Source organism: Neolewinella xylanilytica, from assembly GCF_002934605.1.
Classification (GTDB): Bacteria; Bacteroidota; Bacteroidia; order Chitinophagales; family Saprospiraceae; genus Neolewinella; species Neolewinella xylanilytica.
The window spans coordinates 516,643-574,313 of record NZ_PTJC01000006.1 but is presented as its reverse complement, the minus strand read 5'-3'; the positions used below and the strand labels follow the sequence as shown (position 1 = coordinate 574,313).

46 protein-coding genes, 1 tRNA gene and 1 riboswitch (1 of these 48 running past the window's edge) are annotated in these 57,671 nt (G+C 60.0%); of the genes, 28 read left to right on the top strand and 19 right to left on the bottom strand.

Features of this window, described 5'->3' with window-relative positions:
- Positions 1-1,784 carry the 5' portion of a DUF5916 domain-containing protein gene (locus CLV84_RS11585; RefSeq protein ID WP_245911487.1) on the bottom strand. It extends 439 nt beyond the left edge of the window, so only the first 1,784 of its 2,223 coding nucleotides appear in the window; its start codon is at positions 1,782-1,784; its stop codon lies beyond the left edge, outside the window.
- A 133-nt stretch (positions 1,785-1,917) separates the two neighbouring features.
- On the opposite strand from CLV84_RS11585, the gene CLV84_RS22240 reads away from it, so the two are divergent.
- The 3 genes from CLV84_RS22240 to CLV84_RS11570 all read left to right on the top strand — a co-directional run bounded on the left by CLV84_RS22240 (position 1,918) and on the right by CLV84_RS11570 (position 5,994).
- On the top strand, positions 1,918-2,928 hold the full coding sequence (locus CLV84_RS22240) for a helix-turn-helix transcriptional regulator (protein ID WP_319921901.1): 1,011 nt from the start codon (positions 1,918-1,920) through the stop codon (positions 2,926-2,928).
- 69 nt (positions 2,929-2,997) lie between these two features.
- Positions 2,998-3,744, top strand: a complete 747-nt coding sequence (locus CLV84_RS11575) for a hypothetical protein (RefSeq protein WP_104419953.1) — start codon at positions 2,998-3,000, stop codon at positions 3,742-3,744.
- A riboswitch (cobalamin riboswitch) is annotated at positions 3,737-3,922 on the top strand. (Overlaps the previous gene by 8 nt.)
- Before the next feature lie 161 nt (positions 3,923-4,083).
- Positions 4,084-5,994 carry a TonB-dependent receptor plug domain-containing protein gene (locus tag CLV84_RS11570; protein WP_104419952.1) on the top strand — a complete coding sequence of 637 codons (1,911 nt, stop codon included), beginning with the start codon at positions 4,084-4,086 and terminating at the stop codon, positions 5,992-5,994.
- Positions 5,995-6,164: 170 nt separating this feature from the next.
- On the opposite strand, the gene CLV84_RS11565 is transcribed toward CLV84_RS11570, so the two are convergent.
- Entirely contained in the window at positions 6,165-7,286 is a 1,122-nt protein-coding gene (locus CLV84_RS11565) for a DmpA family aminopeptidase (protein WP_245911486.1), read from the bottom strand.
- 197 nt (positions 7,287-7,483) lie between these two features.
- Entirely contained in the window at positions 7,484-9,769 is a 2,286-nt protein-coding gene (locus CLV84_RS11560; RefSeq protein WP_104419951.1) for a DUF5682 family protein, read from the bottom strand.
- A gap of 279 nt (positions 9,770-10,048) precedes the next feature.
- Here CLV84_RS11560 and CLV84_RS11555 point away from each other — a divergent pair, with 279 nt between their 5' ends.
- On the top strand, positions 10,049-11,374 hold the full coding sequence (locus CLV84_RS11555) for a serine hydrolase domain-containing protein (protein ID WP_170067675.1): 1,326 nt from the start codon (positions 10,049-10,051) through the stop codon (positions 11,372-11,374).
- Positions 11,337-12,467: a VWA domain-containing protein gene (locus tag CLV84_RS11550; RefSeq protein ID WP_245911484.1), complete on the top strand. Its 1,131-nt coding sequence runs from the start codon at positions 11,337-11,339 to the stop codon at positions 12,465-12,467. Before CLV84_RS11555 ends, CLV84_RS11550 begins: the two co-directional genes overlap by 38 nt.
- Here CLV84_RS11550 and CLV84_RS11545 read toward each other — a convergent pair.
- Positions 12,464-12,952 (bottom strand): hypothetical protein, encoded by a 489-nt coding sequence (locus tag CLV84_RS11545; protein ID WP_146088784.1) that lies wholly within the window; start codon positions 12,950-12,952, stop codon positions 12,464-12,466. The two genes, CLV84_RS11550 and CLV84_RS11545, sit on opposite strands and share 4 nt — an antisense overlap.
- 50 nt (positions 12,953-13,002) lie before the next feature.
- Positions 13,003-15,213 carry a transferrin receptor-like dimerization domain-containing protein gene (locus tag CLV84_RS11540; RefSeq protein WP_104419947.1) on the bottom strand — a complete coding sequence of 737 codons (2,211 nt, stop codon included), beginning with the start codon at positions 15,211-15,213 and terminating at the stop codon, positions 13,003-13,005.
- A 51-nt stretch (positions 15,214-15,264) separates the two neighbouring features.
- Between CLV84_RS11540 and CLV84_RS11535 the strand changes: the two genes are divergently transcribed.
- Both CLV84_RS11535 and CLV84_RS11530 read left to right on the top strand, forming a co-directional pair.
- Positions 15,265-15,489, top strand: a complete 225-nt coding sequence (locus CLV84_RS11535) for a hypothetical protein (protein WP_146088783.1) — start codon at positions 15,265-15,267, stop codon at positions 15,487-15,489.
- A gap of 159 nt (positions 15,490-15,648) precedes the next feature.
- Positions 15,649-16,899 (top strand): dipeptidase, encoded by a 1,251-nt coding sequence (locus tag CLV84_RS11530; protein ID WP_104419945.1) that lies wholly within the window; start codon positions 15,649-15,651, stop codon positions 16,897-16,899.
- A gap of 36 nt (positions 16,900-16,935) precedes the next feature.
- Here CLV84_RS11530 and CLV84_RS11525 read toward each other — a convergent pair whose 3' ends face one another.
- Complete coding sequence (locus tag CLV84_RS11525) at positions 16,936-17,337, bottom strand: ribonuclease P protein component (protein ID WP_104419944.1); 402 nt, start codon at positions 17,335-17,337, stop codon at positions 16,936-16,938.
- An 83-nt stretch (positions 17,338-17,420) separates the two neighbouring features.
- Here CLV84_RS11525 and CLV84_RS11520 point away from each other — a divergent pair, with 83 nt between their 5' ends.
- Positions 17,421-17,975, top strand: coding sequence for a Dps family protein (locus tag CLV84_RS11520; RefSeq protein ID WP_104419943.1), 555 nt, complete (start codon positions 17,421-17,423; stop codon positions 17,973-17,975).
- Positions 17,976-18,155: 180 nt separating this feature from the next.
- On the opposite strand, the gene gyrB is transcribed toward CLV84_RS11520, so the two are convergent.
- The 3 genes from gyrB to CLV84_RS11505 form a co-directional block, all read right to left on the bottom strand.
- Positions 18,156-20,120 carry a DNA topoisomerase (ATP-hydrolyzing) subunit B gene (gyrB, locus tag CLV84_RS11515; protein WP_104419942.1) on the bottom strand — a complete coding sequence of 655 codons (1,965 nt, stop codon included), beginning with the start codon at positions 20,118-20,120 and terminating at the stop codon, positions 18,156-18,158.
- A gap of 118 nt (positions 20,121-20,238) precedes the next feature.
- Positions 20,239-20,940, bottom strand: coding sequence for a TIGR04283 family arsenosugar biosynthesis glycosyltransferase (locus CLV84_RS11510; protein WP_104419941.1), 702 nt, complete (start codon positions 20,938-20,940; stop codon positions 20,239-20,241).
- Positions 20,941-20,990: 50 nt separating this feature from the next.
- Positions 20,991-22,190 (bottom strand): class I SAM-dependent rRNA methyltransferase, encoded by a 1,200-nt coding sequence (locus CLV84_RS11505; protein ID WP_104419940.1) that lies wholly within the window; start codon positions 22,188-22,190, stop codon positions 20,991-20,993.
- A gap of 58 nt (positions 22,191-22,248) precedes the next feature.
- Here CLV84_RS11505 and CLV84_RS11500 point away from each other — a divergent pair, with 58 nt between their 5' ends.
- The 4 genes from CLV84_RS11500 (at position 22,249) to CLV84_RS11485 (ending at position 27,474) form a co-directional block, all read left to right on the top strand.
- Complete coding sequence (locus CLV84_RS11500) at positions 22,249-24,483, top strand: hypothetical protein (protein ID WP_104419939.1); 2,235 nt, start codon at positions 22,249-22,251, stop codon at positions 24,481-24,483.
- A gap of 81 nt (positions 24,484-24,564) precedes the next feature.
- The gene (locus CLV84_RS11495; protein ID WP_104419938.1) at positions 24,565-25,812 is read left to right on the top strand and encodes a PP2C family protein-serine/threonine phosphatase; all 1,248 of its coding nucleotides are present in this window, start codon (positions 24,565-24,567) and stop codon (positions 25,810-25,812) included.
- A 20-nt stretch (positions 25,813-25,832) separates the two neighbouring features.
- Positions 25,833-26,789: an NINE protein gene (locus tag CLV84_RS11490; protein ID WP_104419937.1), complete on the top strand. Its 957-nt coding sequence runs from the start codon at positions 25,833-25,835 to the stop codon at positions 26,787-26,789.
- Between the two features lie 25 nt (positions 26,790-26,814).
- Positions 26,815-27,474 carry a CBS domain-containing protein gene (locus CLV84_RS11485; protein WP_104419936.1) on the top strand — a complete coding sequence of 220 codons (660 nt, stop codon included), beginning with the start codon at positions 26,815-26,817 and terminating at the stop codon, positions 27,472-27,474.
- On the opposite strand, the gene CLV84_RS11480 is transcribed toward CLV84_RS11485, so the two are convergent.
- Positions 27,471-30,293: a TolB family protein gene (locus CLV84_RS11480; RefSeq protein WP_104419935.1), complete on the bottom strand. Its 2,823-nt coding sequence runs from the start codon at positions 30,291-30,293 to the stop codon at positions 27,471-27,473. The genes CLV84_RS11485 and CLV84_RS11480 overlap by 4 nt on opposite strands.
- 248 nt (positions 30,294-30,541) lie before the next feature.
- Between CLV84_RS11480 and CLV84_RS11475 the strand changes: the two genes are divergently transcribed.
- Genes CLV84_RS11475 through CLV84_RS11465 form a run of 3 tightly spaced genes read left to right on the top strand, consistent with a single transcriptional unit; the run spans position 30,542 to position 33,889 of the window.
- The gene (locus CLV84_RS11475) at positions 30,542-31,981 is read left to right on the top strand and encodes an ATP-grasp domain-containing protein (RefSeq protein WP_104419934.1); all 1,440 of its coding nucleotides are present in this window, start codon (positions 30,542-30,544) and stop codon (positions 31,979-31,981) included.
- On the top strand, positions 31,978-32,934 hold the full coding sequence (locus CLV84_RS11470; RefSeq protein ID WP_104419933.1) for an ATP-grasp domain-containing protein: 957 nt from the start codon (positions 31,978-31,980) through the stop codon (positions 32,932-32,934). Before CLV84_RS11475 ends, CLV84_RS11470 begins: the two co-directional genes overlap by 4 nt.
- Positions 32,921-33,889 (top strand): succinylglutamate desuccinylase/aspartoacylase family protein, encoded by a 969-nt coding sequence (locus CLV84_RS11465; protein ID WP_104419932.1) that lies wholly within the window; start codon positions 32,921-32,923, stop codon positions 33,887-33,889. Before CLV84_RS11470 ends, CLV84_RS11465 begins: the two co-directional genes overlap by 14 nt.
- A 93-nt stretch (positions 33,890-33,982) precedes the next feature.
- On the opposite strand, the gene CLV84_RS11460 is transcribed toward CLV84_RS11465, so the two are convergent.
- Positions 33,983-34,621: a DedA family protein gene (locus CLV84_RS11460; protein ID WP_104419931.1), complete on the bottom strand. Its 639-nt coding sequence runs from the start codon at positions 34,619-34,621 to the stop codon at positions 33,983-33,985.
- 276 nt (positions 34,622-34,897) lie between these two features.
- Between CLV84_RS11460 and CLV84_RS11455 the strand changes: the two genes are divergently transcribed.
- Entirely contained in the window at positions 34,898-36,382 is a 1,485-nt protein-coding gene (locus CLV84_RS11455) for an alpha-amylase family glycosyl hydrolase (protein WP_104419930.1), read from the top strand.
- Between the two features lie 84 nt (positions 36,383-36,466).
- On the opposite strand, the gene CLV84_RS11450 is transcribed toward CLV84_RS11455, so the two are convergent.
- On the bottom strand, positions 36,467-37,075 hold the full coding sequence (locus tag CLV84_RS11450; protein ID WP_406603342.1) for a 3-keto-disaccharide hydrolase: 609 nt from the start codon (positions 37,073-37,075) through the stop codon (positions 36,467-36,469).
- A 145-nt stretch (positions 37,076-37,220) separates the two neighbouring features.
- Here CLV84_RS11450 and CLV84_RS11445 point away from each other — a divergent pair, with 145 nt between their 5' ends.
- From CLV84_RS11445 to CLV84_RS11435, 3 genes are read left to right on the top strand one after another with little or no spacing between them, the layout of a single operon-like run.
- Entirely contained in the window at positions 37,221-37,808 is a 588-nt protein-coding gene (locus CLV84_RS11445; protein ID WP_104419928.1) for a DinB family protein, read from the top strand.
- A gap of 38 nt (positions 37,809-37,846) precedes the next feature.
- Positions 37,847-38,794 carry an NADP-dependent oxidoreductase gene (locus tag CLV84_RS11440; RefSeq protein WP_104419927.1) on the top strand — a complete coding sequence of 316 codons (948 nt, stop codon included), beginning with the start codon at positions 37,847-37,849 and terminating at the stop codon, positions 38,792-38,794.
- A 53-nt stretch (positions 38,795-38,847) separates the two neighbouring features.
- Positions 38,848-41,559 (top strand): sialate O-acetylesterase, encoded by a 2,712-nt coding sequence (locus CLV84_RS11435; protein ID WP_104419926.1) that lies wholly within the window; start codon positions 38,848-38,850, stop codon positions 41,557-41,559.
- Positions 41,560-41,564: 5 nt separating this feature from the next.
- Here the strand turns inward: CLV84_RS11435 and CLV84_RS11430 are convergent, their stop codons facing one another.
- Both CLV84_RS11430 and CLV84_RS11425 read right to left on the bottom strand, forming a co-directional pair.
- Positions 41,565-42,521 carry a hypothetical protein gene (locus CLV84_RS11430; RefSeq protein ID WP_104419925.1) on the bottom strand — a complete coding sequence of 319 codons (957 nt, stop codon included), beginning with the start codon at positions 42,519-42,521 and terminating at the stop codon, positions 41,565-41,567.
- 1 nt (position 42,522) lies between these two features.
- On the bottom strand, positions 42,523-43,170 hold the full coding sequence (locus CLV84_RS11425) for a gamma-glutamylcyclotransferase family protein (protein WP_104419924.1): 648 nt from the start codon (positions 43,168-43,170) through the stop codon (positions 42,523-42,525).
- 136 nt (positions 43,171-43,306) lie between these two features.
- Between CLV84_RS11425 and CLV84_RS11420 the strand changes: the two genes are divergently transcribed.
- Complete coding sequence (locus tag CLV84_RS11420) at positions 43,307-44,065, top strand: bacteriorhodopsin (RefSeq protein WP_104419923.1); 759 nt, start codon at positions 43,307-43,309, stop codon at positions 44,063-44,065.
- A gap of 27 nt (positions 44,066-44,092) precedes the next feature.
- Here CLV84_RS11420 and CLV84_RS11415 read toward each other — a convergent pair whose 3' ends face one another.
- Positions 44,093-47,008 carry an FAD-binding and (Fe-S)-binding domain-containing protein gene (locus CLV84_RS11415; RefSeq protein ID WP_104419922.1) on the bottom strand — a complete coding sequence of 972 codons (2,916 nt, stop codon included), beginning with the start codon at positions 47,006-47,008 and terminating at the stop codon, positions 44,093-44,095.
- Between the two features lie 120 nt (positions 47,009-47,128).
- Between CLV84_RS11415 and CLV84_RS11410 the strand changes: the two genes are divergently transcribed.
- The 7 genes from CLV84_RS11410 (at position 47,129) to CLV84_RS11380 (ending at position 53,266) form a co-directional block, all read left to right on the top strand.
- Positions 47,129-49,072, top strand: coding sequence for a peptidylprolyl isomerase (locus tag CLV84_RS11410; protein ID WP_104419921.1), 1,944 nt, complete (start codon positions 47,129-47,131; stop codon positions 49,070-49,072).
- Entirely contained in the window at positions 49,069-49,920 is an 852-nt protein-coding gene (locus CLV84_RS11405; protein WP_146088782.1) for a hypothetical protein, read from the top strand. The genes CLV84_RS11410 and CLV84_RS11405 overlap by 4 nt, the downstream gene beginning before the upstream one ends.
- A gap of 8 nt (positions 49,921-49,928) precedes the next feature.
- Positions 49,929-51,326 (top strand): peptidylprolyl isomerase, encoded by a 1,398-nt coding sequence (locus tag CLV84_RS11400; RefSeq protein ID WP_104419919.1) that lies wholly within the window; start codon positions 49,929-49,931, stop codon positions 51,324-51,326.
- Between the two features lie 345 nt (positions 51,327-51,671).
- Positions 51,672-52,106, top strand: a complete 435-nt coding sequence (locus CLV84_RS11395) for a DUF2147 domain-containing protein (protein ID WP_104421168.1) — start codon at positions 51,672-51,674, stop codon at positions 52,104-52,106.
- A gap of 93 nt (positions 52,107-52,199) precedes the next feature.
- Positions 52,200-52,439 (top strand): anti-sigma factor, encoded by a 240-nt coding sequence (locus CLV84_RS11390; RefSeq protein ID WP_104419918.1) that lies wholly within the window; start codon positions 52,200-52,202, stop codon positions 52,437-52,439.
- Positions 52,440-52,503: 64 nt separating this feature from the next.
- On the top strand, positions 52,504-53,013 hold the full coding sequence (locus CLV84_RS11385) for a hypothetical protein (RefSeq protein ID WP_104419917.1): 510 nt from the start codon (positions 52,504-52,506) through the stop codon (positions 53,011-53,013).
- Positions 53,014-53,192: 179 nt separating this feature from the next.
- Positions 53,193-53,266, top strand: a tRNA-Asp gene (locus CLV84_RS11380).
- Between the two features lie 139 nt (positions 53,267-53,405).
- On the opposite strand, the gene CLV84_RS11375 is transcribed toward CLV84_RS11380, so the two are convergent.
- Positions 53,406-54,284 (bottom strand): energy transducer TonB, encoded by an 879-nt coding sequence (locus tag CLV84_RS11375; RefSeq protein WP_104419916.1) that lies wholly within the window; start codon positions 54,282-54,284, stop codon positions 53,406-53,408.
- 99 nt (positions 54,285-54,383) lie between these two features.
- Positions 54,384-54,935 carry a type 1 glutamine amidotransferase domain-containing protein gene (locus CLV84_RS11370; RefSeq protein ID WP_104419915.1) on the bottom strand — a complete coding sequence of 184 codons (552 nt, stop codon included), beginning with the start codon at positions 54,933-54,935 and terminating at the stop codon, positions 54,384-54,386.
- Between the two features lie 98 nt (positions 54,936-55,033).
- Between CLV84_RS11370 and CLV84_RS11365 the strand changes: the two genes are divergently transcribed.
- Positions 55,034-56,509 (top strand): NAD-dependent succinate-semialdehyde dehydrogenase, encoded by a 1,476-nt coding sequence (locus CLV84_RS11365; protein WP_104419914.1) that lies wholly within the window; start codon positions 55,034-55,036, stop codon positions 56,507-56,509.
- A gap of 62 nt (positions 56,510-56,571) precedes the next feature.
- On the opposite strand, the gene CLV84_RS11360 is transcribed toward CLV84_RS11365, so the two are convergent.
- Positions 56,572-56,781 (bottom strand): hypothetical protein, encoded by a 210-nt coding sequence (locus CLV84_RS11360; RefSeq protein WP_104419913.1) that lies wholly within the window; start codon positions 56,779-56,781, stop codon positions 56,572-56,574.
- A gap of 115 nt (positions 56,782-56,896) precedes the next feature.
- Positions 56,897-57,532, bottom strand: a complete 636-nt coding sequence (queE, locus tag CLV84_RS11355) for a 7-carboxy-7-deazaguanine synthase (protein WP_104419912.1) — start codon at positions 57,530-57,532, stop codon at positions 56,897-56,899.
- Between the last annotated feature and the right edge of the window lie 139 nt (positions 57,533-57,671).

The following is a 57,671-nucleotide window of genomic DNA, read 5'->3' as shown; positions in this document are numbered from 1 at the left end:
CCGTAGCCCCGGCCGCCTGGCAGGGGCGTTGCTCCCGTACGGGAGGGGTCGAAGTCGTCGAAGAGAAAGATGTATTCGTAGCCCCCGGCGGTAGTGAAGCGGCTCGTGTTCGCGAAGCGCCACTGGTAGCCGGCACTGAAATTACGGTCGGTTAGGCCGTCCCCCGGCTGCGAAAAGACTCGCGCCTCCAGGGTAGGTCCCCGTTGGATGACGCCCGGATTTTTCGGATACGTAATATGGGCCGCCTGAACCCCGCTCGTGAAGTAACCCCGCCGGGGCACGAAGCCCACCTCGGCGTTGAATTCCTGCCCCACGTATACATGGTCGTACTCGACGTTCCAGTTCCGGTGGCGGTACTCCAGGTTGAGGCCGTGGGTGTAGTCGTCGCCGCCCGCCAGCTGGCTGAAGCTGCGGTGCACGAAGGTCTTGCCGTTCCAGGCGTTGTCGCGGGTGGCCAGGTTGAAGTCAAGCCCCGCCACCCGGTTGAAGTCCGCATTCCGCTCGGTGGAATCGGAGAAATTACTGAAGTTCTGTTTGTTGACGAATATGCCGCCCAGGTTGCTCCGGGCCCCGATGCGGCGTTGGGTGGCGGCAACGGTGTAGTTGAAGCTGGGCATTCCCTGGTCGGTGTTCTTGGCCGCCTGCATATTCAGCAGCCCGATGCGCCAATCGTCGTTGGCCTTGCCACTGAGTCGGGCACCGAAGTAGATCGGGTTCTGGAGGCCTTCCCCGGTGGTAGTATCCCGGGTCACCCCGATCCGGCGGCTGAAGAAGGGGTTGGCCCGCTCGAAGCCAAACGAGCCGAAGAGGTCCGCGTTCTCCAGGAAAAATTGCCGCCGTTCGGGGAAGAAGACCTCGAAGCGGGTGGTGTTGATGACCTGCTCGTCCACTTCCACCTGGCTGAAGTCCGGATTGACGGTCAGGTCCAGGTTAAGTCCGCTGCCGATGCCCACTTTCGCGTCGCCCCCTACGTCGCCGTCGAAGTCGGTCGGCGTCCCGGCCTGGTAATCCCGCCGCATGCCGCCCCCGGCGTAGGGGATCACCGCGAGATTTTTACCCTGGGCCGCCGGTGCTCCGCCTTCGAATTTCAGCGAGCCCATGTAGGCCAGGCTCATGATGGTCTGATTCTGGGGGATGCGGTGCCAGGTGCTGCGGGTGTTGCTCTGGGTATCCATCCGGTAGCTGTTGAAGAACCATTCGGCCGCTCCGGCGGGAAAGCGCATGCTGGCCAGCGGGATGACCAGTTCGCACGACCAGTAGTCTTCGCCGATGAAGCTCTCGCCCCGCCACTTGTTGTCCCACTCCTCGCGGAAGTCCTCGCTGCTCTCGCCACCGTTGTAGATCAGCGCCTCGCGGCTCACCCCGTAGGGGTTCATGCCGAAGACGATGGCGTTGGTCTTGTCACGGAAGGGGTTGAAAACGAAGGTGATGTTGTCGTTGCCCCCGGCCCGGTAGTCACGGCGCAGGCTGGGGATGATGAATTGCTTACCCGGGGTCCGGCAGATGGCGGCTACGTACAGGTTCGCGTCGTCGAAGCCGAAGTAGATTTCCGTCGGGTAGGTGGAGTGGGAAGTGTCGGAGGGAAAAGTTTCCCAGAAATCCTTGGCCGGCGCTCCGCTTAGCCATTCGATTTCGTTCAGTTGCCCGTCCAGTTCGATGCCTTCGCTGAAGCGTACGGCAATGGCTTCGGGGGCGCGGTTGGCTTCCCGCTCGTCGAACGTCAGGGTTTGCGCAAAGAGGAACGGGCCGAGCAGCAGCCCGAGACTGAGGAAAAAAAGGTTCACTAGGCGGAGTGTAAAGGCGGTAGGGAAACTAAATATACACGTTTAACCATTTGGGCGCCGGGGCGCGGGAGAAAAGATTGCAACGTGCACCCCGTGCGTATCTGCCCCCGACAACCTTTAGTAACTTTCCGGAATGTACGTTTCCGTATACCACATCCTGATCGTGACGCTTTTCACTCTCTGTCCCATTTTGCTGTACGGGGGGCACGTTACGCTGACCGGAACGGCGCCCGAAACCTACCGGGGACAGGTGGTTTACCTGGACATTCTCGAAGCCCCCCTCGGTGTCATTGCGATCACCGACGATCAACTCCTGGCCAGCGCCGACATCGACGGTCTGGGGCGGTTTGCGTTTACCGACCTTACCCTGCCGGACCGGCCTAATCTATACCGCATCCGGTACAGTAGGCGCGACGTGTCACCGTTTAATATCAATGCATCCCGGCGCCATTTTCTAAATGTTGTGTTTCAAGGAGGAGACAGCATAGCGGTGAACGGCTTAAGCTTGGTCAGTCCCTCACCCATCAATCGGGCGCTGCTCGATCTGCAGGTCGGACTGGACTCCCTCTCCCCCGGCTCCGGCAGCATGACCGACCGGCGCGAGTCACTGGTCACCGAATTACGCGAACGGTATTTGCGCCAACAGCTCTACGATACCGCTCTGAATCCGTACGCCCGCGTACATGCCCTGGGCTCCCTCGGATTCGAAGTACCCACCGCCGAGGATTTGGAGGCCGGTCGCACGGCGGTGACGCAGACCGAATTGCCGGACAGCTTCGCCGCAGCAGTGGACCGACAGTTGGGCAGCGTAACCTTCGCACGCCTACAGCGGGAGAATACCCTGCTTTGGAGGGGACTAATTAGTACCGGTCTGCTATCGTGCACGCTGGCCTTTATACTGTACCGGCAGCGGCAACGCCCTACCGTGCTGCCCCCGGCTTCGGCAAACGAAGAGCTATCCCCCAAGGAACGGGAAGTTGCTACCCTCATTGCCACGGGCCACAGCAACAAGGAGGTGGCGGCCGAGCTCTACGTATCGGTTTCCACCGTGAAGACCCACGTTAACAGCATCTACCGCAAACTGGGCGTGACCTCCCGCGGGGAGCTGAAAGCCAGGGTTTCCGCGGATTCCACCCCGGTCTAGTCCCCTTTTCCACCCCTTTTAGCTTGCTCTGCGGTGGTTCAACGATGCTTCTTGCGAAAAATCCTTCGCATGAGAATCCTACTTTTTTGCCTCGCCGTTCTTTTCGGCACTCACATTCACGCACAGTCGCCCTCCCCCTGGACGGAGGCCGATGCGGCCCGCTACGCTCGGGAGCGAACCGATTCCACGCTGTGGGACATGCCGCGACTCGCCGAGGATCTTAGCTTCTCCTTTGATTCTCTGGAGGTAGTTCCCCCGCTGGTCAACCTCGCCTCACCCGTCCCGGAATACGACTGGGGATACGTCAGTTCCCGGCTTACTTCCCTGGATCTTGCCGGCCGACGGATCAACGGAGTCACCTACGCTTACGCCTACGATGAGTACCGACCCGCCCCCACGGACGATAGCCTGGCGTACTATTATACCTACTTTACAATCTATGTGCTATCGGACTCGGTGCATCTGGATCAGCGCATGAGCTCGGTGATTTCCCGTAATTATCCCCATTACCTGGCGGCGGGGAAGCAGGTCACCGAAATAGGCGACGTGTCCTACGTACAACTCTCCCTGGCCGCCGGTGCTAACCTGGCCCTCGTAGCCCGGCAGTATTTCGATCTCCACCAGGGACGGACGATTCTGGTCGCTCCGTTACGGGACGGCTCCCTTCGCTTTTTGCAATTAATGGCTTCTCCGGAGTGGCTCCGCTCCGGGCAGGCGGGCGACGCCTACAATGCGGGTATGATCGAGGATTTCGAGCGGACGCTGGAAGCCGATCCCCAGGTGATTGACTTTTTCACCCAGCCGGGAAGTCTTTAATCGGATATACGGTATACCTTCGCCGCGCAATCGGGAAAAGGGAATCCGGTGAGAATCCGGAGCTGTCCCCGCAGCTGTAAGCCCCATATGCCCGCCGTCATTACGTCACTGGAGCGATCCGGGAAGGCGACGGCCGGGTGGAGCGAGCCAGAAGACCTGCCCGGTAGCGTCATATTTCTTTGTCTTTCGGTGAGAAAGGACGGGAAGGGAAGTTTAGCCGGTAGCGGGTAGCTAGTGGCGGATAGCGGGTAGGCGATAGCGTGCCTTTGGTACTATCTGCTGCGTCCCACCCGCCACTCGCTACCTGTTACCCACCCCCCTCGCCGGCAACCATCCCTTATGTACCGGCAATCGCTATACCTTATTCTATCCTTCTACGCCACCGCCCTCTTCGGTCAGGCTACCCCACCCCTGGAAACGACCACCGAAGAAGTCGTGGTGACCGGATCGCGCTTTCCCCGCCTCGCAGCCGACGGCCCGGAGCACGTGACCGTGATCGATTCGGCGACCATCGCCCGGTCTACCAGCCTGGCGGAATTGCTCAACGAGCAGGCCGGCATCGTGGTCAACGGAGCGTACAGTAACTTCGGCAAGGACCGGAGCCTCTTCCTGCGCAACGGCGCCAATCAGTACACCCTCATCCTGGTGGACGGCCAGCCGCTGATCGACCCTTCCTCCCTCGGCGGGGCGGTCGACCTGCGCCTGTTATCCCTGGAGGGCCTGGACCGCATCGAGATCCTGCGCGGAGCCCGCTCCCTGCTCTATGGCTCGGACGCGGTGGCCGGGGTGATCAACCTGGTTACTTCGGGTCCGACCGGGGACAGATCTTCGGGAAAAGGCACCCGCCCGGACCCGTTTACCTTACACCTGCGCGCCGCCGCCCAACGGTACGGCACGCTGGAAGGGAACGCCGGGATCAGCGGCCGCACCGAAAAGCTCGACTACCGCGTGAGCTACGACCACTTCCGCACCGACGGGATCAGCGAGGCCACGCCGCCGGAGGGGGTCAAGGACACCTTTAACCGCGACGGCGCGCAGCGGCAGACCCTGCTGGCGAGCCTCACCTATCGCCCCACCGAGCGTTGGAGCATCCGCCCCTCGCTGCGGCGCGCCAGCTTCGACGGCGACTACGACGCGGGCTCCTTCCAGGACGCCGCTAACCGGTACACCAACGACCTATGGCTGCCGAGCGTGGCCATTGACTATCGGACGCCCACCCTGAGTGCCGGGGCCCGCTACAATTACGCCGCTACCGATCGCGTCTTCAACGATGCCTTCGGCGAATCCGCCTACCGGGGGCGTGCCCAGCAGGGAGACGTGTTCCTGAACCTGCTTCCCTCCGAGACCCTGGCCCTGACCCTCGGCGTGCAACTGCGCCGGGAAGCCCTGGAAGACCAAGTGGACTCGACGGAGAACCTCACGGCTACCAACGCCAGCCCCTACGCCCAGCTGAATCTGAACCTTTTGGAGCGCGTGCTGGTGGAAGCCGGCGCCCGCTATAATTTCCATTCCGACTTCGGTGGCCAGGCGAACGGGTCCCTCGCGGTCGGCTACCGGCACACGGAAAGCCTGAAAAGCCGGATATCGGTAGCTACCGCCTTTCAGAGTCCTACCCTGGACCAGCTCGGCGGGCCATTCGGCGCTAACCCCGATCTGGCCCCTCAGGTATCGACCTCTTTGGAAGCGGGGCTGGAGTTTGCGCGACCCGGGGGACCGTACCGGGCCAGCCTCTCCGTCTTCCAGCGAACGATCGAGCAGATCATCATCTACGGAGCGGAGGGCTACGCGAATCAGGACGAACTGCGCGACCGCGGCGTAGAACTGGAGGCGCGCAGCCGACTGGATCGCCACTTTACGGTCAACGGCAATTTCACCTTCGTGCAGGGACGCCTGAGCTCCCCCGACGGCCAGGGCGGCACGACGGAAAGCCGGGAATTTTACCGCCGCCCCCGGGTGACGGGTTTACTGGGGCTGACCTTCCGGGCCGAGAAACCCTTCACCGCCCGGCTCACCGCCGCCTATACGGGGGAGCGGCCGGACGTGTACTTCGATGCCGGCTTCAACCGCTTCACCACGGAGCTGGACCCTTACGTGCTGGTCAACGTATACGCCGAGTACAAGCTGCTGAAACAGCAAAACCTCACCCTCTTCGGGGAGGTACGTAACCTGACGGATACGGATTTCACGGAAGTGACGGGCTTCAGCACCCTCGGGATTACGCCGCGGGTGGGCGTGGCGTGGACATACTAGTCGTCTGCCGAATGCAGCGTAGCGAAGTTCGTCCGCCGACGGGTCGGGGTGATCGCTAGTCGTCTGCCGAACGCAGCAGCGCGAAGTTCGTCCGCCGACGGGTGATGGTAACCAACTGGGCGGACGAGCAGCGCTCGGCAGACCAGCTGGCTGCTGGGGCACCGTTCCCGTCATTTCACCACGCCCCGTTCGCGCAGCAACTCCAGCACCTTCTCCACGGGCAGGGCCTCCCGCGAGTGACCGTCGTGGCCGGTCATATCCTCGGCGGCAAAAAGGGAGTTGATGATGGCCTCCTCGGTCGCCTCGATGGTGGCCAGGAACAGGGGGGATACGGCTCCATTGGTGAGTTCGCTGAGCGTTCGCGGCCCTTGCTGGCCCGGCCGGATCCGATTTTCCTCGGCGGTGGAGAAGGCGATCACGTAATCACCGCTCCCGTTGCTGGCGATGCCCCCCGTTCGGGCCAGCCCGAGCATGGCCCGCTTGGCAATGCGCTCCAGATTGCGTGACAGAACCGGTGCGTCGGTAGCCACCACGATCATGCAGCTTCCGTCGGCCTTGCCCTCCAGCTCGTCGACCCAGTAGTATTCCCCCAGCAAGGGGCCCACGGGTACGCCGGCTACGTTGAGTACGCCCCCGAAATTCGTTTGTACCAGTACCCCCACGGTGTAGCCGCCCAGGCTCTCGGGAAGTTTGCGACTGGCGGTACCGATGCCGCCCTTCCAGCCGAAGCAGAGGGTACCGGTGCCGGCGCCCACGTTTCCTTCCGCTACCGGTCCGTCGGTGGCCGTTTCGATGGCCCGTAATACATCGGCTTCGGTGACGTGACGGCCGCGAATGTCGTTCAGGAAGCCGTCGTTCGTCTCGCCCACGACGGCGTTGACGCTGCCCACCCCGGGATTATCCCGCAGGCAGGCCATGATCAGGGCATTCATCCCGGTAGCCACGGCGAGGGTATTGGTCAGTACGATAGGCGTTTCCAGCTCACCCAGTTCCTGCACCTGACTGTAGCCGGCTAGCTTGCCGTAGCCATTGCCCAGGTGAATGGCAGCCGGCACCTTTTCGCGGTAGAGATCGGCACCGTGGGGAAGGATAGCGGTGACACCGGTACGGATGCTGTCGCCCTGGATCAGCGTGGTATGCCCTACCCTAACGCCGGGCACATCGGTGATGGCATTGGCTGGCCCGGTTAGCACAACTCCGAAGGGAATGCCGGCTTCGCGGGGCCGTTGCTGCGCCATGGCAATCGAATTGAGCGTGAAGAAGAAAAGGTATAGGAAGTAGCGAACGGACATGACCTAAAAGTAGGCAGGGAAACGGGCAAAACGAAAAAAGCGCGCCTCCTTTGGAGGCGCGCTTCTTGTGTAGTTCGCGTGTAAAATAGCTTTTCCCGTGACCCAGAGGTTTTGGGATAGCGTCATGTAGCCAAGAAACGTGGAAGAAACCGGTTGTCGCACAAAGCGCAACGGTGTCGGAAAGCCGGGGGTTGAAATCAGGCGATCCACTGCAACAGGCTCTGTAGTAACTCGCGGGCCTCGGGGGCCGGATCGGGATGATTTGCTACGCCGGATTGGTCGTTCTCATTCGATTCGACTAATTGCATCAGGCGCTTGCGATCATACCTGGAGAAATCCGCGAATGTTCGCCGCAGTTGCGGGATTATTTCTTCGAAGTTTTCCCAGCTTAGAGCGGAGACCCATTCATCGATCAACCGAAAGAGCGGGGCATAGTGTAACAGCATTTGCCCGCCGCCGTGTAGAAAGCCGGCAATCCAGGAAGCTACCGGTCCGGCACCACGGGCACGGGAAAGGGCGAGGGAGAAACGGTCGGCCGTGGTTGAGGCTGCCATCCGTTGGCGATCGTAGAGTAAGCGAATGCAGTGGCCCTCCACGGCGGGGTGGGCACCTGCGTCGGCGGTACGGTGCAGCCCGGAAAGCCATAACTCCTCCAAGTCATCGTTGCCCAACTGCGCGAGATGGTAGTGGGTAGCGGCGATTAATCGGACCATGTCCATCCCCCCCTGGTCGTCGATATTACTACTGGCGGCGGGCAATCCGGCGGCCAGCCGGGGAAGGATCTCCTCGATGACCACCAGTAGCGCGGTCGTGTCGGTTTTGCGACTGTCTCCGTAGCGGCTGGTCTGGACGAGCGACGGCAGGCTGGCCAGCAGCGCCGGCACGTCCGTGGTTTCGGCCGCCCGCCGGCGTACGAGCTCCATCAGGCGGGGTACTACACCGGCCAGACCGGCCTGCAAACACTGGAGGGTGAGATCGGCGAGCGCGCGCACGGAGGTCATACCGGCGGCCTGCTCCCGGCTATAGGCTGCGGCCGCTAGGGCGACGGTATTGCCATAGCTTCCCCGTTCGATAACGAGCAGGCTGAATTCGGGCTGCCACTCCATCAACCATACCTCCTTGAAGCTGCTCAGGCTATCGGGGCCACCGGGCTGGAGCTTTCCCCAACGGATGCCGAGAAGATTCAGCCGGTGCAGGAGGTGGCTCTTCCGCAGGTCGTTAGGCTGGCGTAGATCGATCCCGCCCCGGGGATCGGATTTGGTGGCTTTCAGGTAGTGCTCGCCGGCGGTTTCCCACAATTTGCTCAGCCGGGTCGTCTTCACCTCCGCCCGTAGGTCTTCCAATAGCGGAACGGTGGTTACCCCCGGGGGAACGATACCAACGGTTTCCCCTACCGTGAGTCGTTTACGAATCAAGTCCAGGCGTTCCGGCTTTCCCGCGGCGAGGGTACTCAGCACGGCTTGCTCCAGTTCCCCAATGCCGGGGCAGGCATGATCGCGGAGCGTAGCCAGGGTATTGGCTAGTCCGACCGCTTCGGTGGCCATGGCGGGGCTGGCCTCGAAGCCCTCCTTCCGGAGCAATTGACCGGCCGCGGCCATCCAGCGGTCGACGGCCTGGTCGGGATAATCGAACAGCGTGGCATACCAGGCCGGGGAGGTGACGCCGGCCCCGTAGCCACCTTCGCGGGAAAGCCGGGGGAAGGACCAGGGCACCCAGGCTTGGCTCACCGTCACTTTGGGCAGCCCACGCAACAAGGCCTTGTCGGCGCTGGCGCGCCGGTTGGGGGTGTCCTGCACGGCGGGCGCGTGCCAGGCGCCAACTACTATGGCGATCCGCTCGAAGGGTTCTTTCATGGCCTGGCGAATCTCACCGCGCATGTAGGCTTCCCGTTGCTCGTTCTCGTCGTTGGAGGCTTCGGGGAAGGCGGTACGCAATTCGCCGACAATCCGCTCGATCGCCGAAAAGGTGTCTGCGTTGCTACCGCCGCCACGCTCGAGGGTAGCGTCCCACCAGCTTTCGCTGTCGGGGTAACCGGCCAGTTCGGCCACCAGCGACAGGGGGTCGCTTCGCAACTGCCTCGCCAGTGCTTTACGGGTTTTTCCCGGTACGACCGAGGGCGTATCGGGCTCGTCGGTAGGAAATAGGATGAACTGCTCCGCTTCGCGCACGGCGAGGAAATTCTTTGCCGGCAGGTCGATCGGTCGCACCTCCACCCCCTCCCTAAGGGCCCAGTCGATGGCCTGATATTCCGGACTGAAGCGGGCGAAGGGAAAGAAACTCGCCCGCTCGATGTCCTTGGCGTCGTAGAGTACGAGGGCCAGGGGGGGGCGCATCCCCGGTTGCAACAGCTGCCGTAGCGACGAACGGGAATCCGCAGGCATCTCGACCAGTATCAAATCGGGGTTCCAATCCTCCAGGACGGCCCGCAACCGCCGGGCGGAGCCGGGTCCGTGGTGCCGAATGCCGAAGGTGCGGAGTTGCATGGGACAAAGGTATTGCTTTGGGGGTTGCTCGCCCGCGGCTCGTTGAATGCGTTCACTATGCTGGTCGGCTTCCCTATACTGATCCGGGTGACATTGGCCGGATGCTCCGAGATTTCTTCCCTCAGCTTTTACGGATTCGCTTCGGTCGGGCACGGATTTTAGCCGGATTTTCCCGCATGCCCGGCTTCCAGTAAGGTGAATGCGCTACGCGTGTTCCGGACCTTTCAACGGAGTAGTGGCTACGACACCGCCCGGTGTCATCCTATGTATCTTTGCCTTATGCACACCTCTCCCCTTCACCGCTGGCTCGTCGGGCTGACTTTACTGGCGGTACTGCTCTTCAGCGCGTTTCTGTGGGTGAAGCCGCTGCTGAATATCGGCGGAGGCTATGCCGCGAAACACGCCTGCAGCTGCCATTTTATCCAGGGGCGGGAGTTGGGGGAAATCAGCGATCACGATCTTAATTTCAGTATCCTCGGACAGTTTGCGCTGCGGGAGGCCAACGGCTCGGTATACGCTTCCCTTTACGGCCTGGTCGAACGCCGGGCGCATTTCGTGACGGGAAAGGGATGCGTCCTAATTACCAACAACGATATGGACCTGCCCGATTCCCGTACCGTAGCTGAACCACCGGTGGCGGGGAGCGAGCCCGTTTTATCCGGCACGGGCAGCGCGGGCCTGGAAGCAGCCCTCGATTTCGGCATGCAGCCGGTGCCGGGGGGAGGAGCCAGGGGCATCGTCGTGCTCAAAAATGGCAAGTTGATCGGGGAAAGGTATGCTCCCGGATTCGATCGGGACACCCGCCAGTTAGGCTGGTCGATGACGAAATCCCTCACCGGTATGGCCATCGGCGCCTACCTGGCAGGCCATAAACCGACGACTTCTGCCCCCGCCGCGTTAGCACGTTCCACTGACAACATCTTCCCCGCCATCTGGCAGGACGAGCGAGCCAAGATCACCCTGGCGGATCTGTTGCATATGAATTCCGGCCTGGAATGGAATGAAGGCTACGGCAGTATTACGGATGCAACCGTCATGCTCCACGAAAAATATGATTTCGCCGATTTCGCCCTCCGCCACCAACTGGCAGAGACTCCGGGAACGGTGTGGAATTATTCCAGCGGGACCACCAATATCCTCATGGAATACCTCCGTACCGAGCTGGGAGGCAATCCGGCACTGTATACATTTCTCGATTCCCTTTTCGGCCCCGTTGCCCCTACCCTACTCATCGAGCCGGACCAGTCCGGCCGGCCCGTCGGTAGCAGCTACGGCTGGGCGACTACGCGCGACTGGGCCCGCCTCGGACAATTCATGCTCCAAGACGGCGTCTGGAACGGGCAGCGCCTGCTACCCGCAGGCTGGATCGACTACATGCGGCAACCCGCCGCGGGTAGCGACGAAATCTACGGTGCCCAGCTCTGGCTTCCCGGGCCCGACACCCCCTCTCTGCCCGAGGATGCGTTCATGATGCGCGGATTTCAGGACCAGCGGGTGTTCGTCATTCCCAGTCGGCAACTGGTAATTGCCCGCCTGGGTCACGGAAAGGACAAAGTGACCGATTTCGATGGCCTCATCCGCCGCATTCTGGACGCCGATGAGTGACCACGAGGAGCATCTGCGTAAGTGGAGGCTTATTCTGGGCCAGGATGCTCAGGATGAGGGTGGCGGCCCCAAGCTTCCCGCCCGCGCCCAAAGTATGGACGCCGTACTGGAGGCCCTATACAACAGTGACGACCGCCGGGGCGGACTCGGCCCCTCCAGCCCCAACGTTAATCGCTGGCTCGGCGATATCCGGAAGTACTTCCCCACCGACACGGTGCAAATGCTGCAACGGGATGCCCTGGAGCGGCTGGGCCTGCAGGAGATGCTGCTCGAACCGGAACTACTAAAAACGATCCAGCCAGACGTACACCTGGTAGGGACGCTGCTCAGCCTGAAGAACGTACTTCCCGAGCGCAGTCGGGAAAGTGCCCGGCAGGTGGTCAAGCGGGTAGTGGAGGAAATTGAAAAAACGCTGCGCCAACCACTTCTTCAAGCGCTCAGCGGCAGGCGGCGCCAACAGGCCCGTAACCGCCGCCCCCGGCACAGCGACATTGACTGGCACCAGACCATCCGGGTGAACCTGAAGCATTACCAACCCGAGCACCGCACGGTACTTCCCGTGCAACTGCGGGGGCAACAGCGTAGCCGTACCAGCCTCAAGCACGTCATCCTGCTCGTCGACCAGAGCGGCTCCATGGCCACTTCGGTAGTGTACGCCGGCGTCCTTTCCTGCATTCTGGCCAGCCTGCCAAGTGTGACCACCCACGTCGTGGCGTTCGACACCAGCGTCGTCGACCTCACCGCGGAGCTTCCCGACCCTATCGAACTGCTCTTCGCCCTGCAACTCGGGGGCGGAACCGATATCGGCCGTGCCCTACGCTACGCCGAACAACTCAACGTGGCCCCGCGGGACACTGTATTGGTGCTACTGAGCGATCTCTTCGAGGGAGGGTCGGTACCGAATATGCTGCAGAGCGTACGCCGCCTCGTCCAGAGCGGTCTGACCTTCCTTCCCGTGCTGGCACTCAACGACCAGGGGGCGCCCGCTTACGATCATGACGTAGCGGCGCAACTGACGGAACTGGGGCTCAGACCCTTTGCCTCTACCCCGGGAACATTTCCGGAGACCCTGGCAAGGGCCTTATACGGCTAGAAATGAAGGTCGACGATGCGCAAGCGCTTGTACTTCCCGGTCCGAAACTTTCGCCGGCCGAGTAATTTCACCAGCAGGAACCCCGTGCCGGCGGAAGCAAGCGTTACCAGGGCATCGTCCGCGCTATAGTTCGTCGAGTCGATCTTATCGGTCGCGTAGCCGAGGGCGGCAAACAGCGACCACCCGGCTCCAAAGGTGATCAGGCCATAGCCGAGCCGGGTTGCGATGGTACTACCGCGGTGGACGGCCTCGATATCGTCCAGCATGATGAACCGGTCGTTGATCACCAGCGCCTGAATATCGGGGCGCATTTCCCGGATATACCCTTCCTGCCAGAAATTATCGCCTTCCATCCGGAAGCGCAGCATCTCCCCTTCGTACACCCGGTCGCTTTTCGAATCGGTGAGCTTTTCGAACAGCATAACCCGTTGGGCGTGGACGCAGGAGCAACAGCATAGTACAAACAGGAAAACAAGGGGGCGCATAGGCGGGCGATAGTTCAGGACAAAGACAGCGCGCTGGGGGGTAAAGTTGGTTATTTAGTAGCGACGATGCCGATGATGCGTTTCATTTGATCCGCGTAGGTTGACAGCACCGCACCCAGTTTATCGATCTGCTCCTGGGCTTCCCCGAAGTTTCGCTGCTCGATGGCCTCCCGAACGCCGGGAAAAGTTTTCACGCCGTAACCCGTATAAAAACCGGGGGCGTAGACGTGGTGAACGAACCACGGGCGGCGGGGGAGCCCCTCCTCCCGGGTTAGCTGTCGTTCCAGGTCCATGAATAGGTTATTGAGCCGCTCCCGTTGCGCGTCTGGTTGCTGGGTGGCGGCGTCCGCGCTGTAATCCCCTGCCAACCCGCCGATCCGGGTCAGGCCGTTCTGTAACGGGGCAAAATTCAGATAGGGAACCTCCTCCTTCGGCTTAGGCGCGGAGAAGGCTTCCTTCGGGTCCGCCGCCAGTTCGTAGGCGTTTTCCCGGATCAAACGGTTTTCCCGCGCCGTGCGCTCGCGAATATCGTCGGCCAGTTTCGTGACTTCCGCTCCGTACGCCTTCAGCGTCTCGGCCATGCGCGTGAACTCGAAGGGCAGTACGTCGGCGTTGGCCAGGCGCAGCGTAGTCCGACCGGCTACCTTGACCAGGGCGCCGCCGTAGCTGAAGTCGGGATCCTTGAATCGCTTATAGTGATCGTAAGAATCGTACATCGTGTGGTATTCTCCACCACTACTCTCTCCGCCAAAACCCATGTTGAAAGCAGCGATACCGAGATGTTGGAAGAACGGAGAATAGTCAGACCCGGATCCTAGCGCGGACAGCGGGAAGTCCGTGATGTCTTTACCTTCGGTGGCCTCGGCGGCCTTGCGACGCTCGAATACACTGACGCCAGTTTGGGGATCTTCTACGTCCTTGGTGATCTGACCGAAGAATTTTTCGAGCGTATGCGATCCACCTGCGTTGAGGAAACCCCGGCCGCTGGCGTCCGTATTGATGTAAGCGACCGCCTTTTCCCGGAGCTCGTCGGCGTGGGTTTCCACCCATTCCGTGGAGCCCAGCAACCCGGGTTCCTCAGCTCCCCATGCGGCGTATTTGATGGTGCGCTTAGGCCGCATCCCGGCCTTGGCGAGCTCGCCGACCGCGCGAGCCTCCTCCATTACCGCCACCATGCCGCTGATCGGATCGTTGGCTCCGTGCACCCAGGCATCGTGGTGGTTGCCACGGATCACCCATTCATCCGGGTATTGCTCCCCTTCCAGGGTGGCGATGACGTCATAGGCGGGCGCGAGCTCCCAGTTGAATTCGAGCCCTAGGTGGACCTTCGCCGGCCCGGGGCCGATGTGGTAGGTGATCGGCAGGGCTCCCCGCCAGCTGCCCGGCGCTACCGGTCCGCCGAGTGCCTTCAGCAGCGGCAGGGCGTCGTGGTAGGAAATGGGTAAAACCGGAATTTCGGTCAGCCCTTCGGCTTCGGAGATATCCAGCCGCTCGGCATCTTTGGTAGCCCCGTAGCCCGGGGTCAGTGGGTCGCCGGGAGCACGCGGGAGATCCATCACCGCCCCCCGCTGCACGCCATACTCATTTTTGTAGGCACCGTCGGGGTAGGTCGCCCCCTGGTAGTAGCCGTCATCTTCGGGGTCGGAATACAGGATACAGCCGATCGCTCCCTTTTCGGCCGCCACTTTCGGTTTGATGCCGCGCCAGGAGCCCTGGTACTTAGCGATCACGATCTTACCCGCCACGTCGATGCCCCTTCTCTCCAGTTCCTCGTAGTCGGCGGGGACGCCGTAGTTTACGAAGATCAATTCAGCGGTTACGTCCCCATCGATGGAAAAGGCATTGTAGGGGGGCAGGGCCGCTTCCGTCTGCTCGGTAGCCGCGTCGCCTTCCACCGGGGGTTCCTGTAGCATGGCGGTGTAGGGAGTCGGCTCCAATAATTCGAGCTTGCGCACTTTGGGAGTTGGGAAGAGTACGTCAAAGCGTTCCACTTGCACCTCGTACCCCCAGGACCGAAATTTTTCCGCCAGGAAGTCCACTACCTGTTTATCGTAGGGCGAGCCTACGTGATGGGGTTGGGCCGTCATGTACTGCATCCATTCGTCCAGGTTGCCGGGCTTAACCTTGGTATCGAATTGACTTTCCAGCGCGCGCTGTTTGGCGGCCGACGCTTCCGTAAAGCCCATCAGCGGGGCGGGGGACTGACCTAGCAAGCAAGCACCGAAGAGGAGCGGCAAGCAGGTTGAAAGAACGGTTTTCATCGGCGGGGGATTGAGCTGACAAAATAGCGAAATTGGTAACACCCGGTGCGGGTGGGGTCGTCGGACCGGTCTTCCCCCGACGAGAAGTCGCCCGACGAGTGGTCGTCCAACGAGAAGTCGCCCGACGAGTGGTTGCCCGACGAGAAGTCGTCCAACGAGTGGTCGTCCAACGAGAAGTCGCCCGACGAGTGGTTGCCCGACGAGAAGTCGTCCAACGAGAAGTCGCCCGACGAGTGGTCGTCCGACGAGAAGTCGTCCGACGACTACGGAAGGTAACATCACCCTCCCGACCCCCCGCCATCACGACCGGAAAGCACCCCTCATCCCCAGTGCATAGCACGGGGTCTACCAGAAATGCCTGTTTCTCGTTATGTTTGTCTTACCGGCCCGCCGGAGTCGATCGCCCTACCTACTCACTACGTACAACCAAGCCAAATGCTCCGTCTACTCCTGCCCGCTCTCTTGTTTACCGTCCTGCAATCCTGCGGCGACAGCGGTGCTACCGCTCCCGAAGGAAAATCCGACGTCGAGCTCCGCGCCCACGCCGACAGCCTCGCCCGGCAAACCATCATCATCGACGGTCACGTCGACCTACCCTACCGGTTAAAGGTCAATAACTTTCGCCTGGAGCGGGAAATGCTCGGTATTCCCGTGGAAACGAACGAAGGGGACTTCGACTACGTCCGCGCCGTGGAAGGCGGACTGGATGCGCCCTTTATGTCCATATACATTCCCGCCCGCCTCCAGGAAGAAGTCGGCGGCTCCCCCGCCCTGGCGGACAGCCTGATCGATATGGTCAAGGGCATCGTCGAGGCCCACCCCGACAAATTCGCCCTCGCCACCAGCCCCGATGACGTGGAAAAGAATTTTGCCAACGGGATCATGAGCCTGCCCTTGGGCATGGAGAACGGAAGCCCCATCGAAGACAAGCTGGAACGGGTCGAGGAATATTACGACAAAGGGATCCGCTACATCACGCTGACCCACTCCAAGGACAACCTGATCTCGGATTCCAGCTACGACACCACGGCCATCAACGGCGGCCTCAGTCCCTTCGGGGAAGCGGTCGTTCGCGAAATGAACCGCGTCGGCATCATGGTAGACGTCAGCCACATCAGTGACTCGGCGTTCTGGGACGTGATGGAAATTACCGAGGTTCCGGTTATCGCCAGCCACTCCTCGGTTCGCCACTTCACGCCCGATTTCGAGCGCAACATGAACGACGAGATGATTAAACGCCTGGGCGAGAACGGCGGCGTCATCCAGATCAACTTCGGCTCCACCTTCCTCGACGGTGCGCTGCGCTCCCGGCAGGATAGCCTGCGCGAGGAGTTCATGGCCCGACTCAACCAACGGGGGTACGCAAACGGATCGGAGGAGGCGGATGCCCTGGCCGATAGTTTCCAGATCGAAAATCCTACCCTCTATTCGGACGTCGAAATGGTGGCCGACCACATCGACCGCGTTGTCCAGATCGCCGGTATCGACCACGTCGGCCTCGGATCGGACTTCGACGGCGTGGGCGACAGTCTACCCACCGGCCTCAAAGACGTGGCCGACTATCCCAACCTGATTTATGCCCTGCTCAAGCGCGGCTACTCCGACGAAGACATCAAGAAGGTGCTTTCCGGTAACGTGCTCCGCGTATGGCGGGCCGTAGAGGCCGCCTCCTCTGCCCGCGGCTAACGAACAAGGACACACCCGGCCGTACGCCCGTTTACCCTATCCTTGGGAAAGGATCCCATCCAGCTGAACGAGCAATTTCCGCATCTTCCGCTCGATGGCGGCGTAGGGCATGGCTTCCTTGCCGGTGTACATAAAAAGAAGATGGCACTGCAGCTGTTCGGTGGTACACCGCTCCTGCGTCCCCGCAAAAACGGCCTTGTTCAGCCGATAGGCCTCCAGCATCCTGCGCTTTAGCAGGTTGCGCCGGACCGCGGATTTGAAGCGCTTCTTCGGAACGACGAAGGCCGCCCGGACGCCGAAGGGCATCTCTCCACCCGCTTCCCGACGGTACAGCACCCGAAGCGGATAAGCCGCCACCGACCGGCCGTCGGGGCCGAATAGCTGCCCGATGCTGCGCCGCGATTTAAGACGTTCGGTAGAAAAATGGCGTTGCGACATAGGTCCGGTGGGTTAGTGGGTCAATGAGCGAACTTGCGACCCCGGCTTCCCGTTGAAATAGCGTAACAAAAACGAAAGAAATTATGACTAAGTCACCTAGCAATAACATCAAAAAAGCCGCCCTCGATACCCCGACCGACCTGAAACCGGAAGGCGTAAAGAAAATCACCGAAGCCATCAATCCCCTGGTGGCCGACCTTATCGCCCTGTGGGTAAAGACCAAAAATTACCACTGGCACATGTCGGGTCGCCACTTCCGCGACTACCACCGCATGCTCGACGTACAGAGTGAGGAACTGCTGGAAACCGTAGACCCCCTTGCCGAACGCGTACGTAAGCTTGGTGGGAAGACCATTACCAGCCTGGCCCAGATCGTCAAGCTGACCAACGTCGTTGACAATGACGAAGCGCAGATCGCCCCCCGCGACATGCTGCTCGACCTGATGCAGGAGAATAAGAAGATGGCCCACAACCTCCGCGAAGCTCACGATATCTGCGAGGAGAACGAAGACATCGGCGGTGCCAGCCTGATCGAGGACTACATCAACCAAACGGAGCGCCGTACCTGGTTCCTTTTCGAAGCTACCCGCGAAGTGGAAACCGGTAACGCCCCCGCTAACGACGGCAAGAAGAAGTAATGTTTTCTGGCCGCAAACAGAAAGCCCCGACTCGGTTCTCCGAGTCGGGGCTTTTTTTGGGTGCGAGGCTCTGGTTGCTGGGTGCTATGTGCTAGTTTCAGGGTACTGGTTGCCGAGACATTCGGTCCCACCTCTATGGAAGATTTAACCAACAACCAGTAACCAGCAACCAGTCCTCCCCTACACATCCACCTTGGCGTACTTGGCGTTAGCTTCGATGAAGGCACGGCGGGGGGGCACCTCGTCGCCCATCAGCATGCTGAACACGCGGTCGGCCTCGGAGCTTTCCTCGATGGCGACCTGCTGCAGCATGCGGGTGTCGGGGTCCATGGTCGTCTCCCAGAGCTGGGTGGCGTTCATTTCGCCCAGACCTTTGTACCGCTGCACCTTCACGGCACCATCGTTTTCACCCTTGCTGTAGTTGGCAATGGCCTCGCGGCGTTCCTCCTCGGTCCAGCAGTAGCGGAACTGCTTGCCCCGGCGTACCTGGTACAGCGGCGGCTGGGCGATGTAGACGTATCCGCCGGCCACGAGGGCGTGCATGTAGCGGAAGAAGAAAGTCAGGATCAGCGTTACGATGTGGCTACCGTCGACGTCGGCGTCACACATGATGATGATCTTGTGGTAGCGCAGCTTTTCCAGGTTCAGTACCCGTTCGCCGTGCTGGCCCTCGACGATGCTCACGCCCAGGGCGGTGAACATGTTTTTGATCTCCTCATTCTCGTAGATCTTGTGCTCCATGGCCTTTTCCACGTTCAGGATCTTACCGCGAAGGGGCAGGATCGCCTGGAAAGCGCGGTTGCGCCCCATCTTGGCGGTTCCACCGGCCGAATCGCCCTCGACGAGGTAGATCTCCGACCCTTCCGGGTCCTTGTTGGAGCAGTCGGCCAGTTTGCCGGGCAAGCCGGTACCGGTAAGTACGTTCTTGCGTTGTACCATCTCCCGGGCCTTGCGGGCGGCGTGGCGGGCGGTGGCGGCGATAATCACCTTGTCGATGATGCGCTTGGCTGCATCGGGATTCTCTTCGAGCCAGTGGCCGACGCTCTCGCCGACCGCGCGGCTGACGATGCCCGTGACCTCGCTGTTGCCGAGTTCGCCCTTCGTCTGCCCCTTGAACTGCGGTTCCGGCACTTTCACGGAAACGACGGCGGTAAGTCCTTCGCGGAAATCCTCCCCGCTGACTTTGAACTTCAGCTTTTTAAATAGGCCGTTATCGTCGCCGTACTTGGTGAACAGGCGGTTGACGGCCCGGCGGAAACCGTTCACGTGGGTACCGCCCTCGCGGGTCTTGATGTTGTTGACGAAGGAGTAAATGTTCTCCTGGTAGGTGGTATTGTACTGCATGGCCACCTCTACCTCTACGTTGTCTTCCGTGGACTTGACGTAAATGGCTTCCTCGATGAGGTCCTGTTTGCCTTCGTCAAGGTATTTGACCATTTCGGCCAAACCGCCTTCGCTGTAGAATTCCTTGCGCAGGTGCTTACCGTCCTCGTCGGTCTGCCGCTCGTCGGTGATACTCAGGTACAGGCCGCTGTTCAGGAACGCCAGCTCCTGCATGCGGTTGGCCAGCGTCTCGTACTTGTAGACCACCGATTCGAAGATGGTCGTGTCCGGGGTGAAGTTGATCGTCGTACCCGACTTTTCGGCTTCTCCGACAACGTGGACCTCGTTCTGCGGCTTTCCCTCGCTATAGTCCTGCTGGTAGATCTTGCCGCCTCGGTGGACGGTCGCCCGCAGGTGACTGGACAGCGCGTTCACACAGGAAACGCCGACCCCGTGGAGACCACCGGATACCTTGTACGTGTCCTTATCGAATTTACCCCCCGCGTGGAGGATCGTCATGACGACCTCCAGGGCCGATTTACCGAGTTTAGCGTGGTTTTCTACGGGAATGCCCCGGCCGTCGTCCTGGACGGTGATGGAGTTATCCGGGTGAATGATCATATCGATGCGGCTACAGTAGCCGGCGAGGTGCTCGTCGATCGAGTTGTCGACCACCTCCCAGACGAGGTGGTGCAGGCCCCGCGTATCCGTGCCGCCGATGTACATACCGGGGCGTTTGCGGACGGCCTCGAGGCCTTCCAGTGCGGTAATATTATCCGCACCGTAGTCGCCGCGATTGGCCGGTTCGTTATTCTTTGTCATACCAACAAAAGTACAAAAATTGTGCCAGCTTTCCTAGGTAATCGGCGACATTGAACCGGCATTTTGCGCCGGGGCGCGGGTAGCGGAAAAACCAGTATTTGCCGGCCTTTCCCCTACCCTAGCGCAACTTTAGCATCCGCCGGTACGTCTCGACCATTTCCCGCTGCGGAGCTCCCCGTTGGTACATTCGGAAAAGGCGAAGATTGGCCCACTGGACCCGCAGCCAACCGTTGGCGTGGTATTTCCGATCGGAGACCACGATCGCACGCGGAATCACCCGGAATGGCAGCTGCAAGCGCCGCGCCCGCTGAATGATGTCGTAATCCTCCATAATGTCCATATCCGCATCGAATCCGCCGAGTTGCTCCCACGCGCTCCGGGCGACGAACAGCGACTGATCCCCGCCCCGGCAGGCCAGCCCCCCAAAGCGGGTGAAAAAGGCATTTACGGCAAGCAGGGGATTTTCCGAATCGAAGCGGAACCGATAACAGCCCATCGGCGACCCGTCGGCCACGCTCCGACGAATATCGGTGTAGAACCCCCGCGGGGGCCGGGTATCCGCGTGGACGAAGTAATAGACGTCGTCGGGGTCATCGTGCAGGGCCGCCGCTTCGTTCATCTGGCGCCCACGGCCCGTTGCGGCACAGGCCAGATAGCCTACCCGGCCCGACCGGCGTACAACCTCCTCGGTATCGTCCGTACTCCCCCCGTCGGCCACGGTGATGCTGCCCCGGCCATTCAGCTCGTCGAGCAGGTAAGGTAGTAGCCGGCGGAGTTGGTCCGCCTCATTCACGACCGGAATGACAATGTGGAGCCGCATAGTAGATTAGTCGGATGTAAGGCAGGTACGAAGGAGCGGAAGATAGTGGATCAGTCGAGGCGGTAATACCCCGTTTTGAGGTACGCTCCCTCCAGAAAACCGATCGGATGGTCGGTATCGTGGAAGGTCTTTTCCAGCAGCCGGTAAGTCCGGCCACTCTTCTTCAGCACCCGCTCCACCGTTGCGAAAAAATCGTCGGCACTTACCCGCGCCGAACAGGACGCCGCCACCAGCACCCCGCCCGGGCGCACCAGCGGCACCGCCAGCGTATGAATGCGCCGGTAAGCATCGAGGGCGCCGCGCACCTCCTTCTCCCGCTTGGCGAAACTCGGCGGATCAACCACCACGATCCCAAAATCCTCCTTCCGTCGGGCGATCTGCTCCAGCTCCTGGAAGGCATCACCCGCTACGGTTTCGTGCCGGGGGTCTTCCCCGAAGTTGAGCGCCACATTTCGCCGGGCAACCTCCAGGGCCGGTCCGCTGATGTCGAGGCTCACCACCCGGTAGGCACCGCCGGCCAGGGCGTGAACGCTAAATCCTCCCGCGTAGCTGAATACGTCGAGTACGTCCTGGCCTTCGGACAACTCCCCCACCCGCTTCCGGTTGTGGCGGTGGTCGAGGAAGAAGCCGGTTTTGTGGCCTTCGAGTACGTTGGCGTAAAACTTCAGATTGTGCTCGCGGAAGGTAATTTCCGGCTCGGGGAGCGATCCGGCCAGCAACGCGCCGTCGCGGTAGTCAGCCTGCGGCGATACCAACCGGGCCAGACGGAGCACGGCCGTGTCCACCTTCGCCGTGCGCAGCACCAACGGGTAAAGGATTTCCAGGTACGGGAACCACGCCGGCGTGTAGAGCTTAATGACGGCCACGTTGGCGTAGACATCCACGATCAACCCCGGGAAGCCGTCGTTCTCGCCGTGCACCAGGCGGTAGCCATCGGTATTCAGCTTCAGCAATGGCAGCCGAAGCTTGCGGGCCGCCTTCAGTCGTTCGGCGAAGAAGGCTTCGTCGATGCGGATCCCGCCCCCGGCGTGGAGCACCCGGATCCGGATGGGCGATTCCGGATCGTAAAGCCCCACCCCGATGCAGCGATCTTTCTTCCGGTCGAAAATAATGGCGAGGTCGCCCGGATTGCCGTCGCCCTTAACCGACTCTACCGCCCCGTCGAACAGCCAGGGGTGGCCGGCGCGGAGGATACGTTCACCCTGGGGGGTAAGGCGGGTGGCTAAGCGGGAGGGGGAATGGTCGGGCAAGCTAGGGGGAGCGGAATGTGGTTTGCGGCCGGCAAATATAGTCCTAATTTGCCGGGGTATGCGCACCTTCCTGCACAACGTTTACCGCTCCTTTCCCATCCAGCTCCTGCTGCTGCACCTGCGTACGAATACCCTACTGCTGACCCTGTGGCTCCTCCTGCTGTTCATGATGGCCGGCCTGCTCGGACCTCGCCTGGGCTTGCAGTATCTTTTTCTGGACCCGGAATACCTCGGCGAGACGGGCTATTTCTCCTTTCTCATCGTCGGGGTGGCTTTCGGCTTCTTCACCATGAGCTGGAACCTGAGCACCTACCTGTTGCTGGGCGGCTACTTCAACTTTCTCGCCAGCCTGACGCGCCCCTTCCTTAAGTTTTGTATCAACAACGCCCTGCTGCCCCTGGCTTTCCTGCTTACTTACTGGGTGTTGCTCCTCCGCTTTCATCCGCTGGGGGAGGGCGCCGGAGCGCAGGTGCAGGGTATTACCGGCCTGACGATCGGCCTGGCCCTGAGCCTTTTCCTGTATTCGATCTACTTCAACCTCACCAACCGCGACATCGCCTATTACACCGGCTACCGCGAGCCTCCCCCCAATAAGGGACCGAGCGACCCGGCCGAAAAATTCTACCGGCCGGTTCGCGGCACCCCCCTCGGGCCCCAAATCGTCAATCAGTACGATAACCCCTTCCAAGTACGCTTCTACCTCAATACCCGGCTCCGCCTGCAACGGGTGCGCTCGGTAGCCCACTACGACACCGCCATCCTGCGCAACATCTTCCGGCAGAACCACGTGAACGCCCTGATCCTGCAGTTCGCCTCGATCATGATCCTCGTGATCCTGGGTCTCATGATCGACTGGCCTACCTTCCAGCTTCCGGCCGGTGCCAGTTTTTTTATTCTCTTCAGCCTCTTCGTGTCCATCGTTGGGGCGGTCAGCTACTGGTTTGCCAACTGGCGGCTGCCGCTGTTGATCCTGATGTTGGTAGGCGTCAATTTCCTCACCAGCACCCCCTTTTTCGACCATGGCAACCAGGCCTACGGGCTCAACTACGACACCAACGCCCCGTACACCCTCGATACCCTTTACGGCCTGTACCACCCCGATACCCTGCGGACCGATATCGACCGTACCACCGCCATCCTCGACCGCTGGCGGGCCAAGCAACCCACCGGTAAGCCCAAGCTGGTCATTCTCTGTGCCAGCGGCGGCGGACTCACGGCCTCGCTTTGGGCTACCCACCTCGCTCAGAGTATTCAGGAATGCAGCGGCGGCCGGCTACTGGAGTCTACCGCCCTCATCACGGGGGCCAGTGGCGGCATGCTCGGCCTGGCCTACGTCCGGGAACAATACCTGCGGGAGGCTTCCTTTCGCCAGGACAACTTTCGCCGCCTCGAAGACGTCAGCAACGACCTCCTGAACCCCGTCGCCTTTTCGATCGTCAGCAACGACATCTTCCTCCCTTTCCGGCGGGTACGCGTCGGCAACCAAACCTACCGCCGCGACCGCGGCTATGCCTTCGAAAGAGCGTACAACACGGCCACCGGTTTTCAGCTGGACCGCCCCATCGCAGCGTACCGCGATCCGGAAGCCACGGCCGAAATCCCCTTGCTCTTCGTGACGCCCAGCATCGTGGAAGACGGCCGACGGATGGTGATCTCCCCCCAGGGCGTCAGCTACATGATGGCGCCGCCCGTCACCCGCCGCAGCGACGTACCCCTCGGGCCCGACATGGTCGACTTCGGCCGCCTACTCGCCCGGCAAGAGGCCGACAGCCTCCGCATGAGTTCCGCCCTGCGAGCCAATGCCTCCTACCCCTACGTCCTCCCCCAGGTAAGCCTGCCCACCGAGCCCCTCATCCGCCTCATGGACGCCGGCTACCGCGACAATTACGGCATCACCTCCGCCGTCCGCTTCATCCACGTCTTCGAAGACTGGATAGCGGCGAACACCTCCGGCGTTGTGCTCGTCCAGATCAGTGCCTTCCGCGACCAACTGATCCCAGACGACGGCCGCCGTGGCGTCATCTCCGGACTGTTCAGCCCCCTCGGGGTCGCCGGTAACATTCTCGGCCTCCAAATCCTCGACCAGGAGGAATTGCTCGCGGGGGTCTACCGCAGCCTGGGTCCGGGCAAGTTTCAGCTCTTTCGCTTCAACTACCAACCCCGCGAAGACGACCCCCTCCGCACCTCGGTCTCCCTCCACATGACCGATTTCGAACGCACCCAGGTCCTGCGCGCTTTCGACGACCCCCTCCTCCAACAACAGGTAGATCGCCTCATCACCCTCCTCCACTAAAGCCGCAGGCCACCAAGCGAACGCAGTGCGCACTAAAGCCGCAGGCTACTAACCGAACGCAGTGCGCACTATATTTACCCCATGTCCCAGCCCATCACAAGAGTCAACCGCCTGGAGCGCGAGCTCCACCTGCGTCAGCTACAGGTGCGGCGTCTGCTGCAGATGACCCAGGCCATCAACAACAACGTCTCGGCCGAGGATCTTTTTCAGATGTACCGGGCATTCCTCCGCCAGGAGCTTGGCGTCAACGAAATGGCCCTCTTCGTCCGGGAAAACGACCGGGACGAAGAATGGCGGCTGGCCATCTCGCTGGGGCTGGACAACGTCGAACTCCCCGAGGGGACGGATTACAGCCAGGAGCTAATGGACCTGAAGCGAGCGGTCAACATCGACGAGCCCGACCATCCGCTCTTCCGCCACTTCGAGCACGTAGTCCCGGTACTCCATAAGGAACGCCCCATCGCCTTCATCCTCATCGGTAGCTTCAGCGACGAAGACGATATGTACGAACGGGTACAGATCATCACCACCATCAGCAACGTAATCGCCGTAGCCATCGAGAACAAGCGCCTCTTCCGACGCCAACTCGAGCAGGAGCGGCTGGAGGCCGACCTCGACCTCGGCGCGAAGGTGCAGCATATGCTCATCCCGAAGGACTTGCCCGCCAACGACTTCTACGAGCTCAGCGCCATCTACCGCCCCAAACTCGGGGTGGGCGGCGATTACTTCGATTTCCGGGAGTTCACGGACGGGAAGCTGGTCTTCTGTATCGGCGATTTCACCGGCAAGGGCGTCAGCGCCGCCTTGCTCATGGCCAATTTCCAGGCCAACTTCCACACCCTCATTCGCAAGCGGACCGACCTGCACGACTTCGTAGCCGAAATCAACGAAAGCGTCTACCGCATCACCAACGGAGAACGTTTCGTCACCTTTTTCGTAGCCGAGTACGACCGGGTAGCCCACCAGCTCCGCTACGTCAATGCCGGTCATCCACCCGCGGTCCTCGTCAGCGAAAACAGTTTTCAGCTCCTGGATAAGGGCACCACGGTACTCGGATCCATCGAAACCCTGCCCATGCTCGAAGTGGGCGTGGTGGACCTCCCCCCGCAGGCGCTTATCGTTACCTACACGGACGGGCTGACCGATCTGCAAAGCGTCGCCGGGGAAATGTTCGAGGAGGAGATCCTACATCAGTTCGCCCGCCGGCAGTACTATCGCTCGGCACAGGTCTTCAACGAGAACCTGCTGGCACGGCTGGAAGACTTTCGGCAGGAAATGTCATATCCCGACGATCTAACTATCCTTACCTGCCGGATTTTTGGCGAGTAATCCAGAACGAAAGCCGGCGTTTGATCGTTCCCCTAGGTAAGATGAAGGATAAAACGATCGCGGCGATCCTGGCTTTTTTCGGGGGTATCATCGGCCTTCAGCGCTTTTACCTCGGACAGAAAGGCATGGGCATGGCGCACCTCTTTTTTTTTGTGCTGGCCGTCTCCGCGGGACCTACTCCCTTCACCGTCATGCTCATTTCGCTGGCGGCTATTTTCGGTATCATCGACTCGATATCCTTCCTGTCGATGGACGACCGGGAATTCGACCTCAAGTATAACCAGCCAATGGCGCAGACCTCCACCGTCGGAGATTCCGCCCACCAACGGCAACAATTTGGTACCATGACCGACCGGGAAAGACGGTTCCAGCAACGGCAACGCGAACGAGCCGAGAAAGAACGGGAGCGCGTCCGTCAGGCCAAGGAGCGCAACAATCAGCGTACCGAACCGCCCACGACCACCGGTCGGCAAAACCAGGCGAAACAGGACCCGGGTCGTGGCGATCGGGAACGCGGCGTATTTTATTTCAAGGATTTTGAGTACCAACGGGCCATCGAGGCGTTTCAGAAAGCACTAACCAAAAACCCACGCGACGTAGCCTCTCACTTCAATATCGCCTGCGCCTACTCGGTAGAGGAAGAAGCCGACCGGGCTTTCTACCACCTGGATCGGGCCGTCGCGCTGGGTTTCGACGATTTCGACCGGATCCGCACCCACGACAGCCTGGCCTACCTGCGGATTCAGAACGCCTATCCACAATTCGCCCGTAATCATTTTCGCTTAGCCTCCGCTTCCCCCCAACCTGCTCCCAACTTCGAGGATCCCCTCGTCGAAAAAAATCAGGATGATGCACCCCACGAGCCACCCGTCACCGACGAGTTGCTCGATCAACTCCAACGACTAGCCTCCTTGCGTGAAAAAGGGCTGCTCACAGAGGTGGAGTTCGCCACGCAAAAACGAAGACTACTCGGCTAGATTTTATTCCCTACTTTCCCTCCCGATGACTGCTGACTTCCTGATTACCGACTCCATCGTTCCCCTGCGCCCTTCCGATACCGGCGAGGAAGCCCTTGGCATAATGAACGAGTTTTATATCCGCCACTTACCCGTAGTAGAGGGCGCGAAGCTAGTCTCCGTCATCTCCGAAAACGACGTGCTCGATGCCGATCCCGAAGATTCGGTCGGCAACTACCGCACCCCCCTGCTCCCGCCCTCCGTGTTTCCGGACGATCACCTCTACGATGTCATGCGCCAATTGGTGGAGAACAATCTTACCGTGGTACCCGTCATCAACCGGGAAGGCGAATACATCGGTATGGTCACCGGGGAAGACCTGTTGCGGTTCTTCGCAACGTCCAGCACCTTCAGCGACCCAGGGTCCATCGTGGTGTTGGAAATGGCCCGCCAGGATTACAGCCTCGCCGAGATCGCCCGCATCGTGGAAAGCGATAACGCCATCATTCTCAGTTCTTTCGTTCGCAGTGACGTGGATACCAACCAGGTGGAAGTAACTCTCAAGCTCAACAGCCAGAGCATCGCGGGCACCATCGCCACCTTCGAGCGTTTCAAGTACCAGGTAAAGGCAAGCTTCAACGAGAAGCAGCTACAGGATACGCTCCGGGAGCGCTTCGATAGCCTGATCAACTACCTGAACGTCTAAAAGCTGCCGCTCAGCAGCACCCGAAACTGGATATCGTTCGTGTCGGCGGAGAATACGTCCCGGGTCAGCCGGTACGCCGCCTCCACCCCCACCGTGATCAGCTGGGCGTTCAGCCACACGTTATCGAAGTAGAATTGTCCGCCCACGCTTTGCTCGTCGAAGGTTAACTCCTCACGGAAGTCCAGCCGAAACTGACTGTAATCGTAAAAGACGTTCAGTCGGACCCGCTTGAAGTAGGTGATTCCCAGAATTCCCAAGTCCGGATACAGCAGGGGAAGCTGGTAATTGGCCCCGAGCCGGTACACCCCGTCGTTCAGCGGCGCGGTGAATCCCCGGGCGTAGCGGAAGACATCCGGATACTGATACAGGTTCACCGCCGACTCCGATTGCGCGTCCACGTCCAGCCGGATCCCATGGGTCCGAAAGATGCCGGGTAAGTAAAAGGAAGAGCGGACAAGCAATCGCTCGCCGGCGGCAACATCGCCCAGCGCCCGGTCGTAGACGACCGAAGCACTGGCTCCCAAATGGGGCTGAACCTGCCGGAATGCCGTACGGCGCAGGGAGCTGAACCGCAACCCCAAACTCAAATTCCCGAAGTCGGGCGGTAGCGTCCCTTCCTCCAGGTCCTGAATGCTGTAATATTGGTAGCCCACCGAAGGCACCACCGTGGTCGTCGTGTTCCCTTCCACCCACTGCAGGGGTAGGCTTATGGTGGGGCCGACCGTGAGTTGGTTAAATTCCTGGCCGTAGAATTGCAAGCTATCGGTCCGGTCCGCCTGCACCGTCGTATTGCGGTCGCGGTACTGTCCCTCCAGCGCGATCACCGGAAATAGCCCGCCGTAGGTCAGGTTCACGCCCCCGGCGTAGCGGTCTTCGTTGAAGTTGTATTCGCCGGATACCGTCATCGCGGCCGTATTCAGGGCGTTGCCGAATTCCACCGCCACGCCCGGAGTCACGTAGCTCCCGTTGAAGGACCAACTGTGCAGCTTGATGCCGCCGAGGGTGTTGGAAAAATTCGAGGTCGGGTAATCGTTCACCACCAGGTCGACCGGCAAATTAGCGGATTCGGCGGCAAAGGCAGCCGGGCGTTCGAAAATTCCGGCGGTAATGTCGTCACCTGAAGTGCCGCTCACCTCCTGATCCGACGGTACCAGCCGGTGCAAGCGTTCGCCCTGCGGTGTCGGGGTGGCATAGTAGAGGGTATCCCCCGCCAGGTGCGGAAAGTATGCGCCGACCGCCACGTTCGTGAGTTGGCGGCGCACGCCGGTTACGGGATCCAAAGTGTAAACGTTATCCACGCCGCTACGGCCGCTGACGTACACTAAGCGACCGTCGGCGGCCACGTCCAGCATATCAATGGGGGCGACGGAGCGCGGGAGCACGGTTTCGATCACATCCGATGTCGGATCCCAGGCCGCGATCGCCACGCCGTCGTAGTCCTGTCCGAGGAAGTAAACCCGCTCGCCGTCCGCGGAAAAGACCGGCCAAGCGACATTGTTCTCCGCTACTTCGATCCGCTGCAGCACCGTCCCGTCGGAGGCGTCGAGAATGCGCAGTTCGGGTCCGCCGGCCAGGGCTTCGTACCAGACGGCCGCCAGTCGTTGTTGATCCGGGCTGAAGGAGGCGGAAACGTAGTGGCCCCCTTCCGTTAGTTTCCGCTGGCGACCGGTACGCAACTCGTAAACGACGAGGTCCGAATAGTTCTGGTTCGTGTAGCGGGGGTTCTGGGCGTACTCCGTCCAGAGGGCGAAACGGTCGGACAGGGCCAACCACGGTTCGCGCTGGATACCCGGGTGGGTGATGATGCGATCGATCGCGCCGACTTCCACCACGGCCGGTAGTTCCCGGTAACTGGTACGCAGGGCCAATAGGCGACCGCGATCGTCCACGAAGGGGAAACGGTAATTCCGGATGTCCTTATCACCGCCGGCAACCGGCTCTCCCGCTACGAGGGGCCGCCTGGTCGCCAGGGCGCTGTCCTGCAACCGCTCCAGGTCGAGCATCGTGGTCAGGTAGAGCTCGCGGGTAGACAGGTCGGTGCGCCGTTGCAGGGCCCGGCTGAAAGGATACAACAGACTGCGGTAGGCGGCCCCCTCCTGGAGGACCGGTTTCCAGACGTCATTGCCGAACCGCTCGCGGGCGTAAGTGGTCATGGCGTAGCCGTAGACGTAGTGGCTCGGCACGAGGCTTCGGAAACTGCCGTTGCGGGCCTTGGCGTAGGGGTGGACGATGTTGTTACGAAGCAGGGCCCGCAGTTCGCTACTGAAGGCCGGGGTACGACCGCGACCGCCGGCGGTGAGGGCGGTTTCGGCTACCACGGCGTCGCCCTCCGTGAACCAGTTCGGCGTGGCGATACCGCTCAGGGCCATCCAACCGATCTGGCCCTGCAGAATACTGGCCAACCGGGTAAGGCCGCGCCGCTCGTTGCTGGTCTGCTGCACGTGGCGGAATTCGTGGATGGAGAGCAGGTCGACCCAGTCCGTGTTACTGAGCTGGCTGAGGCGTTGTGGCGGCGTGGGGTAGAACTCCGAGCGGAAGGGCGCCAATCCCACGTAGCCGTTCACCGTCATATTCGGGGTTTGGAGTACGAGGTCGAAGTCGAAAAGCCGGTCGCCCACGCTGCGGTTATGGTCGACCGCCAGCTTATCGACCAGGCTGGCCACCCGACGGGCCCGGGTTTCGTAACCGGCCGGAAAGATTACCCGCACGTTTTCCGCCCGCAGCTGCTGCCAGTCGATCTCCGGCGGGTGAAGGCCGATATCCTGGGAACTGACCGCCCAGGGCAGCAGGGTAAGGAGCAGTAAGGGGATACATTTCATGCGACGGGCCGGTTTGCCGCTGCAATATTGCCTAAATCCTTGGCTTTTGCCCGAGCTGGCCCGTCCGCTATCACCGGTCTGTCGGTTGGGCTCCCTACACGACAGCCGGCAGCGGGTCCGGCGGTCCTACCGGCTGTTGCGGAGCCAATCCACCAACGGGGAATGCACGAAATCACCCACCAAACCACCCTACCCGTTGACTTTTGCGTTGCTCCTGCGTTTGCCGCAATAAATCCATCCACCACGATTTGAATAACCCACCCATTCAACGCATCGCTCCCGGCGCCTTTAAGGCCGAGACCCACTGGTATCCGAAGGCGCTGAACGCCACCATCCACCCGATGGTGAGTTTCTTCCTGAACCTGGACCGCGAGCGGATGGTCAGCAGGTACTGCCACCTCAACCCCCTGGTCGACCCCGACGGGCTGCGGGAGGTGCTCACCTACCAGTGCAAATACTTCCTCTGGGGCGGGGCCGACCTCATCAACGCCACCACCGCCCAGGGCCGCCGCCGAATGGTCATCATCGAGAACAACAGCTGCCCCTCCGGGCAGAAGAGCATGCCGCTCACCGACGACCACCAGGAGGAAGGCGGCTACCGGGTGCTGGTGGAGCGCACCTTCAAGCCCATGGTCGAAAAGCGGCAGACCAAGCGGGAGGGACGGCTGGCGGTGATTTACGACAAAAACCCCATGGAAGCGAGTGGCTACGCCGCCGCCATCGCGGATGCCTTCCAGGAAGAAGTCCTCTACATCTGCGATTACTACAACGCCCCCGAGCGGCACCTCAAGACCGAAGACGGCTGGCTTTACGCCCGGTACGAAGGCGAATGGGTGCGCCTCCGGGCCGTCTTCCGCTACCTGACGCAGCGGCCGTGGACCCGCCTCCCCCTCAATTCAAAAACGCGGATCCTGAACCCCATCGTCACCTGCCTGGCCGGCGGACGGAATAAGATGGTCGCCGCCAAGGCCTACGATTTATACAATGGGGAGATCCGGAAGTACGGACTCAAGATCCACACTCCGGAAACGATCTGGGACGTCACTCGCAACGAAATCCCCCTTTGGGTGGCGAAGCTCGGTGGGCAGGCCGTGGTGAAGGTGCCCTACAGCAACGCCGGGCAGGGAGTCTACACCATCACGAACCAGACGGAACTCGACGCCTTCATGGCCGAAGAAATCGATTACGAACGCTTCATCGTGCAGAGCCTCATCGGCAACTATGGCTGGAGCTCCACGGGGGGAGACGGGAAGTTCTTCCACGTCGGTACCATTCCGGACAAAAAGGGCCGCACCTTCGTAAGCGATATCCGGCTGATGGTCAGCAGCACGGAAGACGGTATCCGCCCGATCTGCTGCTACAGCCGTCGAGCCGAGGAGCCCCTGTCGGACGAACTAAAGGGCGGCAAAGAGAGTTGGGCCATGCTCGGCACCAACCTGTCGGAAAAGCTGGGTAATAACCAGTGGACCAGCGACACCAACCGCCTGCTGCTCATGGACCGCCGTGACTTCAACAAACTCGGCATCGGGCTCGACGACCTCATCGAGGCTTACATCCAGACCGTACTGAGCACCATCGCCATCGACCGCATGGCGCAAAAACTTTTTAACAGCAAGGGTAAGTTCAGCCTGCGCCTATTCTCCAGTCTGAACGACGACCCTACCCTGCTTTCCGAAATCCCCGCATGAAGCGACTGACCTTTCTCGTACTTACCGATCACTCCGGCCATTCCGATCAGAATTCCCTCTACGCCCTGGTTAACACCCTTTTCGCCGACCACCGTTGCGCACGCGTGGACCTGGCCAGCCGCGGCAACCCGCACAACGAAGCCTTTTTTGCGGGCGACGGGGCGCGGGTGCGGGGATTCACCGTGAACGAAACGGTACACTTCGACCCCGAAGCCAAGCACTTCAACACCGCCGACACGCTCCCGGAACTGACGGCCTACGACGTGGTCTGGCTGCGCTTACCCCACCCGATCCCGGAAGATTTTTTTCCGAAACTGCGCGCGCTGGTATCCGGCAGCCAGACCCTGATCGTCAACGACCCGTCCGGTATCGAGGCCACCAGCACCAAAGCCTTCCTCACGCAATTTCCCGACTGGACACCGCCGACGCGCATTGTGGAAACCGAGCGGGAAGCCCGGGATTTCGCCCGCCGCCACCCCATCGTCCTCAAACCGCTACGGGCTTACGGCGGCCAGGGCATTCTGCGCATGAACCATCCGGAAGAATCGTTGTCCGTATTTGAAGGACCGTACCTCGCGATGAAGTTTCTGAAGAACGTCAGCCAGGGCGACAAACGCATTCTGGTAGTAAACGGTAAAATTCTGGCGGCCTCCCTACGCATTCCGCCCCCGGGAGAATGGCTGTGCAACGTGGCCCGCGGCGGCACCTCCGTCGGGGCGGAGGTGAGCCCGGAGGAGGAGGACATGGTCACCGCCCTGGCTCCCGAGCTGCTGTCGCGCGGCATTTGCTTCGCGGGCATCGACACCCTGGTGAACGACGGGGGGCAACGCGTTCTTTCCGAAATAAACACCCTGAGCATCGGTGGTTTCCCCCAGGCGGAAGTCCAGACGGGTCGCCCGATCCTGCGCCAGGCGATTGACGAACTTTTGAACTACTGTTATGACCGCCGCTAATCCCGAAGTTCCCACCATCCTCAGCCTGGAAGCTATCGACCAGCCCGCCGCCTCCATCCGCAAGTACTGGTTGCGGATCATCAGTGACGGCCTTGGCGAACCCGTGCGGGTCCCCATCATCTGCGCCCGCGGCAACGAGGAGGGGCCGACGTTGGGCGTGACGGCCGCGGTGCACGGTGACGAATTGAACGGCATTCGGGTCATCCAGCGGCTTTTCGCCGACCTCGACGTGAACCATCTCAAGGGAATGGTGGTCGGCGTACTGGTGGTCAACGTGCCGGCCTTCCTCCGGCAAACGCGAGTGTACACCGACGGATTCGACCTGAACCACGTTATGCCGGGCCGGGAAAACGGGCGGGCCAGCGAGGTGTACGCCTACCGGCTGGTGGACCGGATCATCCGCCACTTCGATTACCTGCTCGACCTCCACACGGCCAGCCGCGGCCGGATCAACAGCTACTACGTGCGGGCGGACATGTCGCAGGAAGTGACCCGCCAACTGTCGATACTGCAGAATCCGCAGCTGATCGTCCATAACCCCCCCAGCGACGGCACCCTGCGGGGAGCGGCGGACGCGCTCGACATCCCGGCGGTTACGCTCGAAGTCGGCAACCCTGGCGTATACCAGCGCAGCATGATCCGTAGCGGTACGGAAGGCGTACACAACGTGCTGAGCTACCTGAAAATGACCCAGGACAACATCGTGCCCCCCGCATCGCCCCCGGTGATGTGCAAACGCAGCTACTGGATCTATACCCATACCGGCGGCCTGCTGACGCTGGAAGTGAACCTGCTGCAGGAGATAAAGGCTGGTGACCTAATCGCCACCCAGCGGGACGTCTTCGGCACGCTGAAGGAGCAATACCTGGCCCCGGAAGACGGCATCGTGATCGGCAAAAGCACCATGCCGGTGAACCGGAGCGGGGGGCGGATTTTGCATTTGGGGCTGGTGTAGGGATTGAATGCCGGGGAAAATCGAGTCCATTCGACCATCCGATTGGGTTACCGGGTATGGAACGCGCGGGGTTATGCAGGACGGCGGCTAAGGCTACCGGAGCGTACTGCTCCGGACCAGCTTCACCACCACCGTCACCAACAAGCCCCCCACGAACACCGCCGCCAGGCCGATTACCAGCCAGCTCGTATGATCCCGGATGAAGGGGACGTTCCCCAAAAAGTACCCGAGCGTGACCAGGGAAACCACCCAGATGATCGCACTCAGCACGTTATACTTGGCGAAGCGATCGGGCTCCATTCTGGAAACGCCGGCGATGAAGGGGACCAATGCCTTGACGATGGGCAGAAAACGAGAGGTGATCAGGGCAGTGGCCCCGTACTTCCGGTAAAAAGCATGGGCCCGCAGGTAATTCCGCTTATTCAGCCACCGGAAGCGCTCGAACAGCACCGGCCCCAGCCCCTTCCCGAGCCGGTAACCGGTCCAGGCACCCAGCGTCGCAGCCACGGAGAGCAGGATGCAGATCGCGAACGGATTGAGCAGTGCACCGGCACAGAGTACGCCCACGGCGAAGAGCAGACCGTCGCCGGGAAAGAAAGGCGCCAGCGGAAAGAAGGCGGTTTCCGTATAGATGACCGCGAATAATAAGCCATACGTCGCCACCGGATAGGCCAGGGTGGCCTCCCGCAGACTGGCGTCAATGTGAAAAAAGAAATCGGCGAGCTCACCCATGTAATTCCTTAAACCGCTTGCGGCGGGGGAAAGGTTGTATCGGTGAACAAAGAGTGCTACGGGGTGGGACTAGTGGTCGCGCGAGTTATCGTTCGGCGACTAGTCGTCGCGCCATTAGTCGTCCGACGACTTACCGCCCCAGCGACCGCGACATTCTTAACCTGCAGTTAACATACCGTGGTGGAGCTACCTCCGCAACCTTGGCTGGCAGCCGACCTTCCCCCGACCGAAAACCTTGCCTTTACCAGAATCGTTTATCCACCTTAAAGCCCTTTCATGCAACCACTATGCTTTCGCACACTCCTGTGTTTACTCCTGACCCTAAGCCTGTTTAACTGCGAGCGCCGTGCCGAGGCGGAAGTCGTCACGAGCGAATCGGCTCCGGCCTCCGATCTGGCCGTCGAGCCCAACGTTCCCGAATGGGCCAAGAACGCCGTGATCTACGAAGTCAATCTGCGCCACTTCACACCCGAAGGCACCTTCTCCGCCTTCGAGGAACACATTCCCCGCCTGGCCGAAATGGGTGTCGACGTGCTCTGGTTCATGCCCATCCACCCCGTCAGTAAGGTCAACCGCAAAGGGGAACTGGGAAGCCCCTACGCCGTGGGCGACTACCAGGGCACCAATCCCGATTTCGGTACGCTCGAGGAGTTCAAAAGCATGGTCGACGCCATCCACGGGGCCGGCATGTACGCCATTATCGACTGGGTGCCTAATCACTCCGGATGGGACAATCCCTGGATCACCGAGCACCCTGACTTCTACACTAAAAAGGACGGGGAGATCACCGACCCCATCAACCCCGCCACCGGGGAAAGCTGGGGATGGACCGACGTGGCCGACCTCAACTTCGACAACGACGAATTGCGCGACAGCATGATCGCCGCCATGGAATTCTGGGTGGAAGAAGCCGGTATCGACGGCTTCCGCGTCGACGTAGCCCACGGCATCCCGGTGGATTTCATCGAGCAGGCCGCCGATTCGCTCTACGCCATTAAGCCGCTCTTCATGCTGGCCGAGGCCGAGGTACCCGAGATCGTCAACAACGGCGCCTTCGTCATGGATTACGGCTGGGAAATGCACCACACCCTCAACCAGATCGCCAAAACCCAGGGCGCCAACCGCGATGCTCAGACGGACGCCAGCAACATCGCCCGTGAGGAAGGCGAAGACCAGGACCGGGCCACGGCCCTCGATATCGACCGGGTCCTGAAGCGGTACGCCGACGACTACCATCGCGGCTATAAGATGCAGTTCACTTCCAACCACGATGAGAACTCCTGGTCCGGTACCGAATTCCAGCGCATGGGCGACGGACATCAGGCATTCGCCGTGCTTACCGCCACCTTCGACGGCATGCCGCTGATCTACACCGGCCAGGAATCCGCCGACGACCAGCAATACGAGTTCTTTACGAAGGATAACGTGGAGTGGGGCAACTACGAATACGCCGACTTCTACCGAACCCTATTCGACCTGAAGGAAAAGAATCAAGCCCTCTGGAACGGGGAGTATGGCGGTGACCTCCAAAAAATCCCGACCGGCAACGACGAGAACGTCTATGCCTTCACCCGCGAAAAGTACGGCGACCGGGTAGTCGTCCTGATCAATCTCTCCGCTCAGTCACAAGATATTACCCTCCAGGGCGACGCATTCGCCGGTGGCTACACGGAAGTCTTTACGCAGGAGTCGAACGAGCTACAAGAAGGGATGGACATGCATCTCGATCCGTGGGAATACCGGGTATATTCGAATCGCTAGCCGCTACGGCCCTTACTTTCCAGTACGTCAACCAAGCCCTTCCCCCGAGCGCATCGCTTGCGGGAAGGGCTTAATCGTTACGGCCTACCGGGCGGCCTCAATCGGCCGAATCTCGATGTCGCGCCACCGCACCCGAATACCGCCGCCGTCGTGAATTTGTAGGGCAATGGATCCCTTACCCTCGCCGATCTTCTCGTCCGTGAGCTGGATCATTTCTTGCCCGTTCAGCCAGGTGGTCACCGTGGGCCCCACCACGCGGATCTTCATCTTGTTCCACTCGCCCATTTTCAGGTACTTATCTTTTTCCGGATCGGGCTTGATGAGCCAGCCGCGGCCGTAGGATTCGTAAACGCCACCGGTATCGTGGCCGGGAGGTGCCACCTCGACCTGCCAGCCGCTAATTTTGGTTCCGTCGAGGGTTGACCGGAAGAATACGCCGCTATTCCCGTCGGCTTCCTGCAGGAACTCCAGCGTCAGCTCGAAATCGTCGTAGTATTCGTCCGTGCTGAGGTAGCCGTATTCGGCCTTCGGCCCGCTTTCGCAGATGATTTCCCCGTCTTCGACGTACCACTTTTCGTCACCGTGCACCGTCCAGCCTTCGAGGTCGTCGCCGTTGAAGAGTTCGGTGGCGGCGGGTCGGTTGCAGCCGAAGAGCAGGAAGAACAAGCCACCGGTAAAAAAGAAAAGCTTCATGGACATGATCTAAGGATTATTGTGGTCGGAAGATATTCGCTTTCTTTCACATCGCCATTGCGCCGGAGCGCGGGTGCCAGGACTACCGGTTCGGAACCACGCAAATCCGGAACCCTTTACCTTGACGAAGCAACCCAACCTGCCCATGCGAAAGCTTCCCCTGCTGCTCTGCTTGCTAGCCACCTTACCCTGTCGGGGGCAGACGGACAGCCTGCCCTACGCGGAAATCGCCGATTACCCAGCGGACTATTCGGCCGGCAACGTACTCGCTCGCATGATCGACGCACTGGGCTTTCGGTACTACTGGGCTACCGAAGGACTGAAAGAGCAGGATCTGGCCTACCGTCCTTCCGAAGACGCCCGCAGTGGTTACGAGACCATCGAGCACGTCTATGGTCTCAGCGAAATGATCCGCAGTGTCCCCAGGGGCGATACCATGGTCCGGCCGGAAGACCTGGAGGCGATTAGCTTCGCCGAATTGCGCGAGGAGACCCTGCGGCGACTTGCGGAATCCAGTGCCCTGTACCGGGGCATGTCCTCGGAAGCCTTGGCCGACCAGCGCGTCATGTTTTCCTACGATGGTACCTATTCCGAACACCCGCTCTGGAACCTCATCAATGGCCCCCTGGCCGACGCCATCTACCATACCGGGCAATTAGTTACGTTGCGCCGCAGCTCCGGAAATCCCGCCGATTCCCGGGTCAACCACTTCCTGGGCAAACTGCAACAGTAAGTTCTTGTTGGACTACCAACCAGACAAATTACTCCGCTATGAAAGCCTATACCCTTACTTCCCCCGATGGACCCGATGGCCTCCGTCTTGCTGACGTCGAAATGCCCCGGCCCGGCCCGGGAGAAGTACTCATCGAGGTACGCGCCTTGTCCCTCAATCCCGTAGACTTCAAGACCGCCCATGGTAAGGCGCTGTACGGATCGCTGCGGGAGGAAGACCCGATCATCCTGGGCTGGGACGTTGCCGGCCGCATCAAGGAGGTCGGGGAAGGAGCCGGAAAATTCGTGGCCGGACAGGACGTTTTCGGCATGGTGAATTTTCCAGGTCATGGGAAGGCGTACGCCCAATACGTCACCGCCCCGGTCAGCCAACTGGTACTGAAACCGGAAACCATCGATTTCCATGAGGCGGCGGCAGCCACGCTTGCCGCCCTTACGGCCTGGCAAAACCTCATCGAAATAGCCGACATAAAAGCAGGGCAACGGGTGCTCATCCACGCCGCCGGCGGGGGCGTCGGGCATTTTGCCATCCAGCTAGCCAAGGAACGCGGCGCCTACGTAATCGGTACCGGCTCCAGATCGAAGCAGGATTTCATCCGCGAACTCGGTGCGGACGAGGCAATCAACTACGAAGAAGTCGATTTCGAGGACATCCTAAGCCCCGTCGATGTCGTACTGGACTCCCTCGGCCCGGAACATCTCAATCGCTCCCTCACGGTGGTCAAACCCGGAGGTAAACTACTCACCATCGCCGCCGGACTTAGTGATTCCTTAAAGGAACGAGCGGAATTTAAAAGCGTGGAACTCCACCACCACCTCGTCCAATCCAGCGGAGCGAACATGGAGGAAATCGCCAGCCGTCTGGCCGACGACCGGCTGAAGGCACACGTATCCAAAACCTACGCGTTTGCTAACTTGCCCGCCGCCCTGCGGGAACTCGAAGGGGGAAGCACGCGGGGTAAGCTTATTGTAACGCTGGATCAATAATGGATCACGGCTGCCCGTAACGCAGCTCGGCCGAATACTACTTAACGTCAGACATGCCAACACGCAATCGATTCCGCTACTTCAGTGCCGCCTTGGTCTGTGCATTGCTCCTGCTCACCGGAGCCACCGCTTCCGCCCAAATCCGCCTGCCCCGGCTGATCAGCGATAACGTGGTGTTGCAACGGGACCAGGACCTGGAGCTCTGGGGTTGGGCGTCACCCGGCGAGCGGATCCGCATCGATATCGCCGGTGCGCGACTCCGCACCCGGGCCGACGGGGAAGGAAACTGGTCGGTTACCCTGCCCGCGCAACCCGCTGGAGGTCCTTTCGAGATGACCCTGATCGGCGAAAACGAGCTGACGATCGGGAACGTGAGCTTCGGCGACGTCTGGGTTTGCTCCGGCCAATCGAACATGACGGTGTGGCTGGAGCGCGTCAAGGAAATTTACGCCGAGGAAATTGCCGCGGCCGACGAGCCCGAGATCCGGGAATTTTTCGTCCCCACCATGACGGAGCTGGCCGGGCCTCGGGAAGATTTCCCCGAGGGAGAGTGGAAGGCGGTCACTCCCGAGACCGTCATGGATATGAGCGCCATCGGCTACTTCTTCGCCCGTCGCCTGCATGAGACCTACGACATTCCTATCGGCATCATCAACACCGCCGTGGGGGGCACGCCGATTGAAGCGTGGACGAGCGCGGAAGGGTTACGCTCCTTTCCCGAGCTGCGGGAAACGATTGCTAGAAACAGCGACCCGGAATTTCTGGAACGGCTCAACGCCCCGCGAGCGGGTGGCGGAAGGCCCGCCGGCCCTCCACCGGTGACGGACCAGGGGTTGATCGAAGCATGGTACGCTCCGGACTACGAGCCCCGGGGCTGGCAGCCGTACTACATCCCCGGCTACTGGGAGGACCAGGGCGTCAGCGACTTGAACGGATCCGTATGGTTCCGGCGGGAGATCGACATACCCGCGGAGTGGGCGGGTAAAGAACTAAAACTCTTCATGGGCCGGATCGTCGATGCCGACGCGATGTACGTCAACGGCCAGCAGATCGGCAACATTACCTACCAGTACCCGCCGCGGCGCTACGTCGTCCCCGAGGGGCTGCTGCGGGAAGGAAAGAACCTGCTGACGGTTCGGGTGATGAACTACGGGGGCAAGGGCGGATTCGTACCGGATAAAACCTACGTACTCACCGATGGAAAGGATAGTATGGATCTGAAAGGCACCTGGCAATACAAAGTCGGTGAGGTGTACGTTCCACGGGCCCGCGGTGGGGGCGGCGGTTTTTCCTTCTCCGCCCAGAACCAACCTTCCGCCCTCTATAATGCCATGATCGCTCCCATCGAGCGATTTGCGGTGAAGGGATTCAATTGGTACCAGGGAGAATCGAACGTCGGCGGGGCGCAGGAATATTACCAACTCCTGCCGGCCCTGATCCGTGACTGGCGCGACAATTTCGACCAGGGAGCGTTGCCGTTTCTCACCGTACAGCTCGCCAATTTTCAGGATGCTACCTACGTTCCCGTAGAAAGCCAGTGGGCGGTACTGCGGGATGCCCAGTTGCAATCGCTAAAACTGCCCAATACCGGCCTCGCGGTGGCGATCGATATCGGCGAGTGGAACGATATCCATCCACTGAATAAGAAAGACGTGGCCGAACGCCTGGCTCTCGAAGCCCGTCGGATCGCCTACGGAGAAGTCGACCTGGTTTCTACTGGTCCACTTTATGCATCTGCCTCCGTGGACGCCGACAGCCTGCGCATCCGCTTCGATCGCGTCGGGCGGGGACTGACGACCACCGACGGACTCGACCCCCAGTATTTTTCCATTGCCGGCTACGACCGGGAATATCATTGGGCCGAAGCCCGGATCGAGGGTGACGAAGTGATCGTGTGGTCCGACGCGGTTACCGATCCCCGCTACGTCCGCTACGCCTGGGCCGACAATCCCTTCGGAGCCAATCTCACCAACGACACGGGCCTGCCGGCATCCCCCTTTCAGTCGGACAATCGCGTCGCAACCGCGGACAGCCTGTGGCGCGGCAAACAAGCGGGCGTCGTGCTGACCTACGACGATGCGCTAACCGGCCAATTGGACCGGGTAGTCCCCCTGCTCGACAGCCTTAACCTCAAGGCATCCTTTTACCTGACGGCCTCCTTCCCCGGCTTTCAAAACCGCCTGGAGGATTGGCGCCGCGTGGCCCGGAGCGGGCACGAGCTAGGCAATCATACCCTCTACCACCCCTGCGATGCCAGGGGAGCGGGTCGCGAATGGGTTGCCGCTGACAACGACCTGAGCAAGTATACCACGGATCAACTCTTACGGGAAATTGATGTGACCAACAGTTTGCTGCAGGCCCTCGACGGCGAAAGCGAGCGGACCTTCGCCTACACCTGCGGCGATACGGCTACCGCCGACGGCAGCTTTAAGGAGGCTTTACAAGACCGCTTCATCGCCGCCCGTGGCACTACTCCCGGGCTGGACGGAGTAGGTTCGGCCGATCTGTACGACCTCCACACTTACGTTGCCAACGGCCATTCCGCCGAGGAGATGATCGCCTGGATCGAGCGGGCGAAGGAGGAAAATGCGCTGGTGACCCTGCTTTTCCACGGCGTAGGGGGTGGGCACGATATCAACGTTAGCGAAGCAGCCCACCGGGAGCTGGTGGAATATTTATACCGAAACCAGGACGAACTCTGGGTAACGACGCTGCGCGATGTATCCCGTCATATGGTGGATCAAGCGGCGATCATCAATAAGTAGGTCAGCTAGGTCAGCACGCTCCAGTCGACGTGGAAATCCATCATGAGGGATTCGCCCTTCTTCAAGTTATTCACTTCCAGGTAATAGACGCCCGGACTCAACTCCAGCAGACTGGTGATCCGCGTCGGCTCACCGGCTCGGTTTCGGAGGTAGGCATCGGGTGGTTTTGAAAACATTTGTTCCAGCCCGATGATGCTACTAAAATCGGCAATCATGCGCGCGGTCAGGGTATCCATTTCCATGCGCATCCCGATATCCTCGTTGCCTTCGTTAAATCCGTTGTAGTAGACGGTGGAAGTAAAATAGACATCGGAATTTTCCAGGTGCTGACCGATTTTACCCGCGTTCAGTTTGCTGGGCCGGTCGGTGAATTCCAGCTCCTTCCAGGGATGCAGGATATTGAGATCGACCACGCCGGAGGAAGCATCCTTGATGGTAATTTCGTTGTTCGGCCGGTTGTATTTATTGAAGCGGTAGTAGTGGTACTCGCTATGCACGTCAATCGATTTTTCCAGGCGATTGATGTACTTTGAATAAACCGGTGCTTCCCGCTCGTTGCGAATATGAATGTACTTGACGTACACCATCTTCACTTCCTGTACCAAGGGAATCTGCTTCTTCAGCGCGGCCTTCTGTTGCTTTTCGGATAGTTCCCGCTCGATAATCTCCCGCAAGCGTTTGTTGTCCGTTTCCGCTTGCAGCCGGATAGCGGCGCACTCCTTCTCATGCTGTAGATGTAGGGCCTGCAGGGTACTCCCCTGTCGGACTTTTAATTCGGAGAGCTCGCCGGAAAACTGGGTCTCTGCTTTGGTCAGGTGGTTCTTGTGGCTTTCCTGGAGCACCTCCACCTTGTTGCGGTAGTACGACCGCTGAACGCCGAGTCCGATGCCAACCAGGGTGATCAGCCCGATCAGAATGGTCAGCATGACTTCCACGTTCTCCAAGTTTCCTAGTTCTGGCATATCACTCGAAGTAGATGAGGTTAAAGAGGGATGGATCGGGCAGGTGATCCTGTAATAGTTGGTCGATGCGATAGGCATTCGGGCAATGGATAAAGGGGCGGCGGGGATAAATCCGGTCGTTTACCCAGTAGCCATTCCAACCTACCGTGCTTCGTATGAAATTGGCCGCGAAACCGTAATCGCGCGCGGCGGGAAACAGCTCCTCGATCTCCAGACATCCGTTGAGGCAGATATCCACGTACGACTGCACGATCGGCGCTTCGGGGGAAGGAAAGAAGGGGGAAAGATCCTGCCCGGCAGGTATGTCCGACAGGTAGACGTACACTATCGCCTCGGAAAGATCCACGTCGGATAGGACGTCGATCGCTTCCGGGCTTATCTCGGCGCGCAGATACCCGGCCTCCCGCACGTCGATCCGCGCCAGTTGTGCCGCGGTCACCTCATACATAATCCCGTTCACCGATTCAGGCCCGTCGGATCGCCGGCACCCCAGGAAGGTGGTGGTCAGTCCGGGTACGTTCACGTGGGCGTACCAGCCCCTTTGGTAGCCATGGATCACGATCGGATGGACTTCCGTTGCCTCCGGGGTAGTACGCACCCGCGATGCCCTTTCGATCAGCGAACCGTAGCCAAAAACAAACTGCTTCATAGCACCCTAAAGTAAGCGTGCTAACTCGTAATGGGGAAATGCATCCACGCTTCGCTGCCGCCTGAAGACACCGTGCTACGAACATCGCCTCGAAATCGGGCTTTCCCAATTGTCCCTTCCCCTTACTCGTTCGACCATGACCGAAACCAACATTCTCCTCCACTGGGCCTACGTAGCCGTCATGGCCGCCAGTGCCATCGCCATTCTCTCGATGGCCCGGAATCCGAAAGGGGTACCCCAGTACAAATACCTCATCCACGCCTTCGTGGTTATTTGGTCGGGATTAGTCTATTCGGCCATCGCCTTCGGCCAGGGTACCGTGGAAGTAGGAGGCGAAACCGTGTACTTCGCCCGCTATCTCGACTGGGTGATCAGCACTCCGCTGCTGTTACTGTCGTTGGTTCTGACGGGCAAGTACACGCTCAAACTGGAAGGCTCCATCACCGCCGGACTTCTCGGGTCTCAGGTCATCATGATTCTGACGGGCCTCGTAGCCGATCTCTCACCGAGCGCTAACCGCTGGTTCTGGTATATCGCCGGCTGCGTCGCCTTACTGGTGGTCTTTCGCCTGATGTGGCGGGAGCTCTACGCGAAGGCCAAGATCCAGGGCCCGGAGCTTACCGCCGCCTACAAAGCGTCGGCGGTGTTTCTTAGCGTGCAGTGGTTGCTATACCCCCTGGCCTGGGCCCTGGGTACCCCCGGATTGGGTGTTTTCGATCCCCTGCTGACGTCGGTGCTCTTCATCGTACTTCCCATCGTCTCCAAAGCGGGATTCGCGTTTTACAACCTGTCCAAATTGCGGGCCTTGCCGGATTACTTGCACCGGGCGGCGAGTGATCCCCGGAAAGCCACGGAGGTAGAGCGAAATCCACCCCTAACGGCAACCCCCGTCTAGGTCGTTACCGGAACGTTCAGGCCCGAGTCAACCCCAACTCGCCCACAACACCTCCGCCGAGTGCCGGGCCCGCCACCCCAGTTCATCCTTCACCGTATGGCGGCAGCTGGTGCCGGAAGCCACCACGATACTGTCGGGCGCTCGATCCCTGATTTTAGAGATCAAAGACTGCTCAGCGATGGTGCGGCTCACTGCGTAGTGCTCCGCCTCGTAACCGAACGACCCCGCCATGCCGCAGCAGCCGCTGTCCAGCAGGCGAACGGTATAGTTTTCGGGCAAGGAGAGGACGGAGGCACACTTACTGCTATCGCCCAAAGCCTTTTCGTGGCAGTGGACGTGCAGTAAGATATCGCAGCGCACATTTCCGAAATCCTCGGAGCCGATCCGTCCCAGTGCCACCTCGCGGTACAGCCACTCGTCGAAGGTGAAGGCGTGGGTACCGAGGACGTGGGCGGCCTCCTGCAGCTCCCCCCGGAGTAGCTTCGGATACTCGTCGCGGAAGCCGAGAATAGCGGAAGGCTCCAGGCCCACCAGCGGAGCCTCCTCTCCTACCCGGTGGCGGAAGCAGAGTACGTTGTTGCGGGCGCGCCGACGGGCGGACCGCAGCAGGCCTTTACTCAGTTCGGCCCTACCGCTCGCCTGGTGGCCCGGCCAGTGTACTTCATAACCCAGCTTCCACCACAGGCGTAGGGCCGCCTTACCCACTTCCACGTCCTGGTAGTTGATGAACTCGTCACCGAAGAAGTACAACCGCCCGCGTTTCCCGGCGCCACGGGGGCGTTCGCGCTCGAAAAACGACCGAAGCGGCTCCTCCGGGAAGGCGGGTAAGGATCGCCCGGCGGCAATGCCGGCGATCCGCTTGACGGCCGGCCCCGCGATCCGTAACAGGGTGTTGCTCAGGCCCGGCACCTTCCCGCCCCAGCGGTACAGGGATTCGTTGGCGGCGATCAGGCGGGTACGGAGCGATACGCCTTCCGCTTGCTGTTGCTGGTGCAGGTATTCCGCCTTTAGGTTGGTCATATTTACCGTGCTGGGGCATTCGCTGGTGCACGCTTTGCAACTGAGGCAGAGATCCATCGCTGTTTCCAGGGCGGGATGGGTGAAGGGGTCTTCTTTCTGGTTTCGCGTTAGCACCTCCCGCAGCACGTTGGCCCGTCCGCGGGTGCTGTCTTTCTCGTGCAGGGTGGCCCGGTAACTGGGGCACATGGCCCCGCCAGAAAGCTTCCGACAGTCACCCGAGCCGTTGCATTTCTCGGCCGACCGGAGGATGCCCCCGTCACGGCCGAAATCGAGGGCCGTATCGTAAGCGGGGGTATGGTGACCGACATCGTACCGCAGGCTTTCGTTCATCGGGGGTGCCTCCACGATCTTGCCGGGGTTGAAGAGGTGGTGTGGATCCCACTGCCGTTTTAGCTCGACGAGCAGCTGGTACACCTCCCCACCCAGCATTTCTTCCAGGAACTGACCGCGCACCCGACCGTCGCCGTGCTCGCCGCTCAGACTGCCGCGGTATTTCTTGACGAGGCGGGCGACGTCGCGGGTGATCTCGTAGAACTTTCGCCGGCCGTTTTCCGACTTGAGGTCCAGGATCGGCCGCAGGTGCAACTCCCCGGCGCCGGCGTGGGCATAGTATACCGGGTGCTGCTGGTAGACTTCCATAAGCTTACTGAACTCGGCGATGTAGTCGGCCAGATCCGTCAGCGCTACGGCGGTGTCTTCGATGCAGGCTACGGCCTTGGCGTCTCCGACCATGTTGCCCAGGATACCTAGCCCCGCGGAACGTAGGGCCCACACTTGATCGGTATTTTTTTGGGCGGCGAGCGCGGGTGCGGCGTAAGCCGGTTCGGCCAGGCGGTCGGGGTCCATTAATTCCCTTCCTAGTTCATTCGCCAGCGCCAGGGCGGCTTCGTCGGTTTCGGCCCGGTATTCCACTAACAACAGGGCGCGGGGATTTCCCTGCACGAAGGCGGCGTTGCGGCGTTGGTCCGGATTGTCGAGGGCGAGGTTAAGGATCGTATCGTCCATCAGTTCGCACATGAAAGGCTCGGTCGCCATGGCGGCCTGGGTAGCCCGCAGCGAGGCATCGATGCTCCGAAAATGGAGGGCCACTACCGCCGAGCCTTCGGGTGGCAGCGGCAGAATATTCACTTTGAGCTGGCTCGTGAAGGCCAGGGTACCCTCCGATCCGGCCAGCAGCGGGCACAGGTCGATGCGCCCGGGAGCGTCACCGGCTTCGAATTGCCGGGCCAGGAGGTCGAGGGCGTACCCGTTGTTGCGGCGGGTGACTTCGGCTTTCGGGAAAGCATCCAGAATGTTGCGACGGGTTACGGGGTCGGACAGCGTACGGTGAAGGAATCGCCGTACGTTCGCCAGGGTTTCAGAAGTTGATGGTTCCTGCGCTCCGGCGCCCAAAGCCTGCACGCTACCGTCCGCCAGTACCACCCGGGCGGCCAATACGTGGTCGCGGGTACTGCCCACGGTAATGCTGGTGCTGCCGCAGCTGTTGTTGCCGAACATGCCCCCGATCGTACAGCGGTTGGCCGTGCTGGTGTTGGGCCCGAACCAGTACCCGAGCGGCCGGAGGGCGGCGTTTAGTTGATCGCGGATAACACCCGGCTCCACGATGGCGTAACCGGCCTCCGTATCGATCTCGACGATGGCGCGCAGGTGCCGGCTCACGTCCACGACCAGCCCGGCGCCAACGGCCTGTCCGGCCAGACTGGTGCCCCCCGCCCGGGGCGTAATGGGCAGGCCGTTGGCCCGGGCAAACGTGACGCAGGCCACGATATCCGCCTCCGAACGGGGGAAGGCAACGGCCAGGGGCAACTCCCGGTACACACTGGCGTCGGTAGCGAAAAGGATGCGGTGGAGTCCGTCCGTTTCCAACTCACCCTGCAAGCGAGCGGACAAATCAGACCAGGGGATCGAAGCGGTAGCGGGCATGCGGTGAATTTACGGTAGTGGGTGCGGGCAGCGGTATCACAATAAGCGCCGCGCAAAAATGGTTACTTTTGCGGCCTCCGAAGGCCTTGTTTTCTTAGCTACCGGACATAACACAAGTATATGATCAAGTCTGTTATAGGACTCCTCCTACCCGTATTGCTGGCCTTTCCCCTGGCCGCGCAGGACGATAGCGACGTATTGTTCACGGTGAGCGGGGAGCCCGTTACCGTCGGCGAATTCCGCTACATCTACTCCAAAACCAACGGCAAGGAGGCCGACTTCAGCCGCGCCAGCGTCATGGAGTATTTGGACCTCTACGAACGCTTCAAACTGAAGGTGGCCCGTGCCCGGGAGATGGGGCTCGACACCATCGTCGCCCTGCAGAACGAGCTGGAGGGTTACCGCCAGCAACTGGCCGACAACTACCTGCTCGACCAGGAAGTGACCGACAAACTCGTCGCCGAGCTCTACGAGCGCAAGCAGCGGGACGTCGACTTCAGCCATATTCTAATCAACATCGCTTCCCTGGATCCGGCCGACACCCTGGCTGCCTACGAGCGGGCGATGGAGGTGAAGAAAGGGCTTACGGCCGACAATTTTTCCAGCCGGGCCGCGGAAGCAAGCGACGATGCCTACAGCAAAGACCAGGGCGGCCACATCGGTTTCGTGAACGCCCCGCTACCCAACGGCATGTATCACCTGGAATCGGCGCTGTACGGGGCCAACGACGGCCAAGTCGTCGGACCGGTACGTACCCCCGCCGGCTACCACCTGCTGCTGAAACACGGGACCCGTCCAGCCTACGGCGAGGTCGAGGCCGCCCACATCCTGCTTCGCAAATCCGACGAGACCGACGACGCGGCCCAGCGCCAGCGTGCGGAAGCTGCCCGGCAGGCGTTACGGGACGGCCGTTCGTTCGAGGACGTGGCCGCCGAATACAGCGAAGACGACAAGACCAGCAAACAGGGGGGATACATCGGCTTCTTCGCCATCAACCGCTACAATAAGACGTTCGAGGAGGCGGCCTTTTCCCTTACCGAGGACGATCAGGTGAGCGAGGTGGTCGAAAGTCCGGTGGGCTTCCACATCCTGAAGCGAATTTCCCACCGCGGCGTACAACCCCTGGAGGAACAGGCTCCTCTTTTGGAGGCGGCCGTACGGCAGGATTCCCGCTTCGCCGAAGCCCGGCAGGCGCTCTTTGATCGCCTGGAGCGGGAGTACGGCACGCGCAAAGTAGACGCTACTTATTCTTCTTTCGTGAACGCACTCGATTCGACTTTTTTCCAATTGGATACCGATTTCGGCTCGACGGACCGCAGCGCCGCCCTGCTGCGGGTTGGGGACCGGGAATATACCACCGGCGAATTCATCGACTACCTCGAAGCCAACGCCCGCCTCCGGGCGAGCCTGGAGCGGCGATTCGAGATCGAAGGAGCGATCGAAAACCTCTTCGAAAGCTGGAAGGACGAGCGGGTGGAGCACTACGCCGAGGCGCGGCTGGAGGAGCAATTTCCCGAATTTAAGGCCCTGATGCGGGAATACCGCGAAGGCATCTTACTCTTCGAAGCCACCAAACTCGAAGTTTGGGACCGGGCGGGAGAAGATACCATCGGCCTGCAAGCCTTCTTCGACGATCACCGCGATCAGTATCGGTTCGCCCCCCGCGCCCGGGTGCTGAAGTACACCATTAACACGGCCGAGGGGACGGATGCCCGGGCGGTAGCCGCGGCCGCTTCGTCGCAGACGTCCGCGGAGCTAGTCAATAAATTCGGCACCGATGGTCTACGCATCGAAGAGCAGGTGTACGAGGAGGCTACCCTGCCGGAAGGCGTCTCCTTCCGGGAGGGTACGCAGTCGCCGGTAGATCAAGTGGACCGCAACACCGCCGTCTTTTACCGGGTGGTAGAAATGCTTCCCGCCCGACAGAAGGAGCTTTCGGAGGCCCGCGGCTACGTGATTGCCGATTACCAGGATCAGTTGGAGCGGGAATGGGTCAAATCCCTACGCGAAAAATTTGAGGTTCAGCGAAACGAAGCCGTCCTGGCCAAACTGATCGAGTCTTGAGGAACTACGTCTGGACGGCAATGGCCGCCCTGTTATTAATGGCTTGCGGCCCGGCCGAAACGGAAACTACCGACGACCCGGTACTGGCGCGGGTTCACCAGCGGGAGTTGCGCCTGTCGGAGATGGAAGGGATGTTTCCCAGTGGGGCTACGCTGGCCGACAGCACCGTGATCATCGAAGCCTTCGCCAACCGCTGGGCACGGGATGCCGTCCTGCTCTGGGAAAGCGAGCAAAATGCCCCGAGCGACTTAAATCTGGACCGGTTGGTGCGGGACTACCGGGCCAGCCTCGTGCGGAGCAGCTACGAAGAGGAGTTGGTATCGACCAAACTGGATAGCGCGATCACCACGGAGGAATTGCGCACCTTTTACGATGCCACCCAGGAAGAATACCAACTGGAAACCCCCATCGTGCGTTGTTTATTCCTACGCGTTCCCTATCCGACGCCAGAGGAGGAAAGCCTCCAACTGTTGTGGAACAATGGCAATCCGGAAGATACCTCCGCCCTTAAGCGGTACGCCCGTAAGTACGCGGAGGCTTATCTGCTGGATGAATCGGCCTGGTACGGGCTGAACCAAATTGCCACCCAGCTGCCCGAAGGAACCCTGACGGCCGACAATGTGAACACCAAACGGGAGTTCACTCAGCTGGACGGCACGAATCGGTATTACTTTCGCCTCTTCGAACTGAAGCCGCGCCTGGAAATCGCTCCGCTGAGTTACGTGGAAAACCAGGTACGGAGGGCGATACTGCACGGGCGAAAACGCGAAGTGCTGGAGAAAAGCCGGGAAGAAATTTTCGACCGGGAACTGCGGCGCGACAACATTCAATTTTTTACCAACCGTTAACCGGAACCATGAATAACATCCTCGCCCTACTGCTGTGCCTTATTGCATCCAGCGTCTACGCCCAGAGCGGTACCGTTATCGACGAGGTGATTGCCCGGGTAGGCAGCGAATACGTATTGCTGTCCGAACTGGAGGAGCAGTACGCCCTGGCCGAATCCCAGACGAACGAAAGCCTGCCCGCGCAGGCTCGTTGCGCCATGCTCGACCAGACCCTGGTCGGTAAGTTGCTCTACAACCAATCGAAACTCGATAGTGTGGAAGTTACCGATAGCGAGGTGGAGCAACAGCTTAACGCCCGGATCGACCGCATCCTGAGCTACATGGGGGGGGACATCAACCAGTTCGAAGACTATTACGGTCAGAGCATCACCGCCACCAAAGAGCAGTTTCGGGAAGACTTGCGGGAGCAGCTGGCGGTAGACCGCATGCGGGCCTCCGTAGTTCGCGAAGTGAAGGTGACCCCGGCCGAGGTGAAGAACTTCTTTTCCGAGATCCCCCGAGACAGCCTGCCGTACTTCAATTCGGAGGTTGAGGTAGGAGAACTCGTTGTAAAGCCCACCGCCAACGACTCTACCCGGCAGGCTGTCACACAGCGGCTGCAGGAACTACGGGATGCCATCGTAGCCGGAGAGATTACTTTCGAGGAAGCCGCCCAGCAGAACAGCGCCGACGGTAGTGCGCGGGGTGGTGGCGACCTGGGCTGGACGCAGCGCGGTAAATTCGTTGCGGAGTTCGAGGCGGCCGCTTACAACCTCGATCCCGGGGAAATCAGTGAGGTGGTGGAAACGGAATTCGGCTATCACCTGATCAAGCTTCAGGGACGCCGGGGCAACTCCATCCGCGTTAGCCACATTCTCTTACAGCCCGCCATTACGGAGGCCGATAGGGAAGAGTCGCGAACCTTTCTCGACAGTATCGCTAACCTGATCCGCGTGGATTCCTTTTCATTCAGCTACGCCGTCAAGCGGTTTGGGTTCGATAAGGTGCAGAGCTACAACAACGACGGTCGGATGTCCAATCCCGCTAGCGGCAACACCTTCTTCGAAATCGGCGATCTCGACCCGGACGTGTACTTCGCCATTGACGAAATGACCATCGATTCCATCAGTGAAGTGATGGAATTCCGCGGCCCGACGGGCGATCCGCTCCTACGCGTGGTGCAACTGCAGTCGCGTACATCTCCCCACCGGGCTACGCTCAGTCAGGATTATGCCAAAATCCAGGACGCAACCCGTAACGCGAAACAACAGCAATACCTGAGCGACTGGATCCAGGAAAAGGTAGGTTCCACCTTCATCAAGATCGACGAACGCTACCAAAGCTGTCCCCAAATCAAAACCTGGATCGAAGACAGCCGAAAAATCACCGTCGGCGGAAGCAACGGCAACGTCGCTACCGGGAAATAGGCTTCTCCCGCTTCGGTCCAACCGATCCGATTATTAGGGGGCCATCCGAAACCCGGGGATGCAACCTAGTATAGCTAGTTCGCCGCAGTCTTGAAGCGGTACTCCGCCCCCCTGCTAAGCATGGGAACCGGAAAGCTCCGTACCGGATGCGAAACCGGAACAGCGGCCGTCGCTACCGTGGGTTGGAGGGTGTGCCCGGGTTTCGGTTTCCCGGATCTGCGAGGTTTCCCAACGAAAGCCGGCGCCTGAACCCCGCGCATGGCATGTTTCTTCTACATTAAGAAATAAAAGTACTTCCGTCAACACCATGGGCACCCCATGGTCCGTTATAGCCCCGACAACACAATGAAGCCACTACTATTCATCCTCTGTTTCAGCCTCTTCGGCACCATTTCCGCCCAGACCGACAGTCCCGTCGGCCGGTGGAAAACCATTGACGACGAATCCGGCGAGGCCAGAAGCATCATCGAAATTTACCGGGAAGGGAACGTTTATTTCGGAAAGATTTCCGAGATTCTGACCGGAAACGATGATGCGATCTGCACTGAATGCGAGGGTGAACGAGAAGGGAAGCCCATCTTAGGTATGGTGATCATTGAAGATTTATCGGTCGACAACGACGAGCCGGGAGAATGGGACGGAGGAAAGATCCTCGACCCGCAATCGGGCTCGGATTATCGGCTAAGCGTCTGGTACGAAGACGGGAACGGCGAGGAGCTCTACGTTCGCGGCAAGCACTGGACGGGATTGTATAGGACGCAAAAATGGATCCGGGAGTAACCGGAGCCTGTTTTTATAGCGGCCCGGACCACGTTTTATGCCGGGTTAGCATCTTTTGTTTGACACTTCTGAATTTACACAATTACACTTTCCATGAAGCAAGCCTTTACTCAAGAAGATTTGATAGCGTATATATACGGAGAAGCGGACAGAGACCAAATCAAGGCCACCGAGGCCGCGTTAGCCGCTGATCCCCTTCTCGTCCACCAACTTACCGAGCTGGTGGAAGCCCAAGCAAGCCTGCCCAAGGTGTTATTCACCCCCCGCCGGCGCATTGTCAAAGCCATCCTACGCTACGCGCGCGGAGAACCCGCACCACAACTTTGCTACTAGCAAATGCATTGAAAAAGCACCGTCGGAATTCCGGCGGTGCTTTTTTCATTCAATCGACAACGCTATGCTAGAATCAATTGTCAACTCGGTCAAATCGGAGATCATTTCCAATCTGAAGGAAAAGACCGGTCTCGGACCCCAGGAAGCGGAAAAAACCGTTCCGCTCGCTAAAGATTCCATTACGCAAGGAATGACCAGTGCCCTTTCCAGTGGCAACATCGGCGGCATTTTGGAAATGATCAAGGGTGCCGGCGGCAGTGCAACGGAAGGTGGAACACTGCAGAATAGCGTCTTCCAGGGAATCGCCGAAACATTCGTACATAAACTTACCGGCCAGCTGGGTCTTTCCGAAGGGGTATCCCAGAAGGTAGCCGGTATCGTCTTGCCCATGATTCTCAGCAAACTAGCTGGGAAGACCAGGGCGGCGGGCCAAAGTGATGACATCGACAAAGGATCGCTACTGGACGTACTCGGCCTGGATGCCAGCGACTTGCTCGGTGGACTGCTTGGCGGTAAGGGTAAATCCGGGGGCGCCGGAGGACTCGGGGACAGCCTGGGAAGCCTCTTCAAATGATCTTTCCGCAAATAGACCGGATCGGGACAAAGCCTTAAAATCGTAAGCCACTGAGCGCTAGTCACCTACTACGCTGAGAAGAAAAAATCGATAATTTCTGAGTTCAAGGTTTGCAAAGAACGGGAAGATGCCTGTATATTTGCCGTCGCAATCAGCACTACGGTGCGAAATTGTTATCAGGTTTGGTAGTTCAGTTGGTTAGAATGCCGCCCTGTCACGGCGGAGGTCGCGGGTTCGAGTCCCGTCCAGACCGCAAAGGGTCTCCTGTTTCAGGAGGCCCTTTTGCGTTGGTGCATCTGCCGTCCCGGGCTACGGAAATACAAACCGGTACCACAGAAAGTGGGGCGCCCTTTGTATGAGGACCCCCCACCCGATCTGGCATCAGTACAGACTCAGTTATCCAGTTGGAATTTGATCGGCATGTTGAACATCACCCGAACGGGCCGGCCACCCTGGAAGCCCGGCCGGAAACCCGCTGATTTGTGGTTGATCTGCTCCACCGCCCGAAGCGCTTCCTCCGTGCATCCTCCCGCTACTTTACGAAGCGCTTCTACGGAGGAAACCGAGCCATCCTTCTCTACTACGAAGCGGACGTAAACCGTTCCTTGGATGTTATTGTCCCTGGCGGCCCGGGGATAGCGGATTTGCTCCGCTACGAATCGAAGCAACTCCCGATCGGAGCAGGCCTTTCGCTCTTCTCCGCTTAACTGCTTGCACTGCTCCCCAAATACGGGCATGCGTTCGGCGATGATCAGCGGCTTGTTTTCTTCTTCGGGGGGCGGGGGCGGCATTGGCGGGGGTGGCGGCGTCACTTTCGTTGGCTTCGTCACTACCGGGAGGTCGAAGTAGACGGGTTCTTCCTCCAAGATGGACCGGTCTACCTGTTCGACGGATGGGGCCTCCACGTCCGGCACGGCTTCCACCACCGGAGTGGGAGGGGGCGGCGGTGGAGGTGTCGGCTTTCGGTAGGTGATGGGTATGTCGACGGAGATCTCCTCTCCCACAGTTACTTCCGGAACAAAGGAGGTTGCCGGGCCGTAATCCGTCCAATTCAACGTAAGGAAAACGGCAAAAAGCGAGGCGCTGAGCGCGAATCGATGGATGACCGGGGATAGCGAAAAGACGGCGGAGTGGGTACTTTTAGCGGATTGCGACGGCCGGGTAACCCGCTGAAGATGCCACCGTAACAGGTAAATGCCAAGGGCACAGAGCAGGCACAGCCCGACCAGTCCCAGGAGCACCGTGGTGCCGCTGAAGGTAAAGAGTTGCATGGTTAAAAATTAAAAGGGTTGGAGCGTGCGCCGGCTACGCAGGATAGCCGATAGATGCACGCTCCAACCCTTTTGGTGGTCGCTAAAGTCGATAAGAACTTAGCTTACTTCCACGCCGCTTTTAGCGAAGACTTCGATCATCTTCTTATTGAAAGCGGGGATATCGTCCGGGTTCCGACTTGACACCAGGTTACCGTCTACGACAACCTCTTCGTCCTTAACGTTGGCGCCGGCGTTTGCCAGGTCGGGGCGGACCGACTTAAATCCGGTCATCGTACGACCTTTTACTAAACCAGCCGAGATCAGGGTCTGCCCACCGTGGCAGATGACGGCAACGGGCTTGTTGGCACTGAAAAACGACTTCACGAAGGTGAGGGCGCTTTCGTTTACCCGCAGGTTATCGGGGTTGATAACTCCACCGGGTAACAGCAAGGCGTCGTAGCTTGCCGCATCGACGCTGTCGAGCGTTACATCGACTTGGTAGGAACCTCCCCAGTCGTCTTTGTCCCATGCTTTAATGGAACCAGATTGCGGACTTACGAGGTGGACCGTAGCACCGACTTCTTCGAGGGCTTGCTTAGGCTTCGTGAATTCCACTTCTTCGAATCCGGTAGTAGCTAGGGCCGCGACTTTGATATTATCGAGTTGCATAATAGTTATTTTAATTTGTTAATTAATTTCCCATATTACGGATTTGCGGACCCAAATGTTCGATATATGGCCCCTCCGTCACCCGGTAAAACCAAGCAATGAACCTACAGGAACCCAACCTATTACGGCATTCTGGATACGTTGACGGATCCTGGATTTCCGCCGATTCGGGTGCGACCTTTGCGGTAGTGAATCCCTTTAGCAATGAGATCATCACCCGGGTAGCCAACCTTGCCGAGCCGGAGACGGAGCGGGCGATCGCCGCCGCTACCCTGGCGTTCCAAACCTGGAAGCAGCGCACGGCCACGGAGCGGTCGCGTATCCTTCGCAAATGGTTCGATCTGCTCCTTGTACATAAAGAAGACCTGGCCCTGCTGATGACCGTCGAGCAAGGAAAACCCATAGCGGAATCCCGCGGGGAAGTGGAGTACGGAGCTTCCTTCGTAGAATGGTTCGCGGAGGAGGGGAAGCGGGCCTACGGTGACGTAATACCCTCCCCCCGCAGTGATGCCCGCTTGCTGGCCATCAAACAACCCATCGGGGTAGTAGCCGCCATCACCCCCTGGAACTTTCCCATCGCCATGATAACCCGTAAAGTGGCGCCCGCTCTGGCGGTGGGCTGTACCGTCGTCATAAAGCCGGCCGAGGACACACCCCTCTCCGCGCTGGCGCTGGCGTACTTGGCGGAAGAAGCCGGCTTTCCCCGGGGCGTCATCAACGTCATTCCCACCGATCGCCCCGCCGAGGTCGGCCACCTATTCACCCACGATCCCCGCATCCGAAAACTGAGTTTCACCGGAAGCACGGCCACCGGAAAAAAGCTGATGGCCCAATCCGCCGGCACCCTGAAAAAGCTGTCGCTAGAGCTGGGCGGTAATGCCCCCTTTATCGTGTTTGAAGACGCCGACCTGACGGAAGCCATAGCCGGAGCGATGACATCGAAGTACCGCAACGGGGGACAAACCTGCGTGTGTACGAACCGCTTCTACGTCCACGATGCCATCTACGATGCATTCGTACAAAAACTGGCGAAGGCCGTCCAGGCACTTAAAGTAGGAGACGGCCGGGTCGCGGATACGGAAATCGGTCCCCTGATCAATAACGCGGCCATCGATAAAGTGGACCGACTCGTAGCGGATGCAATAGAGAAAGGCGCACGGGTGGTGGTGGGTGGCGGTCGATCGGAAGCCGGTCCGCGCTGCTATACCCCTACCCTACTGGCTGAGGTGGATACCACCATGGACCTATCGCGGGAGGAAGTTTTCGGTCCGGTAGCGCCGATTTTCCGATTCACGACGGAAGCGGAAGTGATCGGGCTGGCTAACGATACTCCCTACGGCTTAGCCGCCTATTTCTACGGAAAGGATCACGCCCGAATCTGGCGGGTGGCCGAGGCCCTCGAATACGGTATGGTTGGCATCAACACCGGCTTGATCTCCACGGCGGTCGCTCCCTTCGGAGGCATCAAGGAAAGCGGTTTCGGCCGGGAGGGATCTAAATACGGACTCGAAGACTATCTGGTCGTCAAGTATTTATGCTGGGGAGGGATCAATGATCGGACCGTGACCCCGTAAACGAAGAAAGCCACGCCCTCCGGAAGAGGGGTGGCTTTCAACGGTTATTTATTGTCGGTCGATTAGGCCTGACCGGGTGAGAAATGGTTGCAGCCAAAGCTAGCTTCCGTCAGAAACTCAGTGCTGCCGCTGGCGGATTGGTTTTGTAGCACGGGCAAGACGTACTTCATACCGCTTTCGCTGAGCACTTCGCATTCACCGAAGTTCTCGCGATTCTGAACGGCGGGGGCCTCGTGTTCCCAGTGATTACAATTTTTGCAGGTGGCTTCCATGTTTATTTCTTTTAGGTTAGTAACAAAGTACACTAACATAAGCCAAATTAGCCGAATTAAGTTCGGCTAAACTACTGAAAGCCCGTTGTTTATAAGCAGACTAAATAAGTGCGCGTCATTCGATTCCCATTATTTTGTGGGTCTGCAGGCTGATGCGCCACTGGGGGTGGCGAAGGCAATAGTCCACGGCGGCGGGAGTGTGGTTATGACCCGGCTCATCCTTAGGTTGTAAGAAGAAGTGGCGGAAAGCCAGCGCCGCAAACCGCTCCGGCTGGGCGGAAGCTTCTGATTGGGGGTAAACCAACTTCATTTCATCGCCCCCCGTGACGACAAGGGGAGCATCCGCTTTCGGACTGACGCACACCCAATCGATTTGCTCCGGAACCGGCTGGGTACCGTTGGTCTCCACGGCCACTTCAAAACCCGCTTCCTGCATTGCTTCGATCAGGGGGGCATCGAGTTGCAGCAGGGGCTCACCTCCGGTACATACTACATAAGGTTGTCCACCCCCCGGCCACTGGCTCTGTACCAGTTGGACGCATTGCTCCTGCGTATAGCGCCCGCCATTCGTGCCGTCCGTGCCAATGAAATCGGTGTCGCAAAACTTGCAGACCGCCGCGTGCCGGTCCTCCTCCCGGCCGCTCCAGAGATTACACCCCGTGAAGCGGAGGAAGACGGCGGCCCGGCCCGACTGCGCTCCCTCCCCCTGCAGGGTGTAAAAGCATTCCTTAATCTTGTAGCTGCGTGGCATGGGTATGGAGACAAATCACCGGCCGTGGCGGTTGTATCGTTCTGCCCTCCTAAATAAACTACATTTTGTTTATTTACCGGAAGGTCCCTATATTCGGGTGCTCCTCACAGCCACCATCCCGCCTTTCTCCGTACACCAT

Coding starts and splice junctions, on each gene's coding strand:
- CLV84_RS22240 (WP_319921901.1), top strand. CDS start 1,918: ATGTACGTTTCCGTATACCACATCCTGATCGTGACGCTTTTCACTCTC.
- CLV84_RS11575 (WP_104419953.1), top strand. CDS start 2,998: ATGAGAATCCTACTTTTTTGCCTCGCCGTTCTTTTCGGCACTCACATT.
- CLV84_RS11570 (WP_104419952.1), top strand. CDS start 4,084: ATGTACCGGCAATCGCTATACCTTATTCTATCCTTCTACGCCACCGCC.
- CLV84_RS11565 (WP_245911486.1), bottom strand. CDS start 7,286: ATGTCCGTTCGCTACTTCCTATACCTTTTCTTCTTCACGCTCAATTCG.
- CLV84_RS11560 (WP_104419951.1), bottom strand. CDS start 9,769: ATGCAACTCCGCACCTTCGGCATTCGGCACCACGGACCCGGCTCCGCC.
- CLV84_RS11555 (WP_170067675.1), top strand. CDS start 10,049: ATGCACACCTCTCCCCTTCACCGCTGGCTCGTCGGGCTGACTTTACTG.
- CLV84_RS11550 (WP_245911484.1), top strand. CDS start 11,337: ATGGCCTCATCCGCCGCATTCTGGACGCCGATGAGTGACCACGAGGAG.
- CLV84_RS11545 (WP_146088784.1), bottom strand. CDS start 12,952: ATGCGCCCCCTTGTTTTCCTGTTTGTACTATGCTGTTGCTCCTGCGTC.
- CLV84_RS11540 (WP_104419947.1), bottom strand. CDS start 15,213: ATGAAAACCGTTCTTTCAACCTGCTTGCCGCTCCTCTTCGGTGCTTGC.
- CLV84_RS11530 (WP_104419945.1), top strand. CDS start 15,649: ATGCTCCGTCTACTCCTGCCCGCTCTCTTGTTTACCGTCCTGCAATCC.
- CLV84_RS11525 (WP_104419944.1), bottom strand. CDS start 17,337: ATGTCGCAACGCCATTTTTCTACCGAACGTCTTAAATCGCGGCGCAGC.
- CLV84_RS11520 (WP_104419943.1), top strand. CDS start 17,421: ATGACTAAGTCACCTAGCAATAACATCAAAAAAGCCGCCCTCGATACC.
- gyrB (WP_104419942.1), bottom strand. CDS start 20,120: ATGACAAAGAATAACGAACCGGCCAATCGCGGCGACTACGGTGCGGAT.
- CLV84_RS11510 (WP_104419941.1), bottom strand. CDS start 20,940: ATGCGGCTCCACATTGTCATTCCGGTCGTGAATGAGGCGGACCAACTC.
- CLV84_RS11500 (WP_104419939.1), top strand. CDS start 22,249: ATGCGCACCTTCCTGCACAACGTTTACCGCTCCTTTCCCATCCAGCTC.
- CLV84_RS11495 (WP_104419938.1), top strand. CDS start 24,565: ATGTCCCAGCCCATCACAAGAGTCAACCGCCTGGAGCGCGAGCTCCAC.
- CLV84_RS11485 (WP_104419936.1), top strand. CDS start 26,815: ATGACTGCTGACTTCCTGATTACCGACTCCATCGTTCCCCTGCGCCCT.
- CLV84_RS11480 (WP_104419935.1), bottom strand. CDS start 30,293: ATGAAATGTATCCCCTTACTGCTCCTTACCCTGCTGCCCTGGGCGGTC.
- CLV84_RS11470 (WP_104419933.1), top strand. CDS start 31,978: ATGAAGCGACTGACCTTTCTCGTACTTACCGATCACTCCGGCCATTCC.
- CLV84_RS11465 (WP_104419932.1), top strand. CDS start 32,921: ATGACCGCCGCTAATCCCGAAGTTCCCACCATCCTCAGCCTGGAAGCT.
- CLV84_RS11460 (WP_104419931.1), bottom strand. CDS start 34,621: ATGGGTGAGCTCGCCGATTTCTTTTTTCACATTGACGCCAGTCTGCGG.
- CLV84_RS11455 (WP_104419930.1), top strand. CDS start 34,898: ATGCAACCACTATGCTTTCGCACACTCCTGTGTTTACTCCTGACCCTA.
- CLV84_RS11450 (WP_406603342.1), bottom strand. CDS start 37,075: ATGAAGCTTTTCTTTTTTACCGGTGGCTTGTTCTTCCTGCTCTTCGGC.
- CLV84_RS11445 (WP_104419928.1), top strand. CDS start 37,221: ATGCGAAAGCTTCCCCTGCTGCTCTGCTTGCTAGCCACCTTACCCTGT.
- CLV84_RS11440 (WP_104419927.1), top strand. CDS start 37,847: ATGAAAGCCTATACCCTTACTTCCCCCGATGGACCCGATGGCCTCCGT.
- CLV84_RS11435 (WP_104419926.1), top strand. CDS start 38,848: ATGCCAACACGCAATCGATTCCGCTACTTCAGTGCCGCCTTGGTCTGT.
- CLV84_RS11430 (WP_104419925.1), bottom strand. CDS start 42,521: ATGCCAGAACTAGGAAACTTGGAGAACGTGGAAGTCATGCTGACCATT.
- CLV84_RS11425 (WP_104419924.1), bottom strand. CDS start 43,170: ATGAAGCAGTTTGTTTTTGGCTACGGTTCGCTGATCGAAAGGGCATCG.
- CLV84_RS11420 (WP_104419923.1), top strand. CDS start 43,307: ATGACCGAAACCAACATTCTCCTCCACTGGGCCTACGTAGCCGTCATG.
- CLV84_RS11415 (WP_104419922.1), bottom strand. CDS start 47,008: ATGCCCGCTACCGCTTCGATCCCCTGGTCTGATTTGTCCGCTCGCTTG.
- CLV84_RS11410 (WP_104419921.1), top strand. CDS start 47,129: ATGATCAAGTCTGTTATAGGACTCCTCCTACCCGTATTGCTGGCCTTT.
- CLV84_RS11400 (WP_104419919.1), top strand. CDS start 49,929: ATGAATAACATCCTCGCCCTACTGCTGTGCCTTATTGCATCCAGCGTC.
- CLV84_RS11395 (WP_104421168.1), top strand. CDS start 51,672: ATGAAGCCACTACTATTCATCCTCTGTTTCAGCCTCTTCGGCACCATT.
- CLV84_RS11390 (WP_104419918.1), top strand. CDS start 52,200: ATGAAGCAAGCCTTTACTCAAGAAGATTTGATAGCGTATATATACGGA.
- CLV84_RS11385 (WP_104419917.1), top strand. CDS start 52,504: ATGCTAGAATCAATTGTCAACTCGGTCAAATCGGAGATCATTTCCAAT.
- CLV84_RS11375 (WP_104419916.1), bottom strand. CDS start 54,284: ATGCAACTCTTTACCTTCAGCGGCACCACGGTGCTCCTGGGACTGGTC.
- CLV84_RS11370 (WP_104419915.1), bottom strand. CDS start 54,935: ATGCAACTCGATAATATCAAAGTCGCGGCCCTAGCTACTACCGGATTC.
- CLV84_RS11365 (WP_104419914.1), top strand. CDS start 55,034: ATGAACCTACAGGAACCCAACCTATTACGGCATTCTGGATACGTTGAC.
- CLV84_RS11360 (WP_104419913.1), bottom strand. CDS start 56,781: ATGGAAGCCACCTGCAAAAATTGTAATCACTGGGAACACGAGGCCCCC.
- queE (WP_104419912.1), bottom strand. CDS start 57,532: ATGCCACGCAGCTACAAGATTAAGGAATGCTTTTACACCCTGCAGGGG.